We start from the raw sequence: 53,221 nt of genomic DNA on the forward strand, positions 1-53,221 counted from the left end.
CAGAGAGCGGTTCCTGGGCGAGATATTCGGGAGGAGGGACACCTACGACTGGCACGACTGGAACTTCTTCTTCAGGCTCTTTGACCTCGACCTCCAATACGAAGAGCTCCTGGAGAGATACCCTCACAAGCTCCACGTCTATCCGGATACGATCCCCGTGCTTGAGTGGCTGCGGGAGAGCGGTTATAAGCTTGGGGCCGTTACCAGCGGGCCCGAGTACCAGCGGCTCAAGCTGAGGCTCACCGGTCTGCTGGACTACTTCGACGCTGTCGTTACCCGGGAGGATGTCAGGGCAATAAAACCCGAGCCCAAAATATTCCTCTACGCCCTGGAGAAGCTGGGCGTCGAGCCCGGGGAGGCGGTCATGGTGGGTGATTCCCTGAGCCAGGACGTTTACGGGGCCAAGAACGTGGGTATGGTGGCGGTCTGGATAAACCGGGATGGCGACGAGGATTACAACATGGCGGACTACGAGATTAGAACGCTTCACGAGCTGAGAAAAGTGCTGGGGGGATTGGAATGAGGGAGGTATTCAACGCTGAGGGAGTTTTTGTCAGGTATCGGGAGAGCAGGGTGAAGCTGGAGAACGGCCACGAACTGACCCACAGGAGTGAGGAGCCGACGGAGCTCTGGTGGAGGCTTAAAGAGGCGGTAAAGGGCAGAAAGGTTAGGATAGTTGTCTACGAACTCGAGGAATGAGACATGATAGCACATCTGATAAACACTGACGTTGGGAACAGGGGGGTTCTGAGGGTATACCTCGACTACCGCCGGGAGAACCCCAATTTTTTACATAATTCTGCAAAACTGTTTTTGGATAATTATGAACGCGTTCTCATCGTCACGGGCTTTCCCATACCGCCGGAGATGCGGGCAGAAACCGACGGCCCGCCGGGAACACTGGCCCTGACGAAGGCAGTTGAGACCCTGGGAGGCACTGCAGAGGTGCTTACTTATCCGGAGGTAAAGACTGCCCTGGAACCCTTCGGCATCAGGTTCACAGACGAACCGGAGATAGGGGACTACTCCCTCGTGATAGCGGTTGAGACCCCAGGCAGGGCCGCAGATGGGAGGTACTACTCAATGAGCGCCATGGAGATCACGAGAGAAGCCTTTGATTGGGCGGTTCTTAGGGCGAAGGACATTGGAGTTCCGACGATTGGGATAGGCGACGGGGGCAACGAGGCGGGCATGGGGAACATACGGGACCTCGTCGTCCGATACGTGCCCCACGGGGAGAGGATAGCGAGCACCGTTGAGACCGATGAGCTGATACTCTCCGCCGTCTCAAACTGGGGGGCCTACGGGCTCGTGGCTCAGGCGTCAATAGAGTTCGGACGGGAGCTCCTCCCCGGATGGGATGAGAAGACGATAGTTAGAATAATCTCAAAGCTCGGCCTTATAGACGGGGTCTCCAAAACCCAGACACCGACGGTTGATGGGATAAGCCTCGACATCCACGATAGAATCGTTGAGCTTTTAAACGCCGTTGTAAACGAGGCCCTAAGGTGATGGGATGAGGCTCGAGGAGTTCATCGGTGATGGAAATTCAATCAGACTCATAGAACGGACCCGCGATTATGCCAGGCACTTCTTTGAACGGGAGGGAACCCACGGCTTCAGCCACGTGGAGCGGGTGCTCAATCTGTGCCTCCACATCGGGAGGGAGGAGGGGGCGGACCTGGAGACCCTGGCCCTCGCGGCCCTCCTCCACGACGTGGCAAGGCCACTTGAGAGCGCTGGAAGGGTTGAAGACCACGCCGCTGAAGGGGCCAGGATAGCGATGCACTACCTCAGAAGCCTCGGGTACCCCGAGGAGAAGGTTGAGGCGGTTGCCCACGCCATAGAGGCCCACCGCTTCTCCAGCGGCCCGGAGCCAAGAACCCTCGAGGCAAAGATACTCAGCGACGCCGACAAGCTCGATGCGATCGGTGCGATAGGGATAGCGAGGGTCTTCATGTACTCCGGCGAGCACGGAAGGAGCATCGAGGATTCCCTGGAGCACTTCGAGGAAAAGATACTGAAGCTGAAGGATTTGATGTACACCGAAACCGCGAGGAGGATGGCCGAGGAGAGGCATCGCTTCACCGAGGAATTCATCGAGCGCATAAGGCGCGAGATAGAGGGCGAAATCTGAACCTCCTTTCGGCTTTTTCTTCCATAATAAGGTTTTTAAAGGACTTCCAGAATTAAGGGTTAGCCCGTTTAAGGTCATTCTTAGGTGAGGAGGTGAGGATATGAAGGCGCCGATCTGTGAGGTGTGTTTGAAGACCGACGACATTCTGTGCCCGGCTGACGAGAAAAAGCTCCAGGACGGGGTTATTTCCGAGCTGGATGTTAAAGTTGCGAGACTCCTTTACAGGCTCATCGGAGACGCTGACATGGAGTTTAAGAAGGCCGTTGAAGCCGGTGACCTCATAGTCATCGTGGTTGGCGAGGGAGACGTCCCGATAACCATCGGCAAGGGCGGCAAGAACATCAAGGCCCTCATGAGGGAGCTTGGAAAGAGGATACGCGTCATTGAAGCCGTGGAGGTCACGGGGACCGACGATGTCAAGAAGCTTGCCACCGACCTCCTCTACCCTGCGGGCGTCTTCGGGGTCAACATCGTTTACAAGCCAGGAGGGGGAACCTACTACAAGGTCCTCGTCATGGGAAGGGACAGGAAGAAGCTCCCCGAAAAGGCCGACGTCCTGGAGAGCATACTCTCCCAGATAACCGGGGCCGAGGTAAAGATAAACTTTATTTGATGTTCTTTTCTGTTCCTCCGTTTGTTTCTCCTGGTATGTAGGGATTAGTGTGAATATTATACTTCCTATAATTTTCTACTTTTGTTTTCAACTTTGAGTTTACGAAATTCTTTTAAGTCTGGATTATTTGTCCATGATTGAAACCTTCCGGAGGTGGTAAGATTGAACCGCCGGATGGTTGGAGCTTTAATTCTCCTGCTCGTGTTGACACTGCCCGGAGCCGCGGCTCTCTCCCTGCCGTGGTCCGGGCTTCCTGTCTTTGGGACAAGTTCGGGAGCGTATCCAATCCACCTCAACGGCGTTGAGCAGAGCGGGAACATTGCGGTCGTTACCTGGAATGTTCCACCGAACTGTTTGACTGGCTACGGAACGGTCCTCATCAGCAAGGATGGGGAGAGAATCACCGAGCGTGTCAGCCTTGGCCGGCTGAAGCCCTGGGGCAAGAAGGTGGCGGTCTTCCTCAACGTCAGGGAGCCGGTTTACGTTAAACTGCGTATTTCCTCTGGAAACGGCATCTTCATGAGTTCATGGGTAAGGCTAACACCGGAATCCACGCCGAGATTCTTCCCAACCGGCTACACGGTAACCTATCCTGCGCAGAAAGGAGAGATAAGGCCTCAATTCTTTCAGGCTATAGGTGCGTTAATAGTCATCGGGCTAACGGTGTGGGATGCTTATGATACTTACAAGACGTGCAGGGATTACGGCACGGATTCAATGGAGTGTAAGGTTCAGGGAACACTCTTCATCGTTGGCGTTGCAGTCCCGGGTGATGAGGAATTAAAACTCGTCTCAAAGCTCGGCAAGAAGTTCGGAGTGACGGATGACATTTACAGGATTCTCAGGAAGGCCAAAATAATAAACCATGCCGACGAAGTGGTTGAAAGGTTCACCCACATCTTCGATGACATCGTCAAGCACGGCGATGATGCCGCGAAGGCCCTCGACGACCTCACCAGGGCTGGAGTTTCAACGGAGGCGGTTGAAGAGGCCGTTAAGCGCGGGGCAACGATAAAAGGAGTGAAGGAAGGAATTGAGAGGTTTGCAGAGAAGTCTTCATCCTTCATAGTCAAGAACAGCGGAAAGGAGTATACAGTCGTCCTTGAGAAGGGAACTGAACCCGAGAGAAGCGGACTGCTTCACGCCTTCCTGAGGCACGTGTGGGGATATGAGATGGACATAATTAAGAGCCGTGCAAAAACCAAGATTACAACCTTCTGGCCGTTGGGCCAGAAAATCGTTGATCCCAAAACTGGAAGGGTTGTCCAGCTTCCAAAAGTCTTCAGGGACGAGGAAGGGCTCAGAGAGTTCCTTGATGAAGTACTGGAGAGGGCACTCCAGAAGGAAGAGTACTACACAGAATTTAGGGGACAGAGCTTTGTGAAGCTAAGGGTTAACCTGAATGAACTCGGCATGCACATAGACGGAATAGATGTGGTAGAGTTCCAGTTCTCATACAACCAAGCTAAGGGTGCCTATCAACTTATTACAGCATATCCCTCAAAAGGCAAGAAGGTTTTAGGGTACGTGTGGGACAGAGAAAAACAATCTGGTAGATGGATACGCATGGGGTGACTTCAATGAGGTGTGGACTTCATGGAAGATTCATTGAGATTGAAATAGATATGGAATCCTTTGAGCCAGACCCATTTCCCGGCCGTTTTCCCATTCTTTTTTTGGTGGCTGGGCATGAAGTAGGGGGATACCACGATGAGGGATGGCTTGGCGACTTATATGCTCTCTTTCAGGATCTACTTCTATGTACAAGAGATCTCCTAAAATGCCCTAAAAGCTGTTTTAACAAAAGGAAAAACGCCGAGAATGACGGTTTTGATTTATTGCCTGGTAGTTATGTCTGCGGGCCAATACTTGACCTTGATTTTAACACGTATTATCTCGAAAGAAAAGGGGAATTGTTGCGTTTTCATTTCATAAATGAAGCTCCCAAGTATATTTCTTCGAAGAACCCCCTTCATGGCACCATTGAACTACCGTTTGAGACCTTTGTCGCCGATATTCTCAAAATAAGCGAGGAGTACCTTGAAAAATGCTTCCCAATAGAAATGGAGACTAAAGCCATGCAATATAACGGATTTACAGAGGAAATTTCTCGGCTTAGGCAATACTTAGAAAACCTCATACAGGAAATTAAAACAGAACTGGATTTTGAGCATTAATTGAAAAATTGAAAAACAACCTTCTGGCCCTTAGGGCAGAGGATTGTCGAGCCTAAAACCGGGAGGGTTGTCCAGCTTCCAAAAGTCTTCAGGGACGAGAAAGAGCTGAGGAAGTTCCTTGATGAGGTGGTGGAGAGGGCACTCCAGACCCCCAAATATGCGGGGAAGTTCAAGGAGGGCAGTGTCACTTTGACCTTTGACTGTAAAGAACTCCACAGAGAAGGTGGGGAAAGGTTAGTTGATGCTCCGAGCCAGTCTCTGGAGGGAGCGCCATGCCATGGTGGGTTGGAACTTTAAAGCCGATGAGTCTCATGGGGGGATACATAAAAATCATCGTAGACCCTAACGAAGATACGTGCTTTCCCTCGCCCTTCCCGACTCTGATGACCATTGGCGGAAGACTCATCATAGGAGGGGTCTGGAAGTCTTCGGGCTGCCTTCCGGCCATGGTGGCGACGAACCTTCACGGCACGTTTCAGGACCTCCTTGACCTCTGCGTTTCCCTCTTTGATCCCGAGTTCCAGGAGCGGGGGGAGATGGTGGACGTGCGCAGAGCCGCCCGGGAACTCGGCTTCGACGTCGGTGAGTACACAAAGCTCTACCAGACGGGACTCTTCGTTGACCAGGGCGTCACCTCGGTCTTTTTCGAGCTCATTGGAGAGACGCTGAGGGTCCACTACTTCAACGAGCTCCTCAAGTTCAGCGACTGCGATGAAGTGCCCAGGATGCATAAAGGGACGGTTGAGGTTCCCTTCAGGGAGTTCGCGGAGGATGTTCTCCTGCTCTCGGAGCGGTTTCTCAGGGAGGTTGCGCCGGTGCTCGAGGAAGTCTGCCCCGAGCCGTACGACCCGGGGTATCTGTGGGAGCTGTACCTCGACCTGAAGGCGAGGTTAAGGGGGTGGATGATTGAGTGGGTGAAGGTCTACTGGGGTGGCAGGGTGACGTCCCTCGCGGCCATGCCCGGGGGGAACATAGTGGCGGCGGGAGTCGCGGAAAAGGAGGCCCTCCTCCGAGATAAACACGGTCCGTACCGGGCGATCCTCGGCGGGGGTTTCGTGGCGAGGCTTGATCGGGGTGGGAATGTCAAATGGTTCTGGTTAATCCACACGGAAAGCAGGCTAGTGATAACGGACGTGAAGGTCTTTAGGGGCTGGGAGATACTTGCCTGCGGGTGGATGGAGGGGAGGGGCCTCACTGAGAGCAGTGGGGTTGTCCTAAAACTTGACGGGGACGGCAACTTTATCTGGGGCAGAAAATTCGATGGGGCCGTGATGGACACCTTTAACGCCCTTGCGGTGACAGAAGACGGTGGGGCGGTCGTTGTCGGCGAAACGAGGAGCTTCGGCGCGGGAGTCAGTGACGCCCTGGTTCTAAGGCTCGACAGGGATGGGAACTTCGTGTGGTGGGGAACTTACGGCGGCAGGCTCTGGGACGGGGCCGAATCCGCTGTAATTGATGGGAGTGGTCGAATTGTTGTGGCCGGTTATACGTACAGCTTTAGTGAAGGTGCCCCAAACGTGTGGTTGCTCTGGCTGGACGATGATGGTGACGTCCTTATGGAAAAAACCTACGGGACGGAAAGCTTGGAAAAGGCCGTTGGGATTGCAGTGATCCGCGGGGGTGACCCGGTAGTGGTCGGAAAAACCTACGACCCCGTGAAATCCCGCTACGATGCGTGGGCTCTCCGCCTGAACCGGGAGGGAGAACCGCGGTGGGGTCTCAGATTTCCTGGCAAAGAGGTTAAAGACATCTCGGTAAGCCCCGATGGTGATTTGGTTCTCGGCATGGGGGACTTTACGCTGGTCGGGCTTAGCCCCGGAGGAAAACCTCAGTGGGAGGGAAGGTTGCGACTGAAACGGTGGAGCGAGCTGGAGGCAGTTCTGGCCAATGGAAACGTGCTTGCGGGGGGCAAACTCTCATGGGAGAAGGTCCTCATCGCATCAATCAGTCCGGAAAGAAAGCCTCCCGGAGCCGTTGGCTGGGTTCCGGGGATGGGAGAAAGCCAATGCACGGTCTTCGGGGCCTACTCGAACGGCAGGGCCTGCTTTAAGGCAGTTCCCAACGGCAGACTCACGGAGATGAAACTAAAATCGTGGGAGTTCGAGCCCGATGTTTTCGGCAGCCTCAGGGAGCTCGTTAGGAGTCGTTCGGGGTGGTGTGTTGGGGATAGTTGTCGTTAAAATACTTCTGTTTCTCGTATCGCCTCCGGATCGAATACCTTTAAAAGCTCGCCCCTACTCCTTCTGGGGATGACCATGTACCGGACGCACTATTCGAGCCAGATTACGGAGGAACTCAACGGCCAGCGCATCAGGGTGGCCGGCTGGGTCTGGGAGGTCAAGGACCTCGGAGGCATAAAATTCCTCTGGATAAGGGACAGGGACGGTATAGTTCAGGTAACCGCCCCCAAGAAGAAGGTTGACCCGGAGCTGTTCAAGCTTATCCCGAAGCTCAACGCGGAGGACGTTGTTGCGGTTGAGGGAACGGTGAACTTCACGCCCAAGGCCAAGCTCGGCTTCGAAATCCTCCCGGAGAAACTTGAAATCCTCAGCAGGGCGGGGAGTCCGCTTCCGCTCGACCCGACCGGAAAGGTAAAGGCCGAGCTGGACACCAGGCTGGACAACCGCTTCATGGACCTCAGAAACCCTGAGGTAATGGCGATCTTCAAAATCAGGTCCAGCGTTTTCAAGGCCGTCAGGGACTTCTACCATGAGAACGGCTTCATCGAGGTTCACACCCCCAAGATTATCGCCACCGCCACGGAGGGCGGAACCGAGCTCTTCCCCATGAAGTACTTCGAGAAGGACGCATTCCTTGCCCAGAGTCCCCAGCTCTACAAGCAGATAATGATGGCGAGCGGCCTCGACAGGGTTTACGAAATCGCCCCAATATTCCGCGCGGAGGAACACAACACGACCCGGCACCTCAACGAGGCGTGGAGCATCGACAGTGAGATGGCCTTCATAGAGAACGAGGAGGAGGTAATGGGGCTCCTCGAGAGGCTCGTCGCCCACACGATCAACTACGTCCGCGAGCACAACGCGCGGGAGCTTGAGGTTCTCAACTTCGAGCTCGAGGAGCCAAAACTGCCGTTCCCGCGTGTTACCTATGACAAGGCCCTTGAGATACTCGCTGACCTCGGCAAAACTATAGAGTGGGGCGAGGACATAGACACCGAGGGCGAGAGACTCCTCGGAAGGTACATGATGGAGAACGAGAACGCCCCGCTCTACTTCATCTACCGCTACCCCAGCGAGGCGAAGCCCTTCTACATAATGAAGTACGACGATAAGCCGGAAGTCTGCAGGGCCTTCGACCTCGAGTACCGCGGTGTTGAGATAACCTCCGGCGGGCAGAGGGAGCACCGCTACGACGTCCTCGTCGAACAGATAAAGGAGAAAGGTCTCAACCCGGAGAGCTTTGAGTTCTACCTCAAGGCATTCCGCTACGGAATGCCACCCCACGGTGGGTTCGGGCTCGGGGCCGAGCGTCTGATAAAGCAGATGCTCGACCTCGGTAACATCCGCGAGGTTATACTGTTCCCCAGGGACAGAAGAAGGCTTATGCCGTAAGGTCTTTATACTTTCCATCCATTTTTTAGTTAGTCCAACAACAGGAGGCACGGAGATGAAAAGGATAGCGGCTTTAATCTTGGTAGGGTTGTTCCTCTTTGCGGGTCTGAATGTAACGTCTGCGGTTGCAGGGGATGTTCTGTATGCCAAAATCTCTTCCGTAGAACTTGGGCTGGGTGACAAAGCCGTTCTCGGACCGTATTCGTTCACGTTCACAGATGTCAGTCCTGACTTCACCACCGCTAGAATCTCGATTTCAGCGGGCAAAGGATCCTCTGATGTGTACATTGAAGAGGGTAAAACCGTGTACTATCCATCCGCTACAAACCCGGTGTTTGCGCTCAGTGTTGTCATCTGGAACATCAAAAACAAGCCCATCGTGTACCTCGACATAATGTCACCGCTCAAGGCAATCGATACCGTGGACCTGAAGGAAGGAGAATACTACAGACTGCCCTCGAACTTTCCGGGGATCAAGGTAAAGCTCATCAGTGCAACGAATGACTACGCCACGTTCAACGTGTACTTCCCTTATTCATCCAACCCGACAACCGTTAAGATATCCAAAGGAAGTGGTAAGGGCGTTGCATACAAACTCAACGACAAGTACAGATATCAGGACTACCTGTACATCAAGGTCACGGACTCCACCTCGGACAGTGCCACCTTCGAGGTTTACCTCCCCAAGGTTGCCGCGGTGGATTTCAATATCGTGAAGTCCGACGAGGGTGGAAGCGGAACGCCGTCCCAGAATGAAACCCTCCTCGTGTACAACGGCCTGATGTACACGGGGGAGAAGCTGCCCGTAAAAGTGGATGACACCAGCTACTACGTAAAGCTCATTTCAGTTGTCTCCACGAAGGCCAGCCTCGAGGTCTACAGGAAGTCAACGAAGATTGGTACCTACTTCATAAACATCGGAGAGGTGAAGGCAATACCCGACACCCCCCTGAAGCTCTCCATTCAGAAGACGGAGCCACAGTATAACCGCTCCACGGTACTTGTGTACGCGCCAGAGGGTGCACAGGTGACGCCGATACTCCGCGCCGCCAACATAGTGGCGGATATCGATGCTGTGCCGAAGGAGATAATGCTGAACAACAACCTAGTCGTCGTTATCTCCGTGGAGAACAGGGGAAAGGGCGACGCCTACGATGTTGCCATAGCCGCCCCACTACCCGACGATTTCGAACTCGTGAGCATGGCCAAGTCGTGGACTTTCAAGACATTCCCTGCCTTCACGAACATGCCCGCCCTCATCTACGTCCTCAAGCCCACGAAGGTCGGTGAGTTCGACATCGGAAAGGCGACCGTCACCTTCTACGACGACAAGAGCCTGGAAACGGGCAAGAAGAGGGTAATATACTCCGCGTCGCTCACCGGCATTAAGGTTTACAACGTCCCCTCCATAGACGTCAGCGCCCAGGCCTACAACGGCACCTGGGGTGACTACGTGACCGCCAAGGTTGGGGACAAGGTCAGCCTCAAGTTTACCCTCCACGCCTCCGACGGCAACCCCGACTACGAGTTCGTCAAGAACGCCACCCTGCTCCTCGACCTCCCATCGAGCGTTGACGGGCAGTCCCTGGTTGATATCGGCACTGTAAGGGCCGGCGAGACCAAGACCCTCCAGCTCGACCTCACGGTGCTCAAGGAGGACCTAACCAACATCAGGGCCACCCTTGTATACCTCGATCCGCTCGGTGGGGAGCACAGGCTTGCCCTCGGCAACCTCGTCACGATCAACAGCGTCCCCCCAAGGATAATAACGGAAGAGGTCAAAGTATGGCCGACCGCCGAGGAGCTTCCCTCCTACGTCAACCAGACCCTCGCCAAGATGGACGATCCCAAGCCGCTGGCGGAGGAGCTTGCGGACATCTCCGCCAAATACGTCCCGCCGGAGAGCAACCCGTGGAAGCCCGCGGCGATAGTGTTCATCCTGCTGACCGTCATACTCGCGGGGGTGGCCTACAGGTACTGGGGCGAGGCGGAGAAGCTCAAGGAGAAGCTTGAGCGGAAGAAACAGAGGCGCCCTGGAGGACTGCCGAAGAAGGAGGGCGAGGAAGAGGGAGAGGGCTCTGAGATAGCTGAGCTCTGAACTTCTTGCCTTTTCTCTCCTTAACTTTATAAATCGGTTCTCGCAGTTTCTTCGGGATGGGACATGTTCAGGTACAAGCAGGTCATAGTCTCCCGGAAGGATCTGAAGCTCAGCAAGGGTAAGTTCGCCGTCCAGGTTGCCCACGGTGCGGTTACCGCTGCGCTGAAGGCTCAGAAGGAGAAACCCGAATGGTTCAAAGCTTGGTTCCATGAGGGGCAGAAAAAGGTCGTCGTGAAGGCTGAAAACGAGAGGGAGCTCTTCGAACTGAAGGCTCATGCAGAGAAGCTGGGAATCCCAACGGCGCTCATCAGGGACGCCGGTCTGACGGAGATACCCCCAGGTACGATAACCGTCCTTGCGATCGGTCCGGCCCCGGAGGAGATTGTGGACAAGGTTACGGGGCATCTAAAGCTGGTGTGAGCGGAAGCCTTTTAATAATTTAACCGTTTTTAGGTTTTGGTGGGAGCGTGAGACTGAAAAAGCTCATTGTTAAGAACTTCAAGAGTCTGAGAGACTGCGAGATTGAACTGGATAAGTTCAACGTCCTTATTGGTGCCAACGCTTCTGGTAAGACCAACCTAGTGGAGGTATTCAAGCTCCTCCGGAAAATCTACGTTGAGAGAGACACCAACCCATTCCTTGACTGGTGGGGCTACAATAATGTCGTTTGGGCCGGAAAAGAGGAGTTACCAATAACCGTGGGGATGCTTTTTGACGTTGATGGCTATGATGTTTATTTTGAAACGACTTTCACAGGGACCGGGGGGAGCTTTAGGCTTATTCATGAAATCTTGGACATTAGCGAGTATGTAACTTTAGAAAAAGAAGGTTCACAATTCGTCATACGATATTCCAATAACTTCTACAGGGCTATCAAAGAAAGTCCCGGACTGTTGGCCGATATAAAACATGAACTTGTTGTAAATGCTCCCCCAAAAAAGTCCATTCTCACCTTACTATCTCCTGAAGAGCCAGCTAGGGCCTTTTTCTCTGAATTTCTTGGAAAATTATTTGGAGTAGTTCCATTGCTTGAAACTGAATCTGGGGACAAAAAAGACCTCTTTGTGGTTTTTCCGAGGATAGAAGAGGACCTTGTTGTCTTTGTGTTTATGCGTGAATTTTTCGAGATGTTTAATTCTCCTTATCTAAGACAGATAAACATTGAAGATGTTAAGACTCCCAAGTTCCCCAAAAAGGAGACAATCCTAAACGCGGACGCTTCAAACCTCATTCCGCTCCTTTATAACATCTGGCTCCGCGAAGGCAGATTGCCAGAGGGAATAGCTGGGCCTCTCTCCATAGCCTTCCCCAACACAAGGGTCTTCTTCCAGCTCACTGAGGATGGAAGGGTCATGATGAAAGTCTTTGAGAACGATCTTGAACTTGCTCCTCCAGGCATCTCTGACGGTTTCTATAAGGTTCTCGCAATACTTACTGCGGCCTATCTCAATCCTCCGCTCCTCATAATCGATGAGATAGAGAACTCTCTCCATCCAGAGACGCTTGAGCTGATAATAGACACGCTCAGGGAAAGCGAAAGTCAAGTCATTATTACAACGCACTCCCCGATCGTAGTTGATATTGTCGAGCCTTCTGACCTTGTGCTCGTTGATAAAGAGAACGGTGAGACGGTCTTCAGGAGAATAAAAGATCCGGAGCGAATAAAGAAGTTCCTCAACGAGAAGGGCCTCACATTGAGCGAGGGCTGGCTTTATGGTTCACTCTTTGAGAACAAAGAGCAGTGATGGGCATGGCAAAGGAGATAGTCATCATTACCGAGGATGCCTACGGGGGAGAGTTCTTCAAGCGTCTCTTGGGCAGATTGAAGCGGGGGGGACTTGCCAGCGTCAAACTCAAGAGGCTCTCTGGAAGGAAGAATCCGATCCATGCTCCCTACCTTTGCAATCATAAGTTAACCAAGATCATCAGGGCTGCTGAGATTGCTTTCCCTGACTTCATACTTATTGTTTACGATGGCGATGGTCCAGCAAATTATGGGTCACGCAAACGGGACATTGAGAAACACATACCTAAAAATATTGGGGTTCCTGTTAAGACTCTCCTCTTTGAGTACGAGATTGAGGAATGGGTATGCAAAAGCCTCGGCTACAGTTGGAGCACCAAACCTTCCGATGAACTGAAAAAGAGAGAGCGTTACACCAAATCCAAGCTTCCAAAGTATGCTGATAAGCTCGACTTTGAGAAGCTCAAACAGAACTGCAAGTCGTTTCGCGAATTTTTGAAGCTTCTGGGTGATTGAGATGGATCATCGCGAGTTTTTTTCCCAGTTCAGGTATCTGAGCAAAAAACCCGGCATTGGGGGCAGGATAAAGGTTCAACCGGAGGATTTCGTGGTCATCGAGGACCCCCTCCCGTCAATCTTTGAGGGGAGGAAGCATGCCATCTTTCTCCTCAGGAAGCACAACTGGGACACGATGAGCGCGGTGAAGGAGATAGCGAAGCGCGCCGGGATTAGCTACAGGGATGTGAGCTTTGCGGGAACGAAGGACAGGCACGCGGTGACGTATCAGTACATAAGCGTGCCGGCCGGAGAGAGGGAGGCCGTTGAGAACGTTCGGATACGGGACATAGAGCTCCGCTTCGTTTCCTACGGCAGGTTTATCAAACTTGGTCACCTCCTTGGGAACCGGTTCCGGATAATAGTTAGAGACGTCGATGAAAAGGCGTTTGAGCGGAGCCGGGAGATAATCCGCGAGCTCCGTGGTATGGGAGGTTTCCCGAACTACTTTGGCTACCAGCGCTTTGGTGAGAGGAGGGTTACCAACCATCTCGTGGGGGGGCTTCTCCTCCGTGGAGACTTCGCGGGTGCCGCGAGGCTTTTCCTGGGTGCCCACGGGGGAGGCATGGAGGGCGACGAAGCCAGGAGACATTTCTGGGAGACGGGCGACGTTGAGAGGGCCCTTGAAGAGTTTCCAAACTTCCTGAGGTACGAACGAACGCTTCTGTACCGCTACAAGGAAACGGGGAGCTGGAGAAGGGCTTTCCTCTCGCTGCCCCTTCCGATAATGCGCATCTTCATCCACGCCTATCAGAGTTACCTCTTCAACCTCTACATTTCCCGGAGGATCGAGAGGGGCATTCCTCTGAACGAGGCCCTCGTCGGCGATATCGTCGTTCAGGTTAAGGGCGGCATCCCCTACCGCGATAGAACGTATCGCGTCACCGAGACAAACCTCGATTTTGTGAACGAAAAGATACGGCGCGGCGAGGCCATGGTCTCCGGCCCGCTCTTCGGCTTTGCGATGAGGAGGGCCAGTGGGCTCCCAGGCAGGCTCGAGGAGGAGATTCTTGAGGACGAGGGCATAACGCTTGAGACCTTCAGAAGGCTCCCGAAGCCGATGGCCGAACCGGGCGGCAGGAGGGAGCTTCTGATACGGCCTCTGGGCCTCACCTACGGTCACATCCCCGGAACAGGCATGTGCTTCCGCTTCTTCCTGCCGAAGGGGGTTTACGCAACCAGCGTTCTCAGGGAGATAATGAAGGACCACTGATGTCCAGCAACCCTTTTATCGGGTTTTCTCAACTTCTTTCGGTGGTGTGAGTGAGGGTGAGGGCAATATCGCTTGACATAGACGGCACCATAACCTATCCCGACAGGCGGCTCAGTGAGAACGCTTTGAGGGCAATACGGCTCGCCGAGAGTCTGGGTGTCCCGGTCATGCTCGTCACCGGCAACTCGGTACCGTTCGCGGAGGCCATGGCCATAATGATAGGCACCAGCGGACCGGTTGTCGCGGAGGACGGGGGCGCGCTGTCCATAAAGGACGGACGGCTGAGGAAGAGAGTTTACCTGACGAAAATGGACGAGGAGTGGATTCTCTGGAGCGAGATAAAGAGGCGCTACCCTGAGGCCGTCATGAGCTTCTCGATGCCGGAGAGAAAGGCCGGGCTTGTGATTATGAGAACGATTCCAGTCGAGGCGGTCAGGGAGATTATAGGGGAGCTCGGGCTGAACCTCATCGCGGTGGATTCCGGCTTCGCGATACACGTTAAGAAGCCCTGGATCAACAAGGGTACGGGGATTGAAAAGGCCTGTGAGATACTCGGGATAAGTCCCAGGGAAGTTGCCCACGTCGGGGATGGAGAAAACGACCTGGACGCCTTCCGCGCCGTCGGCTACCGCGTTGCCGTCGGCCAGGCTCCAGAGAGCCTGAAAAAAGCTGCGGACTACGTGACGAAAAGGACCTACGGTGAGGGGGGTGCGGAGGGCATAGTTCACATCCTTAAAGAATTCGGCTACATGGGTGAGGGCGATGATGATCCGTTTGGCGACCCTTGACGACGTTGCCGGAATAGTGAAGCTCCATACCGCCGGAGAAGAACTGGCGGGCAATCTCTACCGGCGCTACTCTATGGGAGGGCCCTGGATGAGTGCCGAGACGCTCGCGATTCACATCAACAACCTCCTGCTGGACAACCAGCTGGTTGCCGTAGCGGAGTTGAACGGAGAAATCGTAGGCGAGATAGAGGTTCTCCTCTCTGAAGAGCCGATTAAAGGGAAGCTTATGCCAATCGCCCACATTGACGTCATCGAGGTTCATCCGGGTTACAGGGGCAGGGGTATTGGAAGGGCGCTCATCGAGTTCGTCGAGGAGATTGCCGGGGAAAGAGGGGCCCGGCTTCTCACAGTTCAGCCGGATGACGCTGCCAGGGGCTTCTACGGGGGGCTCGGCTTCAGCGTTGCGCTGTTCTCAGGAACGATCGTGCGGGTCCCCACGGGAGGGGCCGGGAGAACGGAAATCACGGAATTCGGTTGGGAAGACGTTAAAAACCTCGAACTGGTTGCAGGTCGCTTTCAGAGCTCGTACAGCATGTTCTTTTCAGCGTTCAAAGACAATATCGCCGGAATTCACCACACGGTCGAGAGCGGACGGAGCGGGGCCTCGTACTACGCTCTCCGAAACCTCCCGGGCAGAGGCGGCCTGGCACTGCTCCTGTGGGGTAGACTTGAGGATGTGAAGCCTGTCCTGGAGAGGGCCAAGGTTCTTGGCTGCGAGAGGGTTTTAACGGTTCTTCCCAACGGGGTCGAGAGCTTTGGGGTCCAAAAAGTTAGGGAGGTAGAGATAATCGGAAAATCCCTCACCTGAGAAACTCTCGCACCAGTGCGACCTCCATCGCCGTTCCGAGGTGGAGCACGTCCTCGTCAACGTCGAACCTCGGGTGGTGGTGTGGATAGATTATCCCCTTTTCCTCATTGTAGATTCCAAGCGTCAGGAATGTTCCAGGGACTTTCTGGAGGTAGAAGGCGAAGTCCTCGGCACCCATGGTTGGCTCGACGTCTCCGTGCTTCAGGCCGTACTTTTCGGCCACCTTCCTGGCGAATTCTGTCATGCTCCCATCGTTAACCGTCGGTGGAACGAGCTCCTCGATTGACAGCTCATAGGAAGCCCCGTGTGCCTTTGTGACGCCTTCGAGTATCTCCCCCATGCGTCTCTGAATAAGCTCGCCTATCTCGTGCTTGAAGAACCTTATCGTACCCTTCATCTCGACCTCCTCTGGAATCACGTTGAAGGCCGTTCCCCCCTGTACGGCAGTGACACTTACAACTCCAGTCTCAATCGGGGAGATGTTTCTGCTGGCTATGGTCTGGAGTGCGAGTATTGCCTCCGCCGCTATCGGGATGGGGTCAACGGTCTGGTGCGGCGATGCCCCGTGGCCGCCCTTCCCGATTATCCGTGCCTTGAATATGCCCGCACCGGCCATGAACGGACCTTCCTTTATGCCGATGACCCCACTGGGGAGGTCGTGCCAGACGTGGAGGCCGAACACAGCATCCACGCCATCCAGGGCTCCACCTTCGATCATCTTCACCGCTCCGTTGCCGCCCTCCTCTGCCGGCTGGAATATCAGCCTCACCCTGCCGTTGAACTCATCGATGTGCTTCGGGATTATCTTTGCAGTTCCGAGGAGCATGGCAGTGTGTGCGTCGTGTCCGCAGGCGTGCATTTTTCCGGGAACGCGGGACTTGTAGGGGACATCGTTCTCCTCCTCAACGGGCAGGGCGTCCATGTCCGCTCTGAGGGCTATCGTCTTCTCCCCCTCTCCGATGTCTGCTATTATCCCGGTTCCGACGCGCTTTATTCTGTACCCCCATTCGCGGAGGTGCTCCTCCACAATCCTTGAAGTTCTCTCCTCCTCGTACTTAAGCTCTGGGTGCATGTGGAAGTCCCTTCTCCAGGCTATTATCTCTTTCTCAATCCTCTTTGCCTCTGAAACCGGGTCGAAGCCCATAGTCCTCACCGTGGAACATTCTGTGGAGGAGGATATTAGCTTTTCGATGCCCATCTGAAAGAGGACACCGACCGTAAAATTTATAAACCCACCCAGATAGGTGATTACGGCGTCGATGGAAGTGGGCCGGTAGCTCAGCCTGGTATGAGCGCCGCCTTGGCAAGGCGGAGGCCCCGGGTTCAAATCCCGGCCGGTCCACCATTCCTTGGGTTGGGCCCGTGGTCTAGACTGGTTATGACGTCACCCTGACACGGTGAAGGTCCGGGGTTCGAATCCCCGCGGGCCCACCATAAGAAACTTCTGCCAAGCAAAAGTTTCATCAAAGTTCGTAGCTCCTTCTTGAAGTGCAAGTTCTTGGGAGGTTTTCTACTTAAAATCAAGTGTTTTGAGTGAGAGCTCCTTTAGGAACTCATTGTAAAGGGGTTTAACCCTAAAAAGACGCCCAAAGGGCGTCAGAGGAAAAGTAAACCCCTTTGATAAGCTTGGCATTTTGTTCATTGTTCTCTATTAAAAACAGATTCTCAAGAGAAAGAAAACCGAAACTTTTCCAAACGCGACAATGCAAAGAGCTACAAACTTTTGGTCAAGCTTTTTCCAAACGCTTGTTTGCCTGCACGACGTCGGGCTTTGCTCGGGTGTAGACTGAGACGATAAGGTTTATAAGACAACGCCCCAACCAACCGTGAGGCGAGACCGGTGGGGCGGGAGATAACCGAGGAAAAGCTCCAGAAGTACTTTAGAATCACCGAAGAGGCTTTAAAGACCCTTGAAATAGCCGTCCACGAGAAGAGCCTTCTTAGGGGCGTTGCGGAGGATTTTCTGACGATGGCGAGGAGCTATTTCAACGACGCCAGGTACTACTACGAGAGGGGCGACTACGTGACGGCTTTCGCGGCACTCAACTACGCGCATGGTTTTATCGACGCCGGCGTGAGGCTTGGCGTTTTCAGGGGAGAGGATGACAGACTTTTTGCCTTCGGCTGAGGTGAGAGCCATGGGAGACTACGTCGTCGTTTTGGAGGCACCCATAATCGTGAGGGACGTCGAGACCAGTGAGGACGCGATAAACGTTGCGGTTTCCAAGGTCGCCAAGGCGCTCAACAAGGAGAAGCTCGATTTTGTGAGGGTTGAAATAGGCTACTCCCAGTGCCCCGTCTGCGGGGCCCACTTTGAGAGCGCCTTCGTCATTGGCTCGGTTGGTCTCGTGGGGATGTACCTCACGATTAAGGTGTACAACGCCCAGACCATCGAGCACGCCGAGAGGATAGCCAAGGCCGTCATCGGCAAGGCCCTCAAGAAGGTTCCCCTCAAGGTCTATGAGATACGGGAGCTGACCGAGGAGGATGAGGGGGACGGCGTGGAGCTTGGGGAGTGATCAAGTTTCCCCCTCAATTTCCTCTTCTGAAGCCGTCTCCGCGTACACCCACAGTGCGCCCAGGCTGTTTATCACGTACCGCACCGCTCCGAGGGAGAGCAGGATGAGCAGCCGAGCGCGAAGGGAATGGCGTAGGTTACGAGCAGGGTCGCGATGAGCAGACCCACGAACTTCTTACTTCTGAGCGTCTTATCGAATTCTATGCTGGGAGTCTCCATGTTACATCAACGAGTGGTGTGTAGGTGAATCTATTTAAGCCTTTTCCCTCCCGCCTCGACAAAGCTTTTAAGCACTCACCAATCAACCAACGACATAACCCCTGGAGGTTTTGCCATGGCAAAGTTCATATTCGTCACGGGTGGTGTTGTTAGCGGTCTTGGGAAGGGTATAACCAGCGCCTCACTGGGAATGCTGATGAAGGCCAGGGGCCTCAGGACGACGAACATCAAAATCGACCCCTACCTCAACTACGACGCGGGAACGATGAATCCCTACCAGCACGGTGAGGTTTTCGTCCTCGACGACGGCGGCGAGGTTGACCTCGACCTCGGCAACTACGAGCGCTTCCTCGACACGAGCCTCAGCTTTGACCACAACATAACCACAGGCAAGGTTTACTCCGCCGTCATTGAGAAGGAGCGGAAAGGAGAATACCTCGGTGCGACGGTTCAGGTCATACCCCATATCACCAACGAGATAAAGGGCCGCATCAGGCGGCTCGCCAGGGACTACGACGTTGTCGTGGTGGAGATAGGTGGGACCGTCGGCGACATCGAGAGCATGCCCTTCCTCGAGGCGGCGAGGCAGATGCAGATCGAGGAGGGCAGGGAGAACGTTGCCTTCGTCCACGTCACCTACGTGCCGAAGCTCCGCGTTGTCGGCGAGCAGAAGACGAAGCCGACCCAGCACAGCGTCAAGGAGCTTAGGAGCCTCGGAATCCAGCCCGATGCGATAGTGGCCCGCTCGGAGGACCCGCTCGAAGAAAGCGCGAGAATGAAGATAAGCCTCTTCACCAACGTCCCCGACGAGGCTGTGATCAGCGCCTACGATGTTGAGGACACCTACGAGGTACCGCTGATGCTCGAAAAGGAGGGGCTGGCCAGGTACATCACCAAGCGGCTCGGTCTGCCCGAGAGGGAGCCAGACCTCGATGCCTGGAGGGCTATGGTTGAGACATACAAGTCCCTTACCGACACGGTTGAGATAGCCGTCGTCGGCAAGTACGTCAAGCTCTCGGACTCCTACCTGAGCATCAAGGAGGCCCTGAAGCACTCCAGCGTTGCCAACGGCGTCAAGGTCAGGATACGCTGGATAGAAGCCGAGGAGCTTGAAAAGCACGGAGTCAAGCTTCTGGATGGGGTCGATGGGATAATCGTCCCGGGCGGCTTCGGTGCCCGTGGAACCGAGGGCAAAATGATGGCGGCGCGCTACGCGAGGGAGAACGACATTCCGTTCCTCGGGATTTGCTTTGGCTTCCAGCTCACCGTCGTTGAGTTCGCCAGGAACGTCCTCGGCCTGAAAGGCGCCCACTCAACCGAGATAGACCCGCAGACACCTCATCCCGTTGTTGACCTCATGCCGGAGCAGAGGGACCTCGACAGGCTCGGAGGTACGATGAGGCTCGGAGCTTACCCCGTCCACATAAAACCCAACACCATGGCCAGGGCCCTTTACGGGAAGGAGATAGTTTACGAGCGCCACAGGCACCGCTGGGAGGTCAATCCGGAATACATAGATGAGTTTGAGAAGGCGGGAATGGTATTCAGCGGAGTGGCAGGGGACGACGGCAGGAGGATGGAGATACTCGAGCTCCCGGACAGAAGGTACTTCATAGCCACACAGTTCCACCCCGAGTTCAAGTCACGGCCGATGAACCCTGCACCCGTGTTCCGCGGGCTCGTTAAGGCCGCAAAAGAGAGGAAATACGGGGGTTAGATCTCAATTCCAAGCTCCATGAGCTCTTCGTCAACTTTTTTCAGTTCTTCCATCTTCTGGATTTCCCTGTAAAACGCGACGCCTCCAACGTACAGGAACTCCATGAGGAGGGCGTTGAAGGGAGCCTGGAGGAACTGGGATGCGTAGCTGGCAATCCCCGCCGGGAGGATCACCTCCACGACGAAGCCCAGTGATCCCGCGATCATTGTCATCGCTATCACGCCCACCCAGAGGAGCACGCCGAACGCGAGGCTGGAGGGGGCGTTTCCGAAGATCATTCCAAATGCCTCAAAGGCCGCGCTTATCCTTCCCTTATCCGCGTAGAGGGGTATTGCTATGGCCGTAAGGCTGGTTGTGATGGCCAGAATCGCCAGGAGGAGCAGAATCCCTATCAGTACCAGCACTGCACCCCACGGGAGGAAAAGCGTCCCCAGAGCCGCGGGTATCAGTGCGACCGCGGCGAGTGCGATGGCCACCACGGTGAATATGAGCTCTATGATAACGACGCCAGGCAGGTGCTTGAGGCCGTCGATTAGGAGTTCGCCCAGGGAATAATCCTTCCCGGTCTCGTGGAGGAGAACCCCCTTTGTGATCGCGTACTGCACTACCGAGCCGAGGATAATGCTGACCGCGGTGAGTGCCGCCAGGGCTTTGCCTAGCTGGGTGAGGTAGTCCAGGAACTCTTCCTCCACGTCCCCACCGTACTGCTCTATCATCACATCCCCGCTGGTGGTCTGGTTCGGTGTTATCTCAAAGGACGGTTCACTGGGGAGCAGGTAAGCCGCTACAGGTGCGAGAAGGAGTGCGAAGATCAACGCAGGGATGTAGAGCCTCTTAGCTTCCATCATGAGCGAGAAGGTTCTTACAAATGCATCTATCGCGCCCATTCCACCACCCGCTGGAGTAATGGGGGAGGGGCCTTTTAAATTTTTTGAGCCCCGAGCCAGAAAAGCTTATAAACGAACCTCCGAAAGTGGCGATAGGTTGTAAACGGGAATATCAATCTCATGAGGTGAGAAGAATGGCTATCTGGCAGGGAAGATCACTCAAGAAGCCCTCGGGCGGAAGGATTGTCCTCGCTAGGAAGAAGAGAAAGAGGGAGCTCGGAAGGGAGCCCGCTTTCACCAAGGTCGGCGAGGACAGGGAAAAGAAGAAGATAATCAGGACCTACGGCGGAAACAGGAAGGTCAGGCTCATCGAGGCCCTCTACGCCAACGTCTTCGACGGCGGAAAGGGCAAGAAGGTCAAGATCCTCAACGTCGTCGAGAACCCGGCCAACAGGCAGTACGTCAGGAGGAACATAATCACCAGGGGCGCCATCGTCGAGACCGAGGCCGGCAGGGCCATAGTTACCAGCAGGCCCGGCCAGGACGGCGTCGTCAACGCCGTTCTCATCAAGGGAGAGAGCGCCTGAATTCTTTTCTCCTTTTAAGTGCTGTCGTTAAGTACCGTTAACCCTGAAAACTTTACGCTACCGTTAACTTTTCTGGATTTACAGTTGTTAACGATATAAAAGAAGCGCGGGTCAGAGCTCCAGCTCTTCCCTGTACTTCCTCAGCTCCTTTTCCATTATCCTCCTCGCCTGCTCCTCGACCATCGGCTTGACGAGCTCTATGACGCGCTTTTTGAGTTCTTCCAGGCCTTCACCGTTGAGCGCCGAGATTCTGAGGGGTTCGAGGCCCTTGGCCCTGACGAACTCCTCTACCTTCCTTATCTTCTCCTCGTTCGCTATGTCCACCTTGTTGAGGACGACGATGAAGGGGAACTCACCGAACTCGCTGTAAATCTCCTCGAACAGGTGGGTCTGCTCTTCAATAGGATAACCGCAGTACTCGCTGGGGTCGAAGATGTAGACGATGGCCTTTCCGAGGTGTTTGAGTGCCAGGATGGCCTGCCTCTCCACCTCGTTTCTCTCGCTCAGAGGCCTGTCGAGCAGCCCGGGCGTGTCTATGACCTGGTATTTAAGGTAGTGCTCCTCGAACTGACCGACGTTTATGCCCCTCGTCGTGAATGGGTAGCTGGCCACCTCCGGTCTGGCGTTCGTCAGCACCCTGAGGAGCGTGCTCTTGCCGACGTTGGGATGACCTGCTATCACGACCGTCGGAAGGTTGAGATCAACGACCGGGAGGTCTTTGAGGACGTTTCTGGCCTGGTTGAGGTACTCAAGGTCGTCGGCGATGTCCCTGATGACGTCGGCGACGCGGCCGTAGAACTGCCTGCGGAGCCTTGACATCTCATCCGGGTCGCGCGAGTATCGTATCTTCTCGGCGTAGCGCTGCTCAAGGTTCCGTATCGTCTTTATTGCCCAGTTGACGTGGGCCAGGGAGCGGTGGAACTGGTCGCGGTCAACGAGCGTATCAACCAGCTCCCGGTAGAACGGAGGAAGTTCCGAGACTCCAGGCGTCCTGTCCAGCAGTTTCTTCAGGTTGTCGCGGATGACGTTGGAGATCGTCCTGATTCTCAGCTCTTCTCTCTGCCTGGCCTTGGCCCTGGGGCCGCCCTTGGGAGTGAGGGCCGAGGCCGCCTTCTCCGCTCTCCTGAAGGCCTTATCGATAATCTCGTCAGCGGTAAGCACCGTCGGCATCTTTTCAAAGGGGTTCTTCATCTCTCTCACCTCTCATTTTCTCTTTTCTCTCGCGGTGCTTAGCTTTTCGGCCGGGTATTTAAAGGTTCGCTAAAGCTCGATGACCCTGCCGACGTGGAGGGGTTCAATCCTCCCGCCCAGCCCCGCCTTCAGGAACGCGTACTCGTCCAGCCCCGTGCAGTGGCCGGCGTAGAGCCTTTCGGCGTCGATTCTCTCAACGACTTCATTGAGAAGCTCTTTTTTGGCGTCCCTCAGGTGAAGTCCCCCTATCAACGCCCTGACCGGCTTTCCAAGAACGTCCTCCGCGTGCCACGCTATGTTCAGAACTCCAGAGTGGCCGCAACCGGTGACGACGGCGACCCCGTCTTCCAGGTCAATGATCAGGGCGATATCGTCGGGGATCGGGTCTCTGATGAGGCGGCCGTTCTCCTCAACGTATCCAACGGCCCTGTCCCATGTGCGCCGCGGTATTTCCCCGGAACTCCAGAGTCCCGGCGCAAACTCGAAGGGCTCTTCTTTCAGGATGAACCCGGCCCCGAGCCCCTCAAGCTCCCCCCTGTCAAAGGGGATTCCTATATCCCTCCTGCGGGGTTTAAGTGCCACCCTGCGCCGGAAGATTCCTGGGTGGGCGATGACCGGCACTGGCTCCTCCCGCGCATTTAAAAACGCCTTCAGGCCGCCCGTGTGGTCGTAGTGCCCGTGGGTTATAAAGACGAAGTCTATTTCCCCCGGATCAATTTCAAGTTCTCTCATGTTGCTGAGAAGCACCTCCCCGTCGGTTCCTGTGTCGATGAGCACCCTTCTGCCCCTGTGCTCCACAAGGGCGGAGAATCCGTGCCCGCCCAGGAGGCCCTTTACGAACCCCGCATGGTTCTCGTAGATCACGGTCAGCCTCATCCGAATCCCTCGAAAAGTTTATGTTTTGGGCCGTTTAAATTCTTCTGTGGTTGCCATGATATCGCCTGTGGACTACGTTGCACCGCTGATTTCAGGAATTATAATCGCACTTGGCTCCTGGCTCCCGGTCGGTCCGGAGGGCCACTCCCTCACTACTATTCTGGAGGCTGTTGCACCCTCGTACGGTGATTACCTTGTCCCTGCATATCTGGGCGTGACCTTTGCCATCCTCTTCTATTTCAGGGAGCTGATAGCGCTCGGCTCCCACAATGCGATTAAAAGGCGTCTTGATCCGGACATGATGTACTTCATCTACGCCTCCGTGTTCACCCTGCTGGTGGGGTACCCCGTCCTGAAGACGGTTTCCGACGCAGTGGATCCCGGTACCTCCGACCTGATAAACGCGATCGCAGGTCTGGGCATGATTTTGATTGGCCTGCTGGCCGGTACGCGCGGTCGGGCACCCCTTGAGGGGATCGAAAGCAGCATCCGGGAGAAAAAGGACGAGGCCACCCTGGTGGATGCGGTGATCTCCGGGCTGGCCCAGGGCATCGCCCTAATCGGAGGACTCTCAAGGAGTGGCTTCGTTCTCCTCGGCCTTGTGAGCACCGGTATGGACGTAAAGCGGGCCCTTGAGCTGAGCTTCCTTGTGGCACCCGTGTACCTAGTCCTGAAGCTCGCCTTCATGGGGGGGTGGGACCCCGAGCTTCCAGTCGCGCTGCTCTTCACCGCGTTCCTGTCTGCTTTCGTGGTGAGCTTTGTGACGATGAAGCTCCTCCTCAGACTTGCCGGCGCGGTGGGCAGGCGGGCGTTCCTCGTGTCCTTCGGTTTAATCGCAATCGCGGTTTACCTGATGGGGGTGGTCATGTGAAGGCGGTTGTTCTTGCCGCGGGAAAGGGTGAAAGGCTCCGGCCGCTGACGGATGATAGGCCGAAGGTCATACTCAAGGTGGCCAACAGACCTATAATTGGGTACGTTCTTGAGAACCTCGACCCTTTCGTGGATGAGTTCATCATTGTTGTTCGCTACGAGAAGGAGAAGCTGATTAAGGCCCTGGGCGATGAGTTCAACGGCAAACCGATAACCTACGTTGAGCAGCTGCCCGGTGAGGGGACTGCCAGGGCAATAGAGTCCGCCAGAAAGCACATCGGGGAAGAGGAGTTCATAGCGGTCAACGGCGACATTTATTTTGAAATCGAGGGTGTAAAGGACCTGATAGCTGCATTCAGAAGGGAAAAGGCCGACGCGGCCCTTCTGGTCAAGGAATTCGACGACCTCAGCCACTTTGGCAAGATCGAGGTTGAGGGGAGCCTCGTTTCCGGGGTGAAGGAGAAACCCGGGAAGGTTTCAGGCTACGCCAACCTCGGCGTTTACATATTCAAGCCCGAGGTCTTTGAGTTCATCGGGAAGACCCCCGTGAGCAAGCGCGGCGAGTACGAGATAACGGACACCCTCAACCTCATGATAGGGGCGGGCAGAAGGGTGGCATACGCGGTTTACTCCGGCTACTGGAACGACATAGGCAGGCCCTGGAACCTCCTTGAGCTCAACGAATACCTCCTGAAGAACAGGCTGAGGCACGAAATACGGGGTATAGTCGAGGCGGGGGCCACTATAGTGCCCCCCGTTGAGATTGGCGAGGGCACCGTCGTTCGGAGCGGGGCGTACATCGTGGGCCCGGTTAAGATAGGAAGGAACTCCAGAATTGGCCCCAACTGCTTTATACGCCCCGCTACCAGCATAGGGGACGGCTGCCACGTGGGCAACGCGGTGGAGGTCAAGAACTCCATAATAATGGACGGTAGCAATGCACCCCACCTCAACTACGTCGGCGACTCAATAATCGGGGAGAACACCAACCTGGGCGCGGGGACGATAACGGCGAACCTCAGACACGACAGGGGCAACGTGAGGGTTGAGGTTAAGGGCAAGCTCGAGGACAGCGGCAGGCACAAACTCGGTGCGATAATCGGTCACAACGTCAAGGTGGGCATAAACGTCAGCATCTACCCCGGCAGAAAGATAGGGAGTAACTCTTTTATCGGGCCGGGGGTTATAGTTGATAGAAATGTGCCACAGGGGCACATTGTCACCGTGAAGCAGGAGAAAACGGTGATGACGAGATGAACGGTGAGTCTTTCGTTCCCTACCTCAACTTTATTTCGAGGTGGGTTCTTTTCGTGGCCGTTTTTTATAAGGCATACAGGACCCGGGAAAAAGGATGGGCCCTCTTAACGACAGCGTTTTTCATAGATGCCCTCGACGTTGAGAGTTACATCCTCGAGCCTTTGGGGATTATACTGCACCCGGATGCCTACGCAATCGCCTCCAAGATTCCGAACTTTCTTATTGCGTTCCTGTTGATGTGGGGAGCGGTTCATTTGAAATACGGGGAAAGCCGGCTTAAGCACGTGGTTTACATCTCCCTGTTCTCGGTGATCTCCTACATATGGCTCCTCCTGCTGGCCACGGATGTTCTCAACAATCCAACAACGCGGGCCATCCTACCGTCGCTTGCCTTCGGTGGGGGGCTTATCTACGTTGGCAACGTCCTGAGAAAATACGTTGTATCCCACCACTGGGTCGAGATGATGTTTCCGTGGGGATTGATACTTCTCGGGGCACTCAACTTGACCTACCCTGTGACCAGGTTCATCGAGTGGTTCGCACCGATTGGCTTTTTTATGGGGGCGGTGTTCAGATTAATGGCCGCTACCGGCGCAACGAAATTTGTGTTCTACCCACTGACTCCAGTGACGCCCCCCGCCGACGTGAAAATACCCCCCGGGGCGTACCTGTTCCCGACACGGGAGGAAGTGGTTCACAGGTTTGGAAACGTGTGGGATAAACCGGGCGTCATACTCATAACCCGCGAGGACGTGGGGATGCTGAAAGAGAGCATCCACCCCAACTCGCTGGTGTTCTGGATAACCCGCGCGAAGGAGGGCAAGCTGGAGGAATCACCTACAATCTATGCCATGGGTCCGACGAAGATAGATATCCTGACCGATCTTATAACCCGTGCCATTGGCCAGGGGTACGGTTTGATCTATATCGATGCCCTTGAGTACCTGATGCTCGAGAACGGATTCGAGAACGCCGTTAAATTTCTGCTCAACGTCAAGGATCGGGTAGCCAGCGCTGGGGGCACAATCATACTGGTGGCCAACCTCAGGACCCTGGAGCCGCGCCAGAGAAGGATACTGGAGAGGGAATTCAGCCACTGACCTTCCCCTGTCGTGGGGGGAGGGGTTCCAACTTTTTGCTCCAATGTAACTCCAGTTAACGGCTTCCAAAAAGACAAATGAAAAACCGGAGTGAAATCACCCCAGCCCGAGTTTTTCTATAAACCTCTTGTAGTAGCGGGTATCGTGCTCCAGCTCGGCTTTCTGGAGCAGCTGTCTTTCGATGGCCCTCAGGGCATCGTGAACCGCCTGTATCGCACCCCAGGTTTCCCCGGTGGCTATGAACACTCCCCTGTCGGTAACAACGCGCATCCGCGCCTGATACAGGTGCACACCGCGGAACTTCTCGTTGAAGCGTCTTATGTACAGGTATATTATGCCCTCCTGGCCGAGGAGATCCTCGTAACCGTCGACGAAGCGCCGGACGTCCTCTATGATGCGCTCCCTCGTGAAGTCACTGAGTATCTCCGCGTCGCCTCCCAGCTGTAGGTAGAAGCGGGCCTCTTTCTCAACCATCCTCGATATGGGCAGAAGCAGGTCCTTTACGGTCAGGACACCCGCGACCCTGTTGCTGTCATCAACGATGACGAGGCCATCGATGTTGTTCTCCATCATCGTTGCCACGGCCTCCCTGACGCTGGCCTCCGGTTTGGCGGTTATGACGCCCCTTATCATGACGTCGCGAAGCTGCATGCTGAACGGGGGAATCTTCTCGCCGGCCACCTCACCGTACTGGGATCTGAAGCGGGGTTTGATGAACCTTATTATGAGATCGTGGAGGGTTACGAGTCCCTCGAGCTTTCCGGTCTCGTTTACTATTGGAATCCTCGATATTGCGTGGTCGCGCATCGTTGCCAGCGCCTTGGCGACGGTATCGTCCGGTTTTAGGGTTATAACGTCCTTGGTCATAAAGTCCTCGGTCTTCTTCTTTCCGAACTCTCCCTCTGCGACCCTTTTGAGAAGCTCCATGTCACTTATAACTCCGATGATTTCAGCCTTGCTCTCCCCGACGGGAAGGGAGCGGAGATCAACCTCCATCATGAGCTTGGCGGCCTTGCTAAGGTCTTCATCCGGCTTGATAACGGGGGCGGTTTTGTACACGTCCCTAACCTTGGCCTTGGTTGGATCCCACTTGAGGTGGGAGCGTATAATAAGGTCCTGCGTCAGGACCCCCTTGTACAGGTTTCCATCGAAGACCAGAATGAGGTCGGGGTCTTCCTTCTCAAAAATTCCGATCGCCTCAGAAAGCGGGGCGGCGATGTCGATTTTCTGGAACCTGTCGGTCATAACTTCCTGCACAAGAATACCGACCATGCTGTCACCTCCTTCATATTATACTAGGGCGGCGCTCAATTTAAACCTTTTCAACGAGATTTTAATAACCTTTGATTAATAAATTTTTCGCGGAAAGATTTATAAAACTTCACCATGAACTCTCAACCGCGCCGGGGTAGCCTAGCCTGGGAAGGCGCTGGACTCGAGATGCGTACTTTTGAGGAAAGAAGGCCGCACATTGACGCAATGACGAAAAGCGAGCCAGAGACCCAAGACGTTTTTACAGGAAAGGCTTTGATTGATTCCACAGCCAAGATCCATTATGGTCGTGACCGTGAAGAATACGCCAAGTGGATACAGCGGGAGTCTCCGTCTTCGGCCAGGATATACATTAGCAAACTCAACAGGTACCTCTGGGGGAAGAAGGCAAACACTCCTGAGGAGCTTCGCAGAATCGTTGAATCAATTTCTCCCACTAAAAACGGCTTTCCTGATCGTCATGCCTACCTTGCCATTAGGAGCTACATCAACTTCCTCGTGGCCACGGGGAGAATACGGAAGAGTGAGGCAATAGACTTCAAGGCAGTCATTCCAAACATCAAGACTAAGGCCAGGCCTGAGTCGGCCAAGGTCATCAGCGCCGAGGACATCAGGGAGATCCTCAAGGATGTGAAGGCTTCAAAGCCTGAAGTTGTCCACGCGCGCAAGCTTTACCTCAAGCTTCTGGCCTTCACAGGCCTTCGTGCTGACGAGGTCCGCGAGCTGATGAACCAGTTCGACCTGAGGGTTATCGATGACACCTTCAAGGCCTTCGGCATTCCCGAGGAGTGGAAGGAGAAGATTGCAGTTTATGACATGGAAAGGGTAAAACTGCCTCATAGGAAGCATCAGACCAAGAGGGGTTACATTGCCGTCTTTCCGGTTGAGCTGGTTGAGGACCTCAAGAGGTTCAAGGCCTCAGGCTACAGGATGAGGAAGGACAACACTTACAAGAGGACAATGCTGGAGCACCCTGAGCAGCATAAGGACCTCGCGCTTTTCAGGAAGTTCTTCCAGAATTTCATGAACGACAATGTGATGAGCACGGTTCCGAATCCGCCGGCTGATGCCATGCATCTCATTGAGTTCCTCCAGGGAAGAGCGCCGAAGAACGTCGGCGGGAGGAACTATCGTTGGAACGTGCAGAATGCTGCGAGGATCTATTATTACATGGTGGACAAATTGGAAAAAGAGCTTGGGATTCTGGAGCTTTAGCCTTTCTTTCTTCTTTTCCTTGGTGGAGTTGGTGTCCACTGGAAAAAAGAAAGTCACGGGAGAGGATTAAAGACTATTAATCCATCCAGTTGTGCTATAACTTTAACCGTTTCACACCAGCTGTAGTCTGTCTTTGTATAGCCGTACATGTAAATTTCCCCATTAAAAGGTGCTGGGAAGAAAACGAACTTCTTTAATTTGCCCGTAGAGCTCAACGTGGCTAGGGTGGTTCCATCTGAATATCTTATCTCTAGATACTTTGTATCTCCTGCAAGAGAGATGACTTTCACGACACCCGCCACAAACTTGTCTTTTATTGTTCCCCCTGTCGTATAGTATGGGATGATTCTCACTGTGAAAGATGTCGAGTTGTACCCACAAGCCTTTGCTGACTGACCTAACTTTACCGCAATGTCTTCGATGATTCCTGTGGTAGTGCCATAATTTTTACCGCCTGATGCTACTATCCTTACGTTGTTTTTTAACCCTGTTGCAGAGGTCGTACCACCCCATTGTGTGGCTGGTATCACGTCAAAGACCACTGCGTCTTCATTGGGGTACTGTGAACTTGTCCAACTCAGGTCTTGGTTTTGAATGTAATAATTTAACTGGTAGTTTATTGTGTCCTCACCAAGTTTCCCAGTATAGTCTGAATTCTTGAAGTATTCAACTCTCAGTGCTATGTCGTCCCGCATGGTCTCAGTAACTGCGTTGTTGGGTGTTACTGTACTTGAGAATGTGTTATTAGTACTCGAACCTACTGCAAATGTCTTTTCTGTCGTACTGTCACTGAAAGTGAATCCCGAATTTCCAGGATTTATTATCGATACTTTAACGTAGAGCACGTAGGGTTTAAAGTTCACAACACTAAACTTTATTGGTATGCTGTAGTCATCGGTGGACTCTTTATAATATTTCACAAAAGCGGATTGCATATTATATGTGGCCATTTTATTTCACCTCTAGCCAATAGTGACGTCTGTGGTGATCCCCATCAAGATCTTTGTCTGTCCAACTCCGCCTAGGATATTGCCAGATTGTGTTGTTGTCTGTCCAACTCCGCCACCAAGCGAGTAGGACACCTCGGGAGATACTAACCTTTCCAATCCAGGCGTAGAACCCCCAATCCCCTTGATTAACAGCATGCTCTCACCCCTGAATGTAGCTTATATTAACGAGGACGCTGTCGTTGATTGCGGTGAGGCTCCCGCCAGGCTCGACCTCGACGATAACTTTTCTCACCGGATCCCTTGGAATCGGCTGGATGAACACCTGGCCGTTCAGTCCCTTGTAGAACTTCGCGCTCCAGAACGGCTTTGTATCCTCGACCTTCCTCAGCCTGATTATGACGTAATCATCGTTCCCGTGGCTGACGCTGATGGCCGTGATGTGGCTCAGCGTTCCAAAATCCACTTCCTGACTCCTCTCGCTGTCGGTCAGCTCAACCACAACGTTGTCCGCCGGCTCGAAGTATGCGTTCACCTTCATCTCGCTCATGCTCTCACCTCTTCCTCCTCACCAGCCAGGTCGCGAGTTTAATCACGATGATGATGCCAAGGAGTGGTAGGAGTGCCTTCCACCATTCCACCTTTCTGGCATTCTCATCTCCTGCCTTCTTCTCCACTTCTTCTCTGGCCGGTTTCTCCCTCCTCGAGAGGACGAGTTTCATCCCTCCCACGTCTCTGGCCTTGGCCTTCCCACCGGCTGGAGCCGGAACCGGGGAAGGCATAGTGAAGTCGATGAGGTTCACACCGGTCATTTTTTCAACCTCCTCAGCTTTTCCTCGTACTTACTCACGATAGCGTAGGCCTTCGGCTTCTTCCCAACCAGCTTCTCACTCCGCTTGATGACGGTCGTGCGGAGGAAAACCAGGCGTCTCATGGCCTTGGCGTAGGAGATTTTTCCCCGCTGGTAATCGCTCAGGATTGCCTTGCAGATGTCTTCAACTTCCCTGAGGTTGTCGAGGCCTTTCCTCCCGGTGTCCTTCACGCGCTTGCCGAGGTAGATGTTCCTGTTCTTCCTGCTCATGCTCCCGCCTCCTTTGCCACCTTCCCTTCGAGGCGGCTGAGGCGCTGCTCGTGGTTGAAGATCCTGTCCTCAAGCTCGTCCACGCGGTCCATGATGGTCTTGAGGATCCGTTCGTTCGCCTTGGAGGTTGCGTAGGCTGTCAGGAGTGCGGTGCCAATGATCGTTATTGCAGAGCTCCAGATCTCAATGCTGGTGGTCATGTTCTCACCCTCTCAAGGAACTTCTTGAACTCGATCTGGAAGGCCATCCACAAAATGAAAAGGACGAGGCCGTGAAAGAGGGTCTCGCGGTCGAGTTTCATGCTCTCACCTCATGTGAACAGGTATTCTCACGGGAAGAACGCGTTTTGGTTGATCGAGTATTGGTTTTGGGTGCGGTGCAGGGAGGATTTCACGTGATTTGGGAAAGTTACGAACAGGTAATTTTGGACATGGCACTCGTTTGCCAGTTCTTACGTCCAAGCACTTTCCGTCCCCAATTGGTATGAGTCCCCTCGCAGGGAGAGAACCCCCGATTGGGGTACGTGGGTGCAGCTTATTGAGAAGCTCGTCCTGTTTTTCAAGTGGAAGCGGTTTGAGCCAGGGACGCTTTACATCTTTGTGGGGTTCCAGCCTCGCCGTCGCTTTGTGGGTTTTCTTCCACTCCTCTTTCTTCCTCTCAAGCTCCCGGCCGTACTTCACAATCTGGTCAAGGCTCATCTGGCTCGGGTCTTTCCCCGCTGCCTTGAGTGCTGCCTTGACTCCAGAAAGCCATGCGTTGAACTGCGCGTAAGTGCTGAATCCGTACTTCCTCGCGAGCGCGTCCTCCCTGGAGACATACTCATTGCTGTCCGGGGACTTCACCAGGTTGTTTACAAAGCGGTTGGCGTACCACTCACCGTCAAAGAGGACCTCTTGTCCAGGTCTCACGGGAGTCCCATACTTTCTGATGGTTCCAGTTTTTCTGTTTATCTTGCCACCTCCGCCAGGCTTCCACTCCGATCCTCCATAGTGCAGGCGGGTCATGGCTTCGTTGTACTCTCCAGTGTTCTGCTTGCCGGTCAGGGTCCCCTTTACTATGGTCGCGAGGTCTTTTCCGGTCTGGGTGAACTTCTCAGGCGCCTGCTCAAGGTCGTTTTTGAGGTTGTTCATGAAATTCTCCACCTTCTCCCCGACTTCCTTGAACACGCCGAAGAGTTTGTAAAGCGTGTAAAGAACTGCAATTGCTAAGAAAGCGTACATCGCCAGCTGTATGATGTTGTCCCTCTCCTTGAACGCGATGACTGCTGGAACTGCCATACTCACCACCCCAGAACCTTTTTGAGAACCAGGAAGGCAATCACTGCGCCGATGAGGAGGCCGATGTTTCTATGACCTGACTCTTCCCTCTTCGCCTGGGAAACGTGCACGGTAGCCGGTTGAGGCTTTGGAGTAGCTGAGGTTACGCTCACCTTCCTGGCCACAACGCTCGGCTTTGGCTGCGGCTTTGGAACGGTCTTTATTCCGGTGTTCTGCTCCACCTCTACTTTAGCAGGGACTAGACTGCGGAGTGCCTTCTCGGTCTTCACCTTCACGCTAGGAATGTATGCATGCTCCTTAGCATCGTAAAGCTGGTTGAGGAGTCTCTCTACCTCAAAAAATCTTGGGTCATACTTCGTAGAACCGTGAAGACGCTTCCTCAGCTTTGCGATGGCTTCAGGCTGACTTTTCGAAGTCTCGACAATCCTTCTTAACTCTGCCATGGAGATGCCGTACTTGGACTTCAGAACATCGTTGGCCTTCTTTTCCAGTGGAACCGGAACGACCTTCCCAGTCCGGGTGTCCACCAGCTCCTCATGCACCCTACCGTACCTGTCAGTATACACCCTCCTAATGTACCGCTTACCCATTTTAACTCACCTCGAAAACCGATTTTAGCCGCTGATTTCAGCCGGCTGATTCAATGAAAGGAAAAGAGGTCAGAGCCTGATGGCCTGCGGGACGATCTCGTGGCTTATGTAGCGAACCTTTCCGCTCGCGGTGGTCTTAAGCGCAATCTTGAAGGTTCCCGAAGCCTCCTCGCGGAGGTCGAAACCTCCAATCACGACCTCCCGGTCGTAGTCGAACATTGTCATGCCGGTCGGAACGCTCGGAAGCTTGTACTGGACCTTGTCCAGCTCCCTGCTGGTCGGGTAGTCAATCTTGAAAAGCTGTATCCTCGCCGGCCTGGTCCTGACGAGTGCGTACTTATCCACAATGTCAGCACGTGCTCCAGTGTCATCGTAGAAGACGAGGAGTGCACGCTTGAGGACCGAGCCGACCGGAAGCTCGAAGACCTCAGTTAGCTCTCCAAGCGCGTTAAAGGCCTTCTCGATTGCATAAACCTTCGGCTCCTCGATGAAGACTTCGCCATATTCGCCGGCCGAATAGGCCATGACGTACTCTTCAGCGCTCTCATAAACCTCCTTATCAAGAGTAACCTTGATTGAAGCGTCGCTGACGCTGACGTCAGTCGTTATGCTGGTGTTCCAGTCAACCTTGATCTGAAGCTGGTCCTTCAGGAGTGCATGAATCTGGCCAGCATCAAGCATGATGAGGAAGCTGACGTCCTTTGTCCCGCCAGCCGGGACGGTAACCGTGTCTGTAAGACTAAGCGCCTTCCCGTGAGTGTCATAAACGTTCAGGTAAGCGATGTCGGTTCCCCTAAGCGCGTAATGGACGACGTTACCGTTGCTGACGACGCGGATCTCATTTATCGCCTTGAGAACGTCCTCCATGCTGACGTTGGCATCGGCCGCTCCCCCGTTGGAGAGGGTGATTTTAGCAAGAAGTGCAATGCTGTCAATGACGCCGTTGCGAGGAACGTCAATGCTTTTCACTTGAAGGGTCAAAACATCATCAAGGGTCTCCTTCACCTTATACACCGGTCTCACCTCCTGATTTTACTGCCTCGCCTTCAGACCCTCTTGGCCAGGAACTTGTGCCAGATGTACAGCGCGGCCAGAACGCTCAGCATGTTCACGAGGAAGTCTCCCGTAAAGATCTCCTTCCAGTCCATCTCCCTCACCTCTCACCTTTGTCTCGCTTTTGAGGCCGTGAGGCCTCGTAGAGAATAGAGCACCCTGAATATTTAAGCACTGAACCAGAAAAGTGGAGAGAACGGTAGAAATCTGAAGAAAAAGGCCTAACTCGTGTTTTTCGGATATGCCTGAGAGTAGAGGTACTTAACTACCATGCTCGGCGAGATGTGCTTCTCGCTAACTCCCAACTGCCTCGCCAGCTTCTCACGAACGGTTTGAATAATCTCCATCGCCTCGCGGTCGAGGTAAACACCCACACCCATCACCTCGTCAGAATCACATCTACCCCAAGGTTTCTAAACTTTTTGAAACCATTATCCGCCGTCAAAACAGTTAGATTCCTCTTGAGAGCCGTTGCCGCAACCAACAAATCACCGTCATCATCGTGAGGAGTCCCCCTCCTCTGAAGCTCGACGTACATCTCCGAAGCCAGGACTGCGGTTGTAGTATCCACGTGAATTACCTTGTACAGCCTCTTAAAATCCCTCAGTGCTCTCTTGCGTTTTTTGTCATCGCGAATACCCCGGAGGAACTCAAAAAGCGTGATTGCCGAGATGTACGACCCCTTGTATTTTGAGAGTAAATCCTTCCTGCCTCTGTTCACCCAGTTGGCCAGCACACTCGTGTCAATAATTAATCCTGTACTTCTTGAAGCGCGTCGGCTTCTTGATTTCATCGAAATCAATCCCCCCCTCTCTCGCAAGCTCGACCAGGTCTCGCGCGGCAGGGTCAATCTCAACACGCTTCGCTCCCTTCTCAGCCTTACGCTTCGTCATAAATATCCCTCGCTTTTTGTTCTCGCCTAAGTATAAAACCCTAACGCCAGCCAGGCCACGGCGGCCAAGCCGTAAACGTAGCCGACCAGGAACTCCACCACACCCCCCACCGTCGCCACAGGGTACTCCTTCTCCCTCACTTGATAGACCAAATAAAGGATTAGGACCACCAGGCCATAAACGAGGAGGAAGGCCGAGGCAAAGCCAAGGACCGTGTGGAACACCGACCGCTTATCATCGTAGAGGTACAGCCTCGCCAAGGCCATCACCCGAAGTGTCTCGTCCTCCTCACCACCAGCTCACGCTTGATAATCCTCGTTTTTGAAGGCGGGATGAACTCGATGAGGTCATGCTCCCTCAGCTGGTCGTTCAGCTCCGAGAAGCCGGGAACCATGCGGTTGAGGTAAATGACATCATTCGGCACGTAATGCTGAAAGATGAAGTGTCTCTGCGCCTGGCGGAAGAGAAGCTTCGGGAAGTCCGCGATGGACTGAGTTATGGCAACCGTGTAGAGCTTCCCATCTCTCCCCTCCCTGAACAGTTGCTCCAGCTCCTTCCCCGGCCTCCTCGATGACGGGTTGAACCTGTGCGCCTCCTCCACCACGATAATCCGGTCCCGGTCCCGCCTGAAAATCTCATCAAGGAGAGGCTTGTAGTACTGCTCCACCAGGCCTTCCACTCCAATCCTGTTGATGGTCCCCCGCGTCGGGACCACCAGCACCTGGTCGAAGTCCAGGAGCCTCCTCCAGTTGTACCGCGTCCCCACCTTAATCTTGAGGAGCCTGACTCCCTTGAGCTGGACCAGGCCGAGATGGTTCTTCACCTTGGTATCGAGAACAATGAACCGCCTCTCCCTCTCCCACGCCTGCTCGATCAGCCAGCCGGCAAAGTAGCTCTTCCCCGAACCAGTGTTCCCGTAAATAAGGTCAATACTCCAGGCCGGGATGTCAATGTCCAGGATCCCCATAAGCCTCACCTCCAAAAAGAAAAGTCAAGAGCCGAGGTTCTTCGCAATCTTAGCCAGCATCTCGCTCTTCGGCGGCTCAGGCTCCTTCGGCTTCGCCTTCTCGCGAAGCTTCTCGGCCTCGGTCTTAACCGGCTTATCCTCAACCTTGGCCTCGGACCCAGAGGTCCTTTCCCCGGCCTCCGGCCGGACCTTACCACCCCTAACCTTCGCCTCCTTCGCCGCCTTCCGGTACATCCACGTCAGCATCAGCAGGGACCCCGCTCCAATGAGAAGGCCGAACTTCCCGCTCACCTGCAGGCTCTGACCTTCCACCTTCTCCATGTACCAGAGGCCAGCGTTGAAGCTCGGCCTTCCAACGTCCCACCATATCGAGAAGTCAATGTCCGCACCGATTTCCTTCGCCTTCTTCTCCAGCATCTTCACGTAGTAGTTCGCGAAGATGGTCAGGCTATGGTCCCGCTCCTGGAACTCGTCAAGCCTCGCGTTGAACTCCTCCTCGCTCATCAGGCCTCCAGTCTCGCCAACCTCCTCCAGTTCCTCCTCCTCGACCAGCTCATCAATCTCCTCAAGGTCCCTCTCCACGTCCTCGACCAGGCTCGTGATGTCCTTCTCGTCCAGCTCGACTTCGACGGCCTTGACCTCCTCGCTCATCATTCAACCTCCTTGAAGCTCAAAGTCAGCCTCAGCCTCTTCTCCTTCCCCAGCTCCAGAACCAGCGCGTTCTTCTCCCTCACATGCCGGACCTTCGCCTTACCGATGAGCTTCAGCAGGACCTCCTGAAGGTCCTCCTCACCGTTCACCTCGCCGACCTCGAGACCAGTCCTGCGGATAGCCTCTACCAGGTCATCAACCCAGCCGAAAATCCTCCCCATCTTCACCTGAGTGGCCGGGTTCATCATCGCCAAAGCAGCCTTAACCTTCCCCACACTCTCACCCCCTTAGGTTGCTCTCAATCTTCCCGAGAATCGGGGAACGCTTCTCCCCGTAAGCCTTAACCGGCTCCTTGTCCTTTCCAGCCAGGCGCTTCAACTGCCTGAACATCTCATCGAACCAGCCGACCTTATAGAGGTAGTACAGGAACGCCAGCGCAAAGATAACGCTCCACGCCTTCCAGCTCAACCTCGGCCTTGGAACGCGGAACCCCTTCTTCACCCTTTCACCCTTCACCTTCTCACCCGGCTTTTCACCCTTCTTCACCCCGGTGATTTTGGGTGAATCCCCCGATTTCACCTTTTCACCCTGGGGGATTTTCGGGGATTCCTCGCTCTTCCCCGAGTTTCCCCTATTTTCACCGGGTGAATCCTCGCTTTTCACCCTCTCACCCTCGGGGAATTCCTCGATTTTCACAGGGTTCCCCCTGTCTTCACCCTCCTTCACCCCAGCAGCCTCAACATTCTCGGCCTTCTTCGCCTCCCTCTTCCCAAGAATCCGTTCCTGTTCCTCCTGTGGGAGCTGTAAAAACTCCTCGTACGGTATCACACGCTTAGAACGACAGACAGAACACTGCGGCCTTTTCGCACGGCTCCAGAACTTGTTTCCACAGCGAAGACACACGTAAAGCTTTCTCCCACTCGCATCCTCCACCAGTCTCACCACCTTTCCCCTGATTTCACCGGGGGATTTTTGGTGAACCCCCCAATTTCACCCTATTTCACTAGGGGGATTTAAGCACTGAACCAGAAAAATGAAGAAAACGGAAGAATTCTCCCGATCAGAGAATCAAAGCACGAATACGGTGGCCAAGCTTCTTCCACCACGGCTTCCTGGGATAATAGACCTCCATGCCATTCACCTGCTCGAGAACCTCCGCTTCATCCAGTTCATTTTCCAAGGCTTGGCGCACTACATCACTCACGGTTACGCCACGTCCCTCAGCCAAGGCCTGAACCTTCTCATAGAACTCCATCTCCACTCTCGCCGAGACGGTTTTGGTTCTCACCATCTCACCTCACTCTCCTCGGTGTATTCCACGACTCTCATACCCATCGCGGAAAAAAGAAACACCAACGAGGCCGCCAGCGCGTCATGGTTGCCAGCACCAAGGATCCCAAGCACTGCTAAAGTTATCGACCCCACTGCCAGGACCCCCGAAAGAGGAAACCTCATCACAACTCACCTCACGTCCACCTCACGAACTCTCCCTCTATCTGAAGATAGTTCAGCCTCTCTCCCTTGTCCAAGAACTTCCTAACCTCATCCTCCTGGAGGCCTTTCTTCTCCAAGGTCCTGAAAACAACCTCGAGCGGAATGACCTCATACTTCCTCGCCAGCTTCTCCATCACTCTCACAAACAGCTCGAACCTCTCGCGCTCCCTCGACGGAACACCAACCTCAAGAATACTCGCGTCAATCTCGCCGGTTTCCGGGTCATAGGCGACGTATTCAAGGCTCTCCCAAATCAACCTCACAGCCTCCTCAACGTCAATCTTCTCGACCTTCTCCGCCAGGCGAAGCTTCGCATGCGCATAAGCCAGCCTTACAATGGCGTCCATCACACGCCTGCTCACAGGCGCTCCGCTCTGCTTCGTCTTCCGCCTTATCTTCTGGAACTCTGCAACCATCAGTCGGCCGACTTCATCGTCAATCTCAGGGAACACGTTGAACCTCGCGTAGGCGAACAGCTTCTTCAACAGATCGTCCTCGATGAGCCTCTCAGGAGGCTTCCGATTCTTCCGTCTCTTAACCTCACTCAGAATGCTCCACCCAATCTCCTCGTCCTTCTCCTTCTCAGGCTCGTCAAAGAACGCAAAGATAAGGTCAAACCTCGTCAGGACCGGGAACGGAACGTCTAGCTGATCAATCAATAACTGGGTCCTGTCAATCCTCCCAGCCTTTGGATTGGCTGTGCCGATGATTGTGGCAGTGGCTCTTAGCTTCATGTTCGAAATTCCCGCCTTGGCCGGCGCGACAAACCCATGCTCCATACACGTCTTCAGCGCGTTAATATCCTCCCGCTTCAAACTGCTGAACTCATCGACCAGGACGATTCCATCACTGCCGAGGACCAGCAGGCCACCCTTGACCGTGAACTTCCCCGTCAGCTCGTCCTTTTCAAAACTCGCCGTGAGACCAGCACGAGAGGACCCACCACCCTCAGCCGTCAGGACCTTCGGTGCGACCTTCTCCAAATCCAAGGCCAGCCTCGACTTACCAACTCCGGGATCTCCCGCAAGGAGAACATGAATGGTGGTCCTCTTGTCCCACAGACCCTCAGCTGAAACCACCGCCAGAGCTGAGGCCTTCTTAACTGACTCGTACCCCTTAATCCAGGGAGCAACAGACCTCGCGACGGCATCGGGTAAGTCATCACCGTAGAGGTCCTTCAGCTGGAGGACCTTCTTTACGTCCTTCTTACTCAGCTCCACTTGGAAGCCTCGGTTCAACTGCTCTACATGAATCACCTCAAGCACATAATCAGACTCGGCCACGCTCTTCCTCAGCGTTTCTCTCACCCTTAGAATGCCGTAGAGAACCACCTTATCCCCAACGTCCACGGCGCCGGCACCAGAGCCGAGGATGTACGCGCTCAGCTCCTTCGGGTTCTCGCCAACGTGAAGGCTCTCTGGAGCATCCCTCACCACGAAATGCTGAATCTCCACCTTCCTCGACTTCTTCACGTCAAAATCCCACGCGTTCCTGGCACCGCAGGCAGGACACTTTGACTGCGGTTTAGCAGGTTCCCTAGTCGGCCTGTTGAACAGACCAAGCTCATGACCGCACTTAGTGCAGACGTACGTGGCCACCTCAAAGAACGGGACCACCTTCGATGCCGAGGTAACGTAACCCTCAACAGCCACGAACTTACCCACCAAGTCAGGTCTCATATCCCTCGGCCTGAACACCCGCGGAAAGTTCCCGACCTTGACCCTGGCCTCTACAGGCTCGAACTCATCATCGAACAACTCAGGCTCGAGTCGGGCAATCTCCTCGTAAACCTCCCCCTGGAGTTCCCTCACCGCGTTCTCGAAAGCACCGAGCACAAACTCAGGCTCATCGAAGAGAGCCTTCGCCAGCCTTGGGTCGTACCTGACCAGGTCAAGGTAGTCCACGTAAAAGTCCTTCCCACCTTCTCTCACCAGGTCCCTGACCCTGTCAAGGTAAACCTCCTCCCCGTCCCTCTTGAAGTTCCTGAGGAAATCCTTGGCGCTGTTGGTGTAGTCCAGTAAATCCTCGGCCTCCTGGTCATAGCCGAGAAGCTCAAGAACCTTGGCCTTGACGAACTTCACCACCGAATCCTTCAGCCTGAAAGCAGGCTCACCGTTCACCTCACCAGTGGCGTCGAAAAGGACGGCCTGAAGGCTCTTGGCCGTGTTCCCGTTGCCGAAGAAATCAGACTTGACCCTGTAAACCATGTTCTTGGTAAAACCCACCTCATCCCTGAGCTTCTGCAATATGATGCTTAGAGGAGTCAGCTCATGGCCTTCATCCCTTGCTTCCATGACGATGAGAACCACGTTAGAGTGAACGGGTCTTGGTAAGCCGTAGGTCTCCTTGATGACATTTAGTAGTCTCTCAAATTTCTCGTTACCAAGCTCTTTTTTGGCTGAACGGTATTTGAACGGTTTGAACAAGCTTTGTTCAAACTGCTCCTCTTCAGATTCTCCAAGAACGCTCGTGTTCAAACCGTTCAAATCACTTTGAACAGCTCTATAATTTTCGAGAACTACTTTGTAAGCATTGAGCAGGTCCTTCGTGATTGAGGTTGGCAGGAAGCCATACTGTCCCCGTATCCATATCCTCAGCATGGGACTCAGCACGCTGGGGTCGAGGTGTTCAAGGCCTTCCTCGTCCATCTGCTTGAGGAGGTCCTCTATCTCCTCAATGAGCTTGTCCTTGAGCCTGTCGCTGGCCTGCCTGACCTTCTCTGCCTCGCTCATGTCCTCACCCCCGTGAGCCAGTAGGCTATCGTGGTCGGGTCGGGTTCGACTGGTTTGACCTCCTTTGGCTTGGCGGGTTCTATCAGCTGGTTTTTAGAAGAACGGTAGCGGAACGTTGGGAACATTGAATGTTCCCGATTCTCCTCACTCTGATTGTCAGGAACACCATGTTCCTCGATGTTCCCACTACCGGGAACAGCTCTTAACTTGTCGAAGACTTCTATCCCTGTGGTGCTGATGTGGTAGCCTGGCACGTATTTGGCCTTGTCAAAGAGGTTGTCGAAGTGTTTGGCGCGTATGACTGCGAGAATTCCCAGGGCCACGTGGTGGGGGTATCTCGTGCTCAGGTAGTTGTAGAGTTCCCGGGTGATTTCGGCTTTGTCTTTTATTCCGAGGGTTATGAGGACGGCGTAGAGTTCTTCCCAGTCCCTTTCTTTGAGGCCGTATTTTTCGAGGAGGCTTATTATCTGCTCCACGTGGGTCTCACTCATTCTCTCTCACCTCTCGCGAAAAGTGTAAAATTTTTGCAAAGAAAAGAAAAGGTCATGGGGACCTCCTTTCTTCTCTGAGCAGTATCCCTATTGGCAGGCCGAGAACTGCTCCAAACAGGAAGCCGAGGAGCAAGGCAACAATTGGGTCCATCTTCTCTCACCTCCGAAATGGTTAAGTTGGCAAAAACCGGAACTCTCATAGGTGGTGTGATGGCCAACGCAGAGGAGGAAATCAAAAAGGATCTTGAGAAAATCGATAAACTTGCCGACGGGGGAACTGAAGGTTTGGAGAACAGGAATGGCTCGCTGGATCCTGAGTTAATACGGTTGATTGAACGAGGAGTGAATGCTATTGAAACGTTGGGAGACCGGTATATTGCATACAAAGAGAAATCTGACGAGTATGCCAAGGAGGTCGAGTTAAGGAAGTACAAGTACTGGACAATTGCAGTCGTATTGGTTACGGCTCTTGCTGTGGTTTTGCTCGGAGGGGTTCTGTACCTCGCAAATGTGAAAGTCCTCAGCAGTGAGGGTGTCTCCTTCCTCCTTGGAACCATAGCCGGATACCTATTCAGCGTCTTTGGTGGGTTAATCAGCAGTGCATTGAAATCGAAGGAGTCAGAGGCTTGATTTTTCATTCTCTCACCTTCTCCCCAGCAGCTCCTTCTTGATGAACTTGTGGACCATTCCCCCGGAGTTGAAGCGCCTGGCTTTTTCCAGTGGAAGGAGGACCACTTTCCGGCCGTCGGTGAGCTCCCGCCTCACGGCCAGGCCTCTCTCGACCTTCCAGACGAGCCACTTCACCTTGGTTTTCACGATGTAGTAGGCCGGCACGCCGAGGTAGTTGCTGAGGTCCTCGAGGAATGTGTACTGAGGCTCGTCGAAGACTGCATAACCGTCGCTCTCGCTGAGCTGATAGCGGCTCTTGACTTCGAGGAGCGCCAGGGGAAGGCCGTTCTTGAAGTCCCAGAGAATCAAATCAATGTCAAAGAGGCCGATTCTTGTCACCCCGTATTTCTTCCGGACCACCTCGAGGAGGTCGGAGAATTCCTCGTGAGCGTCGAAGCCGTGGAGCTGGTTGATGATGGCCGAGACTGTCCTGCGTCTTATGCGTTTGACCTCGTGGTGGGTGGTGATGAGGTTCCTCCGGTCTCCTTCATTGCTCATGCTACCACCACCGCCTGGGGGAAGCTCTCCCTTGTAAGCCTGAGCGCGTCGGCGGGCACGTGGAGGACGAGTTTGATCTTCTCCTCCTCGAGCTCGATGTTCGCGACCTGGACCGGCACAAGGGTCCTGAGTTCATCGACTTTCTCAAGCGCCTGGCTGAACTCCTTGAGCCTCTCCAGTTCAAAATATGTGATTAGAAGCGGCATTGCGGCTCACCCCATCATGCCGGTGTAATCAATCCCAGAAACCTGGAACTCAAGCTCAGGGTAGGCCTCGTAAAACTCTCTTTCCTCCTTCGCTTTTCCCATTGCAGCTTTGATCTGCTCTGGTGGATTGCTCTTGATGAAGAGCTCGATGTGGTTCTCGCTCCAGTCCCTGAGCCTCCTTGCGATTTCAGCTGGATAACCCATCTTCCTGAGCCGCTGGTAAATCTCCCTGCGCTCCTCCTTCGTGCGCTGCTCCTTGTACCAAATTGAAGCCATCAGACCACCTCCTTCTCGACGAGCTTCTTGAGGTATTCAATCTCGGCCTTCCAGAACTCGCGCTTTTCTTCGTCGGACTGCTCCAATGCTTCAAGGATTTCATGAGGTGTGACTTTAAAGCCGTAGTTTGTCCTGGTCGGGTGCTTGCCGTCGAGGAACTGGACGAGTTCTTCAAAATTCTCGAACTTCTCGGTTTCTCCAGAGCGCGTGTAACCCGAGAAGAACCTGTCCACCGGCCTAACAGAGTAACCTTTCCTGCGCTTGTACTTCCTTATCACCTGATATGAGTTTGCAGAGTGGCGGAACGCTCCGAGCCGGGTCGCGAGAACCCACACAACGTTTATCTCAGTCATACTCTCACCCTCCTGTAAAACCTGCGGACTGAGAAGTTCGAAAAAGGAAAGCTCTGCTTCACCATGAAGCGCGCCATTTCCTCGGCCTTCTCCCGCGTCCTGGCGAAAATGGTAAATTCGAGAGGCTCTTCGCCTGGCGGTGTTATCCTCACGCGCCAGGCCTTCATGACCGGCGGCCTTCCGCGTTTCCTCATGGTTCATCACCAGTCGCCGTCGCGGTGCTTGATGTCGTAGAATTCAATGCAGAATGTGTATCCGTGCTGGTAGATGTGGACTTTGAGGTTGTGCTTCTTTGCGAAGTTCAGAATCCGCTCCAGGTGCTCAAGGTACAGGTTCGTTGCGAAAACTTGCAAAGTATAGCTGTCGTCAGCCGGCCAGTAGTTGTTGCCGATCTTCGGCGTGAGGCCGAGATCGCCGAGTTCCTCGTGGAGGTCCTTCATCAGCTCGAGAACTTCCTCACGCTTCATGCTCCCACCACCTCGTGTTCGCGCTCCTGGTTCTTATTGACTGAACCAGAATTCTGGAGAATTCTCCAGAATTCTTCAGACGGTATGAAGGTCCCATTCTGGTCCATCACCCACTCGTGCTCCTGAAGCTTCTGCCGCGCCGCCTCTGGATTTTGCTTAAACAACTCCCGAATCTCCGACTCCAACACCACACGCATGGCCTGACACCTCTGCCAAATTTGTCAAATTTGACATTAATGTCATTGTAAATAAGCCTTGTGGCAAAAATGTCGCCAATGTCTCTGAAGACATAATGACATAATTGTCATTTATACCAAATAGGTAAATATTTAAGAAAAAATGACAATGTGGCATTGGTGGTGTTAGTGGCAAAGGTGGACGATGTAGAAATCGTGGGAAGGGTTAGTGCAAATGGGAGAATCGTTATCCCGAAGGATATACGGGACCTGTTGAATATCGAGGACGGGGACTTTGTTAGAATCACGATAAAAGAGGTCATCAAGGTTCCTAAGTCAGCTAAGACCAGTTCAAAACGAAAAAAGAAAAAGTGAACTCATCTTGTTTCCTCTACTTTCACTTTCAGATGGATTCTTGCCGGATAAACTATGTCTCCCATAACTGTGTAATCTACTGTCTTGTCAGTGAACAATGAATAACTGTTATCTAGAATAAGGTAATAGATATCTGGGTCTATCCAGTCCAGGTAGCTTGGTGGGCCGTTTGTAATGTCATAGGTTCCACTTTCGGCCTTTTCATATGAGGCCACGACTCTTGGTGTTCCACCCTCTTGGTATATTTGGAACTCCGAGGCTCTCATAAAGTCCAGATTTATATCCAAGTTCTCTCTAATGTCTATCGTAGCTTTGACGTTTTCAGCATACAGTATGTTTGAGAGGCTGATAGGTATTCCAATGTATTTTCCAGCATCAATAACCTCTGTACCTTCTGCGAGCGTCATGTAGATTGGATCGGCAATACCAACGAGGACATAATAGGTTCCAGGAGAAAGAGTAGCAGTATAAGTTCCACTCTTTACATGGTGACTTATGAACTCATAAGTGAGACTGGTTGAATCTTCTTTCCATTTTTCTAACTCTGAGGCGGGGATTATTGCGAGGTAGGAGATACTTTCTGCTCCTGAGATAATGTCAAGCTGCATAGTAACTTTTGATGTGTGAGTTATCTCGATGTCTCCAATATAGTACTGGCTATCCAGAGTTATGTCGTTGTCGTAAGCTACCCATGAGGAGGGGGTCCACTGCTGGCTGGTCTCTGTGGAACTTAAGGTTGTTGAAGACGGGGAGGATGGTTGGTTGGAATTCGTGGATGTCCCAATACATCCTGTAGCAAAAACAACCAAAAGTAGGATAGCTCCGGCATAGAGTTTCTTTAGGGCAACCATTGGAAGTCACCGTAGTTAGTATAAAATCAGAGTATATAAATCTCACTAAACAGAGTCAATTCCAAAGCTTTTAGTTCGTCATCTGTCGTGCGATCGCAAAGGGACCAGGACAAGATCTGCTGCAGCTCGGGGTGTGAAAAAGGCATGAGAAGGCTTTTTCGGAGTACAGAAAAGAGCATCTCGGCAGGCGTCGAGTTAAAGCTGTTCAATGGAAAAGGCTTTTAGGCCAAAAATTTATAAAGTCTGTTGGGTGTTTTCGTCATGGTAAAATCGAGTGGTGTGTCCGGACACTCCCAAGCGATGGGGGAGGAGCAGGCCGGAGCGCGGAAGCGGAGGAAGCCGAGGCGCCTTTCACCGCGTCTGCACATTACGCTACCTCCAGAGATCTACAGGAAGGCCAAGGAGTGCTGGGATAACGTGAGCCAAATCGTGGCGAAGCTCCTTGAGGTGGCTTTGTCCGAGGATTTGACGGTTGAGGAGGTCGTGACGGCCGTTACGCTCCTTCGCAGGGGAGTGTTCGTCGCTGGGGAACGCCGGGGTAGCCTAGCCTGGGAAGGCGCTGGACTCGAGATCCAGTGGGCTCTGCCCACCAGGGTTCAAATCCCTGCCCCGGCGCCAACAAACTGCCGGGCCCGCAAGGGTTCCTTAATCCCCTTCTTAAACTTCACTTCCCAAAACCAACCTGTTCGGGGCGCAGAACTCGGATACCGAGTCCGATTTCCAGCGAACCGGCAAGAAGGGAAGAAGAGAGTTCAGGTCGTGATGTACGCCCCGTCCTTCTCCACGATAACCGTGTGCTCGAACTGTGCGACCGTGCCGCCCCTGACCTCGCGCAGTATGGGGTAGCTGTAAATTGCCCCAACCCTGTCGAGCTGGGCGAGGGCAAGCTTGAGCTGTCCCTCCTGCATGAAGTCCTGCAGCCAGCGGTAGGCGAAGGGCAGGGTGCTGTACTCCCTCTTGATGTGCATGAGGAGCCTCCTTGCCTGGGCCATTCTGACGGGTCTATCGCGGACGTACATGAATATGAGTGCCGGCGGCACCTCTATGACCTGGCCGGCGCCGGTGGTTGCGAAGGGCTCTATCGCTATGACGTCCCCCTCCTTGAGCTCGTAGCTATCGGCCGGCCGGTATATGTTGGGTATGCTGATGCCGGCGTGGAGTTTGTAGCGCTGTATCTTGTGGCCGCTTAGATTGACTATCGGGTTGAATCCTTTCCCGCGTATGGTGTCCTCTATGGCCTTCCCCAGCTCGTTTATCTTGGTACCTGCCCTGATCGTGGAGATGGCGTTCTCGAGGGCCTCCCTGGCGGCCGCCATCAGCTCGTCCTCTTCCATCCCGACGCGGTAGGTCACGGCGGTGTCGGCTATGTATCCATCGACGTGGACCCCGAGGTCGAGCTTGAGGTAGTCACCCTCCCTGAGGACGGTTTCGTCGCCCTTGTATGGTGTGTAGTGGGCCGCAATCTCGTTTATTGAAAGGTTGCACGGGAACGCCGGTTTTCCTCCGAGCTCGACTATACGCCTTTCAACGAACTCTGCAATGTCGTAGAGCTTTGCCCCGGGCTTGATGAGTCCGGCAACTTCCTTCTTGACCTGTCTGGCTATCTCACCGGCCTTTATCAGCGCCTCCCTTTCTTCCACTTTTTATCACCATAACTGGGGGAGCACCGTGCCCCTTAAACCTTTCCACGGGAAAACCTTTTATTTGGTGTGAACCCTAAACCTACGGTGGGCCTATGCTGGAACTCGGCAAGCACATCAACATCTCGGACGATCTGTTCGTGGTGAAGAACCTCATCGGTTCAATCCTTCAGGGTGTTGGCATCGCCTACCTCATCCCTGTGCTGCTGGCCTGGTTCTACCCGGAGGAGATTAAATACGTTATCTACTTTGCCCTGCCGGGTACGTTCTCCGTGCTCTTCGGTGCCTGGCTGGCGAGGCACATGGGCAAAATTGAGGACGTCAACCTCCGGCAGGCAATGGTTTCGGCCGCGTTCACCTGGCTTTTTGCCTCCGCCATAAGCGTCGTACCCTTCATGGCCATAGCCAAGATGTCGTTCATCGACTCCTACTTCGAAAGCATGAGCGCGTGGACAGGTACGGGTCTCACCATGATGACCAACCTGGAGAGCTATCCCCATATCCTCCTCTTCTGGCGTGCCTGGATGCAGTGGCTCGGTGGAATCGGTATAGTCCTCGTTGCCCTTACCGTCCTCATACGTCCGGGGGTGGCTGCCGCGAGGCTTTACCGGGCCGAAGCCAGGAGCGAGAGAATCCTTCCCAACCTGGTCAACACATCCAAGGTCATCTTCCAGATATATTCCGTTCTGACGATTGTGGGCGTTTACCTGTACTACATCAACGGCATGCCCCTCTTCGATGCGGTTACCCACTCCATGACCGGCCTGGGGACGGGTGGTATGAGCACCCACGACCTCAGCATCGGCTACTTCAACAGCACGTCCATCGAGGCGGTCACGATATTCCTGATGATAATGGGTGCCGTTAATTTCACTGTCCATTATAAGATGTTCGTCAGCAAGCACCTGAAGCCCTTCTTTGAGGACATCCAGGTCAGGTACATGTTCATTTTCCTCATCCCTGCGGTGGCTATAACTGCCTACAGCCTCATCCAGGTGGGCGATAACGTGGGCGATTCCCTCCGCCAGGCGGTTTTTCACTCCGTCTCTGCAATAACATGCACAGGCTTTGGCATAGCGGATCTCAGCAGGTACCCCGAACTCGGCAAGTTCATAATCGGAATCCTCATGGTCATAGGCGGTGGCGCCGGAAGCACCGCTGGTGGTATAAAGCTCATTCGCGTCACGCTGATGTACGAGAGTCTCAAATGGACGATTCAACAGGCCATACTCCCCAGGGGAGCCATTATAAAGCGCAAGGTCGGCAGCTATCTGTTCACCGAGGAGGATATTCAGGAGGTCATGAGCTTCACGATAACCTACATCGCCCTGCTCCTCTTTGGGACTGTTTACACGATGCTTCGCATGGGGACCAGCCTCGTGGATTCCTTCTTCGAGGTGGCCTCCGCACAGGGCAACGTTGGGCTGAGCGTGGGGATAACCTCAACCTACATGCCAGTCGATATGAAGGTGCTCCTCATCCTCCACATGTGGATAGGGAGGCTCGAGATATTCTCCACCCTGGTCTTCATTATAAGTACGTTCTTCCTCGTTCCGAGGGTGGTGAGGGGCAGATGAACGTGATCAGCGTGGAGGACCTTCGCTTCAGGTACCGTCGGGCGGAGAGGTATTCCCTGAAGGACGTCAGCTTCACGGTAAAGCGGGGGGAGCTCCTCGGGATAATCGGCCCGAGCGGGAGCGGAAAGTCCACCCTCTGCCTCACCCTCAACGGAATAATCCCAAACTCGATAAAGGGGGAGTTCGGGGGCGATGTGGTTATTACCGACCCAAGGACGGGGGAGGAGTACAACACGAAGGAAACTCCCGTCCCAACGCTTTCCGCGGTCGTCGGTCTCGTCCTCCAGAACCCCGAGAGCCAGCTCTTCAACATGACCGTGGAGGAGGAGATAGCCTTCGGTCTGGAAAACCTGGGGCTTGAGCGGAATGAGATACTCAGAAGGCTGCGGTGGGCTCTCGAGGTCACCGGCCTGAGGGGTCTTGAGGGGGAGTTCCCGCCCAATCTCAGCGGCGGTCAGCAGCAGAGGCTCGCTATAGCGGCGGTTCTTGCGATGGATCCGTCAATAATAGTCCTCGACGAGCCGACGAGCCAGCTTGACCCCGTGGGAAGGAGGGAGGTTCTGGGCCTTGTGTCGCTTCTCAACAGGGAGCACGGTATAACCGTCGTCCTCGTGGAGCATCATACTGACTACATTCTCCGCTACGCCGACAGGGTCATAGTCATGGATCGTGGTGAGATAGTCCTTCAGGGGACCCCCGAGGAGGTCGCGGAGGAGGCAGATACCCTCAGAAAGCTCGGGGTGAAGCTTCCGCCGGCCCTTGAGGTTTCCCACGAGCTGAAGAAAAGGGGCGTGCTGGGTGAGACGGTTCTCACTCCTGAGGCTTTCCTTCGCCTGATAGGACGCTCATCAGATTGACGGAGGTGCCTTCGAGCGTGTGCTTTAAGTCGTAGAGCTTCATGTTCACTTCAAACCTCGCGTGGGGGTCGTTTATCTTCTCCGCCACCTTAAACGCTACCTCCAGTATCTTCTTGGCGTCTTCCCTGTTTCTATCTGCCTCTATCAGGGCTATGGAGTAAAGCGCCATGGCTTTGTGGAATGGGTGTGTTATGTGCTTCAGAACCCGCGTTGCCTTTTCCAGGTCCCCTTCCCGGTACAGCTTTTCTGCCAGCTGGGCCAGAACAACGTCGAGTTTTTCTGGGTCCTTGACGAGGTTCATCGCGTAGCCCGCTTTGTCAAGGAGGCCATGATTCACGAGCCCGAGTATTATTTCCTTTAGTATGTTCGTGCTGTTTATTGCGAGGTCTATGGCAGCTTTGAGTGTCATGTCCCCGCTGAAATCATCGTTGATTTTGTAAAACGCGATGGCAATGTCCGCCATTAAAACCGCACGGTGCAGGGGGTTAAGTATAGTGTTCACCAGGATGGTCAGCTCCTTAATCCTGGATCTGACCTCGGCCTCGTTTGGGGGGATGGCTCCTGACTTATTTCCAGTGAGATTGCCCGTTGAGAGGATTTCTCTGAGCACCATTCTCAGGGCCAGGAAAAGATTGTGCTCCTTGCTTATATCACGGAGAAGGAGTATGGCGTGGTCTATATTGCCCTCCTTTAAAGAATCCTCGATTTCATCAAGTATCTCCAGGTCTGATTTTTTATTCTCCCTACCCCCAAGGGACTTGAAGAACTCGTCGAGTTTGCTTCTACTCATCCTTTCCCCCCGAGCAACAATTCCAGGTAGGATCTTCTCTCGAGTTTGGTTACCCCTATCGAATTGAGTATACCCCGAAGTCTCTTTACGGCGGGCTCTATCTCCTCCTCGCTCTCCACAAGGGTCTCCACTTCCACGAACTTGCCGAGTCCTTCCACATTGTCCAGGGTGATTACTATCCCCTTGTCGTAGTAGTACTTCTCCCGCACTTTTACAACGGTCATGACCTCGTGGAAACCCAGGGAGTTCAGTATCTGTTCATGCTCGTCGGGGTCGGTTATTGGCACCTCTATCTCCCGGCGCGTTTTTGATTCCTGGTCAAGTTTGGGTCCTTTGTACGTCAAGAACGCCTCAAAATGTCCATTAAATTTTTTCACCCGTATCCTCAGTGCCTCATCCGTTTCGCTGAAGTCCCGGCAGGGGTGCGAGAAATACGTGTCCTCCTGATACTCCCGCCTCATGAGCTTGAACTTCTCCCGGACATGGTCGAAAATGTCATCGTTGGCGTACCCCTTCAGCTCAACTTCTATCATCGCGGTGCCTCCGTTGCCGGACGTTTCTGAATCGTTGTTGCATTATCAATATCAAAGTTAACCCCGGACAAAATAAACTTTTTCCTTGGAACGCTTTGGGGACATTGTATAAATTCCAAAGAGTTAGAAGTACCGGAAAAATTAGAAAAGGCCCCTGATCACGCGGGAAGCGGTTATCATGCCCTCAGCGTTTGTTTTGGTGCGTGTTGAGTGGATCGCCGTTGAGTAGTACCTCACGGAATGAGGTCCATCTCGCGAAGCTCCTCGAGGAAGCGCCTGGCAAACTCGATGGTCCTGTCTATGTCCCTCAGATCGGCGGTCTCGACCTGGCTGTGCATGTAGCGTATCGGTATGCTGAGGACTGCCGTTGCAACGCCCTCGCGGTTGATCTGCATTATGTTGGCGTCGGTTCCGGTAGGCCTCGGGCTGGCCTCGACCTGGAGCTCTATTCCGTACTTCTTGGCAACCTCGTCGGCGAAGGCGCGAACCTTGGGGTTGATGTTCGGCCCGACGTCCATGACCGGGCCGCCGCCGAGCTTGGGCACAATTTTGCCCTTGTCGCCGACCTGCTTGGCGAAGGTGACGTCCATGGCTATGCCTATCTCGGGGTCTATGGCGTAGCTCGCGACCCTGGCACCGCGGAGGCCGACCTCCTCCTGCACGGAGGCGACGAAGTAGATGTCCGCCTCGTGGCTCTCAACCCTCCTGGCGGCCTCTATCATGGCATAGAGGCAAACCCTGTCGTCGAGGTAGGGCGTCGCAATCCTGTTCTCGTTGAGCTGAACGAAGGCGGGGGCGAACTCACCGACGGTTCCAACGCGGAAGCCCATCTCTTCGGCTTCCTCCTTACTGTCCGCGCCGACGTCAACGACTATGGTATCCCAGTCGGCGGCCTTCTTCCTGTCCTCCGGCTTCTGGAGGTGGGGCGGTATGTGGCCGACGACTCCAAAGCGCTCGCCCTTCTCGGTGAAGAACCTTATCCTCTGGGCGACGAGGGTTCTGGGGTCAACGCCTCCAACGGGAACGACGTGGAGGTAGCCCTCCTTGTCTATGTGGTTGACCATGACGCCTATCTTGTCCATGTGGGCCGCGATCATTATCCTCGGCCCGTTACCCTTCTTGTGGGCGATAACGTTGCCGAGCTTGTCAACGTATATCTCGTCCACGTGGTCCTTCAGGGCCTCGAAAACGACGTCCCTTATTCCAAGAAACTCGTGGCCGGAAACGCCTGGCGCCTCTACAACTTTCCTGAGCAGTTCAATGTCCACCATGGCTTTCGCCTCCTTTAGATTTCCATCTGAATGTGTTTAGTCAGCTTAATAAGGTTTACGAAAGAAAAGGGATTCAGCCGAGGATGACCTGCAGGTAGGCCTCCTCCTCCGGCTCCAGATGCTCTATCTCCCACACAACCTTTCCGTCGCCTATTTCGGCCCTGCCCTTCGTCGCCCTGACCTCTATCGCGTTGACCCCCTTCTCGAACCTGAAGTTATCGACGCCCTTCAGCCGGGGCGCCTTTACCTTGACGAAGTAGTATCTGTCGAGGGTTTCCTCCAGAATCGTTGGCCTGAAGAATGCCATGTACGAACTTCCGGCCAGAACCACGCCCGCAATCAGAAGTATTGCCGCCAGCGGGCCGTAATTCTTCGTGGGCTTTGAGGGAATGGTGGTTGTGGGTGGTTGGGGTGTGGTGGTCGTTGGGCTCGGGCTGGACGTTGTGGTCGGCGCGGAAGGCTTTTCCGGTTCGGCAACTTTGAGATTGGCGGACGTGCCCAGATACCTACTGCTCGTGGCCCGAATCATGACCGTTCCATACCCGGTGATTTCAAGGTTAACTACCGCGGTCCCGGATGTGTCGGTTATCCTGTAATCCGTCCCCTTCGGCCCAACGGCCACAACGGTTACATTGGCCAGGGGGTCGCCTTTTGTGTTGGTGACTGTGACAACAATTCTGGTTTTATTCTGGAAGAGTGTCATCTGTAGGGAGTCCACATTGACAGTAGTGTGGGCTATTCTTCCGTCCAGATTCAGGGTTATCCGGTAAGTTCCGGGGGTGGATACTGCGTAAATCACCCTGCCGCTTTCATCGGTCGTGAGCACCGTACCGTTGATGCTGACGGGGATTCCCTCTACACCCCTTCCATCCTCCCCATAAACCTCTACGTTTATTGAACCGTCCCTGTAAAACGCCCGGTAGGTGAGGTTCCTCTGGTATACAATGAACGTCTTGGAAACCTCTTTGAAAACTCCGCTAAAGTTTGCCCACAGAGTCAGGGTGTATTCCCCGATTTCAGGCTTCTGGAGGAACACATCCTGTTCCCACGAGTCTCCGGGTTTAATGTATGTCACCAGGCTGACGTTCTTAACGATGTGTCCGTTGTGGTTCATATAATATCCGATCCTTCCGGTCAGCACGCCGTTCGCCC

General features: G+C 54.0%; 68 protein-coding genes and 3 tRNA genes (2 of these 71 cut by a window edge). 31 read left to right on the plus strand and 40 right to left on the minus strand.

The window, feature by feature from the left end; all coding sequences use genetic code 11:
* The 16 genes from E3E42_RS07910 to E3E42_RS07990 all read left to right on the plus strand — a co-directional run.
* Nucleotides 1-523 carry the 3' portion of a TIGR02253 family HAD-type hydrolase gene (locus tag E3E42_RS07910; protein WP_167903863.1) on the plus strand. Its footprint begins 122 nt before the window's first position, so only the last 523 of its 645 coding nucleotides appear in the window; its start codon lies beyond the left edge, outside the window; its stop codon occupies nucleotides 521-523.
* The gene (locus E3E42_RS07915) at nucleotides 520-699 is read left to right on the plus strand and encodes a hypothetical protein (RefSeq protein ID WP_167903864.1); all 180 of its coding nucleotides are present in this window, start codon (nucleotides 520-522) and stop codon (nucleotides 697-699) included. Before E3E42_RS07910 ends, E3E42_RS07915 begins: the two co-directional genes overlap by 4 nt.
* A 3-nt stretch (nucleotides 700-702) precedes the next feature.
* Nucleotides 703-1,512: a glutamate cyclase domain-containing protein gene (locus E3E42_RS07920; RefSeq protein WP_167903865.1), complete on the plus strand. Its 810-nt coding sequence runs from the start codon at nucleotides 703-705 to the stop codon at nucleotides 1,510-1,512.
* A gap of 4 nt (nucleotides 1,513-1,516) precedes the next feature.
* Entirely contained in the window at nucleotides 1,517-2,137 is a 621-nt protein-coding gene (locus E3E42_RS07925; protein ID WP_167903866.1) for an HD domain-containing protein, read from the plus strand.
* 100 nt (nucleotides 2,138-2,237) lie between these two features.
* A complete protein-coding gene (locus E3E42_RS07930; RefSeq protein WP_139680362.1) occupies nucleotides 2,238-2,750 on the plus strand; it encodes a KH domain-containing protein in 513 nt (170 codons plus the stop codon).
* Nucleotides 2,751-2,912: 162 nt separating this feature from the next.
* On the plus strand, nucleotides 2,913-4,325 hold the full coding sequence (locus E3E42_RS12025) for a hypothetical protein (RefSeq protein WP_240913669.1): 1,413 nt from the start codon (nucleotides 2,913-2,915) through the stop codon (nucleotides 4,323-4,325).
* A 5-nt stretch (nucleotides 4,326-4,330) separates the two neighbouring features.
* Complete coding sequence (locus E3E42_RS07945) at nucleotides 4,331-4,927, plus strand: hypothetical protein (protein ID WP_240913670.1); 597 nt, start codon at nucleotides 4,331-4,333, stop codon at nucleotides 4,925-4,927.
* A gap of 272 nt (nucleotides 4,928-5,199) precedes the next feature.
* Nucleotides 5,200-7,107 (plus strand): hypothetical protein, encoded by a 1,908-nt coding sequence (locus tag E3E42_RS07950; protein ID WP_167903868.1) that lies wholly within the window; start codon nucleotides 5,200-5,202, stop codon nucleotides 7,105-7,107.
* A 75-nt stretch (nucleotides 7,108-7,182) separates the two neighbouring features.
* Nucleotides 7,183-8,499: an aspartate--tRNA(Asn) ligase gene (gene aspS, locus E3E42_RS07955; protein ID WP_167904046.1), complete on the plus strand. Its 1,317-nt coding sequence runs from the start codon at nucleotides 7,183-7,185 to the stop codon at nucleotides 8,497-8,499.
* Between the two features lie 55 nt (nucleotides 8,500-8,554).
* On the plus strand, nucleotides 8,555-10,597 hold the full coding sequence (locus E3E42_RS07960; RefSeq protein WP_167903869.1) for a protein BatD: 2,043 nt from the start codon (nucleotides 8,555-8,557) through the stop codon (nucleotides 10,595-10,597).
* A 63-nt stretch (nucleotides 10,598-10,660) separates the two neighbouring features.
* The gene (gene pth2 / locus E3E42_RS07965; RefSeq protein WP_058939228.1) at nucleotides 10,661-11,017 is read left to right on the plus strand and encodes a peptidyl-tRNA hydrolase Pth2; all 357 of its coding nucleotides are present in this window, start codon (nucleotides 10,661-10,663) and stop codon (nucleotides 11,015-11,017) included.
* Nucleotides 11,018-11,064: 47 nt separating this feature from the next.
* A complete protein-coding gene (locus E3E42_RS07970) occupies nucleotides 11,065-12,342 on the plus strand; it encodes an AAA family ATPase (RefSeq protein ID WP_167903870.1) in 1,278 nt (425 codons plus the stop codon).
* 5 nt (nucleotides 12,343-12,347) lie between these two features.
* A complete protein-coding gene (locus E3E42_RS07975; protein WP_167903871.1) occupies nucleotides 12,348-12,857 on the plus strand; it encodes a hypothetical protein in 510 nt (169 codons plus the stop codon).
* A 1-nt stretch (nucleotide 12,858) separates the two neighbouring features.
* Nucleotides 12,859-14,109 carry a tRNA pseudouridine(13) synthase TruD gene (gene truD, locus E3E42_RS07980; protein ID WP_167903872.1) on the plus strand — a complete coding sequence of 417 codons (1,251 nt, stop codon included), beginning with the start codon at nucleotides 12,859-12,861 and terminating at the stop codon, nucleotides 14,107-14,109.
* Between the two features lie 50 nt (nucleotides 14,110-14,159).
* Nucleotides 14,160-14,897, plus strand: coding sequence for a phosphoglycolate phosphatase (locus tag E3E42_RS07985; protein ID WP_167903873.1), 738 nt, complete (start codon nucleotides 14,160-14,162; stop codon nucleotides 14,895-14,897).
* Complete coding sequence (locus tag E3E42_RS07990) at nucleotides 14,872-15,705, plus strand: GNAT family N-acetyltransferase (RefSeq protein WP_167903874.1); 834 nt, start codon at nucleotides 14,872-14,874, stop codon at nucleotides 15,703-15,705. Before E3E42_RS07985 ends, E3E42_RS07990 begins: the two co-directional genes overlap by 26 nt.
* Here E3E42_RS07990 and E3E42_RS07995 read toward each other — a convergent pair.
* Complete coding sequence (locus E3E42_RS07995) at nucleotides 15,698-16,849, minus strand: M20 family metallopeptidase (RefSeq protein WP_167904047.1); 1,152 nt, start codon at nucleotides 16,847-16,849, stop codon at nucleotides 15,698-15,700. The genes E3E42_RS07990 and E3E42_RS07995 overlap by 8 nt on opposite strands.
* Nucleotides 16,850-16,972: 123 nt before the next feature.
* On the opposite strand from E3E42_RS07995, the gene E3E42_RS08000 reads away from it, so the two are divergent.
* The 4 genes from E3E42_RS08000 (at nucleotide 16,973) to E3E42_RS08015 (ending at nucleotide 18,224) form a co-directional block, all read left to right on the plus strand.
* A tRNA-Ala gene (locus E3E42_RS08000) sits at nucleotides 16,973-17,050 on the plus strand.
* 11 nt (nucleotides 17,051-17,061) lie between these two features.
* Nucleotides 17,062-17,139: transfer RNA gene (locus E3E42_RS08005), tRNA-Val, on the plus strand.
* A gap of 406 nt (nucleotides 17,140-17,545) precedes the next feature.
* Complete coding sequence (locus E3E42_RS08010) at nucleotides 17,546-17,833, plus strand: DUF357 domain-containing protein (RefSeq protein ID WP_058939223.1); 288 nt, start codon at nucleotides 17,546-17,548, stop codon at nucleotides 17,831-17,833.
* Nucleotides 17,834-17,843: 10 nt separating this feature from the next.
* On the plus strand, nucleotides 17,844-18,224 hold the full coding sequence (locus E3E42_RS08015) for a DUF555 domain-containing protein (RefSeq protein WP_014012281.1): 381 nt from the start codon (nucleotides 17,844-17,846) through the stop codon (nucleotides 18,222-18,224).
* A gap of 71 nt (nucleotides 18,225-18,295) precedes the next feature.
* Here the strand turns inward: E3E42_RS08015 and E3E42_RS08020 are convergent, their stop codons facing one another.
* On the minus strand, nucleotides 18,296-18,442 hold the full coding sequence (locus tag E3E42_RS08020) for a hypothetical protein (RefSeq protein WP_167903875.1): 147 nt from the start codon (nucleotides 18,440-18,442) through the stop codon (nucleotides 18,296-18,298).
* A 115-nt stretch (nucleotides 18,443-18,557) separates the two neighbouring features.
* On the opposite strand from E3E42_RS08020, the gene pyrG reads away from it, so the two are divergent.
* Complete coding sequence (gene pyrG / locus E3E42_RS08025; protein ID WP_167903876.1) at nucleotides 18,558-20,159, plus strand: glutamine hydrolyzing CTP synthase; 1,602 nt, start codon at nucleotides 18,558-18,560, stop codon at nucleotides 20,157-20,159.
* Here the strand turns inward: pyrG and E3E42_RS08030 are convergent.
* Nucleotides 20,156-21,046: a DUF4013 domain-containing protein gene (locus tag E3E42_RS08030; protein ID WP_167903877.1), complete on the minus strand. Its 891-nt coding sequence runs from the start codon at nucleotides 21,044-21,046 to the stop codon at nucleotides 20,156-20,158. The genes pyrG and E3E42_RS08030 overlap by 4 nt on opposite strands.
* A 134-nt stretch (nucleotides 21,047-21,180) precedes the next feature.
* Here E3E42_RS08030 and E3E42_RS08035 point away from each other — a divergent pair, with 134 nt between their 5' ends.
* On the plus strand, nucleotides 21,181-21,573 hold the full coding sequence (locus E3E42_RS08035) for a 30S ribosomal protein S8e (protein ID WP_167903878.1): 393 nt from the start codon (nucleotides 21,181-21,183) through the stop codon (nucleotides 21,571-21,573).
* Between the two features lie 111 nt (nucleotides 21,574-21,684).
* On the opposite strand, the gene E3E42_RS08040 is transcribed toward E3E42_RS08035, so the two are convergent.
* Both E3E42_RS08040 and E3E42_RS08045 read right to left on the minus strand, forming a co-directional pair.
* Nucleotides 21,685-22,764 carry an NOG1 family protein gene (locus E3E42_RS08040; protein WP_167903879.1) on the minus strand — a complete coding sequence of 360 codons (1,080 nt, stop codon included), beginning with the start codon at nucleotides 22,762-22,764 and terminating at the stop codon, nucleotides 21,685-21,687.
* Nucleotides 22,765-22,833: 69 nt separating this feature from the next.
* Entirely contained in the window at nucleotides 22,834-23,640 is an 807-nt protein-coding gene (locus tag E3E42_RS08045; protein WP_167903880.1) for an MBL fold metallo-hydrolase, read from the minus strand.
* Nucleotides 23,641-23,695: 55 nt separating this feature from the next.
* On the opposite strand from E3E42_RS08045, the gene E3E42_RS08050 reads away from it, so the two are divergent.
* The 3 genes from E3E42_RS08050 to E3E42_RS08060 are packed head-to-tail and all read left to right on the plus strand — an operon-like array spanning nucleotide 23,696 to nucleotide 26,867.
* Nucleotides 23,696-24,511: an undecaprenyl-diphosphate phosphatase gene (locus E3E42_RS08050; protein ID WP_167904048.1), complete on the plus strand. Its 816-nt coding sequence runs from the start codon at nucleotides 23,696-23,698 to the stop codon at nucleotides 24,509-24,511.
* Complete coding sequence (gene glmU, locus E3E42_RS08055) at nucleotides 24,508-25,767, plus strand: bifunctional sugar-1-phosphate nucleotidylyltransferase/acetyltransferase (protein WP_167903881.1); 1,260 nt, start codon at nucleotides 24,508-24,510, stop codon at nucleotides 25,765-25,767. The genes E3E42_RS08050 and glmU overlap by 4 nt, the downstream gene beginning before the upstream one ends.
* Entirely contained in the window at nucleotides 25,764-26,867 is a 1,104-nt protein-coding gene (locus tag E3E42_RS08060; RefSeq protein ID WP_167903882.1) for a DUF835 domain-containing protein, read from the plus strand. The genes glmU and E3E42_RS08060 overlap by 4 nt, the downstream gene beginning before the upstream one ends.
* Nucleotides 26,868-26,963: 96 nt before the next feature.
* On the opposite strand, the gene E3E42_RS08065 is transcribed toward E3E42_RS08060, so the two are convergent.
* Nucleotides 26,964-28,139, minus strand: a complete 1,176-nt coding sequence (locus E3E42_RS08065) for a CBS domain-containing protein (protein WP_167903883.1) — start codon at nucleotides 28,137-28,139, stop codon at nucleotides 26,964-26,966.
* Nucleotides 28,140-28,307: 168 nt separating this feature from the next.
* Between E3E42_RS08065 and E3E42_RS08070 the strand changes: the two genes are divergently transcribed.
* Nucleotides 28,308-29,354, plus strand: coding sequence for an integrase (locus E3E42_RS08070; protein ID WP_167903884.1), 1,047 nt, complete (start codon nucleotides 28,308-28,310; stop codon nucleotides 29,352-29,354).
* A 53-nt stretch (nucleotides 29,355-29,407) separates the two neighbouring features.
* Here E3E42_RS08070 and E3E42_RS08075 read toward each other — a convergent pair whose 3' ends face one another.
* The 21 genes from E3E42_RS08075 to E3E42_RS08175 form a co-directional block, all read right to left on the minus strand.
* Nucleotides 29,408-30,304, minus strand: coding sequence for a hypothetical protein (locus E3E42_RS08075; RefSeq protein WP_167903885.1), 897 nt, complete (start codon nucleotides 30,302-30,304; stop codon nucleotides 29,408-29,410).
* A gap of 12 nt (nucleotides 30,305-30,316) precedes the next feature.
* Complete coding sequence (locus tag E3E42_RS08080) at nucleotides 30,317-30,499, minus strand: hypothetical protein (RefSeq protein ID WP_167903886.1); 183 nt, start codon at nucleotides 30,497-30,499, stop codon at nucleotides 30,317-30,319.
* 4 nt (nucleotides 30,500-30,503) lie between these two features.
* On the minus strand, nucleotides 30,504-30,851 hold the full coding sequence (locus tag E3E42_RS08085) for a hypothetical protein (RefSeq protein ID WP_167903887.1): 348 nt from the start codon (nucleotides 30,849-30,851) through the stop codon (nucleotides 30,504-30,506).
* A gap of 4 nt (nucleotides 30,852-30,855) precedes the next feature.
* Nucleotides 30,856-31,113, minus strand: coding sequence for a hypothetical protein (locus tag E3E42_RS08090; RefSeq protein WP_167903888.1), 258 nt, complete (start codon nucleotides 31,111-31,113; stop codon nucleotides 30,856-30,858).
* On the minus strand, nucleotides 31,110-31,382 hold the full coding sequence (locus E3E42_RS08095) for a hypothetical protein (protein WP_167903889.1): 273 nt from the start codon (nucleotides 31,380-31,382) through the stop codon (nucleotides 31,110-31,112). The genes E3E42_RS08090 and E3E42_RS08095 overlap by 4 nt, the downstream gene beginning before the upstream one ends.
* Entirely contained in the window at nucleotides 31,379-31,582 is a 204-nt protein-coding gene (locus E3E42_RS08100) for a hypothetical protein (RefSeq protein WP_167903890.1), read from the minus strand. The genes E3E42_RS08095 and E3E42_RS08100 overlap by 4 nt, the downstream gene beginning before the upstream one ends.
* Before the next feature lie 105 nt (nucleotides 31,583-31,687).
* The gene (locus E3E42_RS08105) at nucleotides 31,688-32,659 is read right to left on the minus strand and encodes a hypothetical protein (protein ID WP_167903911.1); all 972 of its coding nucleotides are present in this window, start codon (nucleotides 32,657-32,659) and stop codon (nucleotides 31,688-31,690) included.
* A 2-nt stretch (nucleotides 32,660-32,661) separates the two neighbouring features.
* Entirely contained in the window at nucleotides 32,662-33,249 is a 588-nt protein-coding gene (locus E3E42_RS08110) for a hypothetical protein (protein WP_167903913.1), read from the minus strand.
* A 69-nt stretch (nucleotides 33,250-33,318) separates the two neighbouring features.
* A complete protein-coding gene (locus tag E3E42_RS08115) occupies nucleotides 33,319-34,263 on the minus strand; it encodes a hypothetical protein (RefSeq protein WP_167903915.1) in 945 nt (314 codons plus the stop codon).
* Nucleotides 34,264-34,523: 260 nt separating this feature from the next.
* Nucleotides 34,524-34,682 (minus strand): hypothetical protein, encoded by a 159-nt coding sequence (locus tag E3E42_RS08120; protein ID WP_167903686.1) that lies wholly within the window; start codon nucleotides 34,680-34,682, stop codon nucleotides 34,524-34,526.
* Entirely contained in the window at nucleotides 34,682-35,038 is a 357-nt protein-coding gene (locus E3E42_RS08125) for a type II toxin-antitoxin system VapC family toxin (RefSeq protein WP_370519635.1), read from the minus strand. The genes E3E42_RS08120 and E3E42_RS08125 overlap by 1 nt, the downstream gene beginning before the upstream one ends.
* 7 nt (nucleotides 35,039-35,045) lie before the next feature.
* Nucleotides 35,046-35,195: a hypothetical protein gene (locus E3E42_RS08130; RefSeq protein WP_167903919.1), complete on the minus strand. Its 150-nt coding sequence runs from the start codon at nucleotides 35,193-35,195 to the stop codon at nucleotides 35,046-35,048.
* Nucleotides 35,196-35,221: 26 nt separating this feature from the next.
* Entirely contained in the window at nucleotides 35,222-35,461 is a 240-nt protein-coding gene (locus tag E3E42_RS08135) for a hypothetical protein (RefSeq protein WP_167904050.1), read from the minus strand.
* Nucleotides 35,461-36,162 (minus strand): ATP-binding protein, encoded by a 702-nt coding sequence (locus E3E42_RS08140; RefSeq protein ID WP_167903921.1) that lies wholly within the window; start codon nucleotides 36,160-36,162, stop codon nucleotides 35,461-35,463. The genes E3E42_RS08135 and E3E42_RS08140 overlap by 1 nt, the downstream gene beginning before the upstream one ends.
* A gap of 24 nt (nucleotides 36,163-36,186) precedes the next feature.
* On the minus strand, nucleotides 36,187-36,813 hold the full coding sequence (locus E3E42_RS08145) for a hypothetical protein (protein ID WP_167903923.1): 627 nt from the start codon (nucleotides 36,811-36,813) through the stop codon (nucleotides 36,187-36,189).
* Entirely contained in the window at nucleotides 36,813-37,088 is a 276-nt protein-coding gene (locus E3E42_RS08150; RefSeq protein ID WP_370519636.1) for a hypothetical protein, read from the minus strand. Before E3E42_RS08150 ends, E3E42_RS08145 begins: the two co-directional genes overlap by 1 nt.
* 4 nt (nucleotides 37,089-37,092) lie before the next feature.
* Nucleotides 37,093-37,755 (minus strand): hypothetical protein, encoded by a 663-nt coding sequence (locus E3E42_RS08155; protein WP_167903925.1) that lies wholly within the window; start codon nucleotides 37,753-37,755, stop codon nucleotides 37,093-37,095.
* Nucleotides 37,756-37,873: 118 nt separating this feature from the next.
* Complete coding sequence (locus tag E3E42_RS08160; protein WP_167903927.1) at nucleotides 37,874-38,101, minus strand: ribbon-helix-helix protein, CopG family; 228 nt, start codon at nucleotides 38,099-38,101, stop codon at nucleotides 37,874-37,876.
* Nucleotides 38,098-38,268, minus strand: a complete 171-nt coding sequence (locus tag E3E42_RS08165) for a hypothetical protein (protein ID WP_167903929.1) — start codon at nucleotides 38,266-38,268, stop codon at nucleotides 38,098-38,100. Before E3E42_RS08165 ends, E3E42_RS08160 begins: the two co-directional genes overlap by 4 nt.
* 11 nt (nucleotides 38,269-38,279) lie before the next feature.
* Nucleotides 38,280-41,039, minus strand: a complete 2,760-nt coding sequence (locus E3E42_RS08170) for a minichromosome maintenance protein MCM (protein ID WP_167903931.1) — start codon at nucleotides 41,037-41,039, stop codon at nucleotides 38,280-38,282.
* The gene (locus tag E3E42_RS08175) at nucleotides 41,036-41,530 is read right to left on the minus strand and encodes a hypothetical protein (RefSeq protein ID WP_167903933.1); all 495 of its coding nucleotides are present in this window, start codon (nucleotides 41,528-41,530) and stop codon (nucleotides 41,036-41,038) included. The genes E3E42_RS08170 and E3E42_RS08175 overlap by 4 nt, the downstream gene beginning before the upstream one ends.
* A 210-nt stretch (nucleotides 41,531-41,740) precedes the next feature.
* On the opposite strand from E3E42_RS08175, the gene E3E42_RS08180 reads away from it, so the two are divergent.
* Entirely contained in the window at nucleotides 41,741-42,160 is a 420-nt protein-coding gene (locus E3E42_RS08180) for a hypothetical protein (RefSeq protein WP_167903935.1), read from the plus strand.
* 12 nt (nucleotides 42,161-42,172) lie between these two features.
* On the opposite strand, the gene E3E42_RS08185 is transcribed toward E3E42_RS08180, so the two are convergent.
* From E3E42_RS08185 to E3E42_RS08215, 7 genes are read right to left on the minus strand one after another with little or no spacing between them, the layout of a single operon-like run.
* Nucleotides 42,173-42,697, minus strand: a complete 525-nt coding sequence (locus tag E3E42_RS08185; protein WP_167903936.1) for a hypothetical protein — start codon at nucleotides 42,695-42,697, stop codon at nucleotides 42,173-42,175.
* Nucleotides 42,694-42,903, minus strand: a complete 210-nt coding sequence (locus E3E42_RS08190; RefSeq protein ID WP_167903937.1) for a hypothetical protein — start codon at nucleotides 42,901-42,903, stop codon at nucleotides 42,694-42,696. The genes E3E42_RS08185 and E3E42_RS08190 overlap by 4 nt, the downstream gene beginning before the upstream one ends.
* Nucleotides 42,904-42,909: 6 nt before the next feature.
* Nucleotides 42,910-43,179, minus strand: coding sequence for a hypothetical protein (locus E3E42_RS08195; RefSeq protein WP_167903938.1), 270 nt, complete (start codon nucleotides 43,177-43,179; stop codon nucleotides 42,910-42,912).
* Nucleotides 43,179-43,532 carry a hypothetical protein gene (locus tag E3E42_RS08200; RefSeq protein WP_167903939.1) on the minus strand — a complete coding sequence of 118 codons (354 nt, stop codon included), beginning with the start codon at nucleotides 43,530-43,532 and terminating at the stop codon, nucleotides 43,179-43,181. Before E3E42_RS08200 ends, E3E42_RS08195 begins: the two co-directional genes overlap by 1 nt.
* The gene (locus E3E42_RS08205; protein WP_167903940.1) at nucleotides 43,529-43,726 is read right to left on the minus strand and encodes a hypothetical protein; all 198 of its coding nucleotides are present in this window, start codon (nucleotides 43,724-43,726) and stop codon (nucleotides 43,529-43,531) included. Before E3E42_RS08205 ends, E3E42_RS08200 begins: the two co-directional genes overlap by 4 nt.
* Before the next feature lie 6 nt (nucleotides 43,727-43,732).
* A complete protein-coding gene (locus E3E42_RS08210) occupies nucleotides 43,733-43,999 on the minus strand; it encodes a hypothetical protein (protein WP_167903941.1) in 267 nt (88 codons plus the stop codon).
* The gene (locus tag E3E42_RS08215; protein WP_167903942.1) at nucleotides 43,996-44,196 is read right to left on the minus strand and encodes a hypothetical protein; all 201 of its coding nucleotides are present in this window, start codon (nucleotides 44,194-44,196) and stop codon (nucleotides 43,996-43,998) included. The genes E3E42_RS08210 and E3E42_RS08215 overlap by 4 nt, the downstream gene beginning before the upstream one ends.
* Before the next feature lie 159 nt (nucleotides 44,197-44,355).
* Here E3E42_RS08215 and E3E42_RS08220 point away from each other — a divergent pair, with 159 nt between their 5' ends.
* Nucleotides 44,356-44,550: an AbrB/MazE/SpoVT family DNA-binding domain-containing protein gene (locus E3E42_RS08220; protein ID WP_206206068.1), complete on the plus strand. Its 195-nt coding sequence runs from the start codon at nucleotides 44,356-44,358 to the stop codon at nucleotides 44,548-44,550.
* Nucleotides 44,551-44,552: 2 nt separating this feature from the next.
* On the opposite strand, the gene E3E42_RS08225 is transcribed toward E3E42_RS08220, so the two are convergent.
* Nucleotides 44,553-45,401 (minus strand): hypothetical protein, encoded by an 849-nt coding sequence (locus tag E3E42_RS08225; RefSeq protein WP_167903943.1) that lies wholly within the window; start codon nucleotides 45,399-45,401, stop codon nucleotides 44,553-44,555.
* 532 nt (nucleotides 45,402-45,933) lie between these two features.
* Between E3E42_RS08225 and E3E42_RS08230 the strand changes: the two genes are divergently transcribed.
* Nucleotides 45,934-46,019: transfer RNA gene (locus E3E42_RS08230), tRNA-Ser, on the plus strand.
* A gap of 134 nt (nucleotides 46,020-46,153) precedes the next feature.
* Here the strand turns inward: E3E42_RS08230 and map are convergent.
* Entirely contained in the window at nucleotides 46,154-47,041 is an 888-nt protein-coding gene (gene map / locus E3E42_RS08235; RefSeq protein ID WP_167903944.1) for a type II methionyl aminopeptidase, read from the minus strand.
* A gap of 95 nt (nucleotides 47,042-47,136) precedes the next feature.
* On the opposite strand from map, the gene E3E42_RS08240 reads away from it, so the two are divergent.
* On the plus strand, nucleotides 47,137-48,618 hold the full coding sequence (locus tag E3E42_RS08240) for a TrkH family potassium uptake protein (RefSeq protein ID WP_167903946.1): 1,482 nt from the start codon (nucleotides 47,137-47,139) through the stop codon (nucleotides 48,616-48,618).
* On the plus strand, nucleotides 48,615-49,475 hold the full coding sequence (locus tag E3E42_RS08245) for an energy-coupling factor ABC transporter ATP-binding protein (protein WP_167903948.1): 861 nt from the start codon (nucleotides 48,615-48,617) through the stop codon (nucleotides 49,473-49,475). The genes E3E42_RS08240 and E3E42_RS08245 overlap by 4 nt, the downstream gene beginning before the upstream one ends.
* On the opposite strand, the gene E3E42_RS08250 is transcribed toward E3E42_RS08245, so the two are convergent.
* From E3E42_RS08250 to E3E42_RS08265, 4 genes are all read right to left on the minus strand, one after another.
* On the minus strand, nucleotides 49,429-50,265 hold the full coding sequence (locus tag E3E42_RS08250) for a hypothetical protein (protein ID WP_167903950.1): 837 nt from the start codon (nucleotides 50,263-50,265) through the stop codon (nucleotides 49,429-49,431). The two genes, E3E42_RS08245 and E3E42_RS08250, sit on opposite strands and share 47 nt — an antisense overlap.
* The gene (gene cyaB / locus E3E42_RS08255) at nucleotides 50,262-50,798 is read right to left on the minus strand and encodes a class IV adenylate cyclase (protein WP_058939206.1); all 537 of its coding nucleotides are present in this window, start codon (nucleotides 50,796-50,798) and stop codon (nucleotides 50,262-50,264) included. The genes E3E42_RS08250 and cyaB overlap by 4 nt, the downstream gene beginning before the upstream one ends.
* Nucleotides 50,799-51,031: 233 nt before the next feature.
* Nucleotides 51,032-52,069 (minus strand): lysyl aminopeptidase, encoded by a 1,038-nt coding sequence (locus E3E42_RS08260; protein WP_167903952.1) that lies wholly within the window; start codon nucleotides 52,067-52,069, stop codon nucleotides 51,032-51,034.
* Nucleotides 52,070-52,142: 73 nt separating this feature from the next.
* A protein-coding gene (locus tag E3E42_RS08265) for a hypothetical protein (protein ID WP_167903954.1) crosses the window boundary here: on the minus strand, nucleotides 52,143-53,221 show its 3' portion. Its footprint extends 472 nt past the window's final position; 1,079 of the gene's 1,551 nt are visible here — the last part of the coding sequence; the start codon falls outside the window, past its right edge; the stop codon is at nucleotides 52,143-52,145.

Source organism: Thermococcus sp. JdF3 (assembly GCF_012027495.1).
In the GTDB taxonomy this organism is placed as follows: domain Archaea; phylum Methanobacteriota_B; class Thermococci; order Thermococcales; family Thermococcaceae; genus Thermococcus.

Coding starts and splice junctions, on each gene's coding strand:
- E3E42_RS07990 (WP_167903874.1), top strand. CDS start 14,872: ATGATGATCCGTTTGGCGACCCTTGACGACGTTGCCGGAATAGTGAAG.
- E3E42_RS07975 (WP_167903871.1), top strand. CDS start 12,348: ATGGCAAAGGAGATAGTCATCATTACCGAGGATGCCTACGGGGGAGAG.
- E3E42_RS08260 (WP_167903952.1), bottom strand. CDS start 52,069: ATGGTGGACATTGAACTGCTCAGGAAAGTTGTAGAGGCGCCAGGCGTT.
- E3E42_RS08240 (WP_167903946.1), top strand. CDS start 47,137: ATGCTGGAACTCGGCAAGCACATCAACATCTCGGACGATCTGTTCGTG.
- E3E42_RS08015 (WP_014012281.1), top strand. CDS start 17,844: ATGGGAGACTACGTCGTCGTTTTGGAGGCACCCATAATCGTGAGGGAC.
- cyaB (WP_058939206.1), bottom strand. CDS start 50,798: ATGATAGAAGTTGAGCTGAAGGGGTACGCCAACGATGACATTTTCGAC.
- E3E42_RS08145 (WP_167903923.1), bottom strand. CDS start 36,813: ATGAGCGAGGAGGTCAAGGCCGTCGAAGTCGAGCTGGACGAGAAGGAC.
- E3E42_RS08120 (WP_167903686.1), bottom strand. CDS start 34,682: ATGGGTGTGGGTGTTTACCTCGACCGCGAGGCGATGGAGATTATTCAA.
- E3E42_RS08085 (WP_167903887.1), bottom strand. CDS start 30,851: ATGAGCGAGATGAAGGTGAACGCATACTTCGAGCCGGCGGACAACGTT.
- E3E42_RS08110 (WP_167903913.1), bottom strand. CDS start 33,249: ATGGGTAAGCGGTACATTAGGAGGGTGTATACTGACAGGTACGGTAGG.
- E3E42_RS08080 (WP_167903886.1), bottom strand. CDS start 30,499: ATGCTGTTAATCAAGGGGATTGGGGGTTCTACGCCTGGATTGGAAAGG.
- E3E42_RS08190 (WP_167903937.1), bottom strand. CDS start 42,903: ATGCCGCTTCTAATCACATATTTTGAACTGGAGAGGCTCAAGGAGTTC.
- E3E42_RS07945 (WP_240913670.1), top strand. CDS start 4,331: ATGAGGTGTGGACTTCATGGAAGATTCATTGAGATTGAAATAGATATG.
- E3E42_RS08035 (WP_167903878.1), top strand. CDS start 21,181: ATGGCTATCTGGCAGGGAAGATCACTCAAGAAGCCCTCGGGCGGAAGG.
- aspS (WP_167904046.1), top strand. CDS start 7,183: ATGTACCGGACGCACTATTCGAGCCAGATTACGGAGGAACTCAACGGC.
- E3E42_RS07960 (WP_167903869.1), top strand. CDS start 8,555: ATGAAAAGGATAGCGGCTTTAATCTTGGTAGGGTTGTTCCTCTTTGCG.
- E3E42_RS08045 (WP_167903880.1), bottom strand. CDS start 23,640: ATGAGGCTGACCGTGATCTACGAGAACCATGCGGGGTTCGTAAAGGGC.
- E3E42_RS08170 (WP_167903931.1), bottom strand. CDS start 41,039: ATGAGCGAGGCAGAGAAGGTCAGGCAGGCCAGCGACAGGCTCAAGGAC.
- E3E42_RS08095 (WP_167903889.1), bottom strand. CDS start 31,382: ATGAGCAGGAAGAACAGGAACATCTACCTCGGCAAGCGCGTGAAGGAC.
- E3E42_RS08070 (WP_167903884.1), top strand. CDS start 28,308: ATGCGTACTTTTGAGGAAAGAAGGCCGCACATTGACGCAATGACGAAA.
- E3E42_RS08030 (WP_167903877.1), bottom strand. CDS start 21,046: ATGGGCGCGATAGATGCATTTGTAAGAACCTTCTCGCTCATGATGGAA.
- E3E42_RS08200 (WP_167903939.1), bottom strand. CDS start 43,532: ATGACTGAGATAAACGTTGTGTGGGTTCTCGCGACCCGGCTCGGAGCG.
- E3E42_RS08180 (WP_167903935.1), top strand. CDS start 41,741: ATGGCCAACGCAGAGGAGGAAATCAAAAAGGATCTTGAGAAAATCGAT.
- E3E42_RS08105 (WP_167903911.1), bottom strand. CDS start 32,659: ATGGCAGTTCCAGCAGTCATCGCGTTCAAGGAGAGGGACAACATCATA.
- E3E42_RS08250 (WP_167903950.1), bottom strand. CDS start 50,265: ATGAGTAGAAGCAAACTCGACGAGTTCTTCAAGTCCCTTGGGGGTAGG.
- E3E42_RS07950 (WP_167903868.1), top strand. CDS start 5,200: ATGCCATGGTGGGTTGGAACTTTAAAGCCGATGAGTCTCATGGGGGGA.
- E3E42_RS08065 (WP_167903883.1), bottom strand. CDS start 28,139: ATGGTCGGTATTCTTGTGCAGGAAGTTATGACCGACAGGTTCCAGAAA.
- E3E42_RS08225 (WP_167903943.1), bottom strand. CDS start 45,401: ATGGTTGCCCTAAAGAAACTCTATGCCGGAGCTATCCTACTTTTGGTT.
- E3E42_RS08185 (WP_167903936.1), bottom strand. CDS start 42,697: ATGAGCAATGAAGGAGACCGGAGGAACCTCATCACCACCCACCACGAG.
- E3E42_RS08140 (WP_167903921.1), bottom strand. CDS start 36,162: ATGGGGATCCTGGACATTGACATCCCGGCCTGGAGTATTGACCTTATT.
- truD (WP_167903872.1), top strand. CDS start 12,859: ATGGATCATCGCGAGTTTTTTTCCCAGTTCAGGTATCTGAGCAAAAAA.
- E3E42_RS08205 (WP_167903940.1), bottom strand. CDS start 43,726: ATGAGGAAACGCGGAAGGCCGCCGGTCATGAAGGCCTGGCGCGTGAGG.
- E3E42_RS07925 (WP_167903866.1), top strand. CDS start 1,517: ATGAGGCTCGAGGAGTTCATCGGTGATGGAAATTCAATCAGACTCATA.
- E3E42_RS08195 (WP_167903938.1), bottom strand. CDS start 43,179: ATGGCTTCAATTTGGTACAAGGAGCAGCGCACGAAGGAGGAGCGCAGG.
- E3E42_RS08100 (WP_167903890.1), bottom strand. CDS start 31,582: ATGACCACCAGCATTGAGATCTGGAGCTCTGCAATAACGATCATTGGC.
- E3E42_RS08135 (WP_167904050.1), bottom strand. CDS start 35,461: ATGGCCTTGGCGAGGCTGTACCTCTACGATGATAAGCGGTCGGTGTTC.
- E3E42_RS08130 (WP_167903919.1), bottom strand. CDS start 35,195: ATGACGAAGCGTAAGGCTGAGAAGGGAGCGAAGCGTGTTGAGATTGAC.
- E3E42_RS08210 (WP_167903941.1), bottom strand. CDS start 43,999: ATGAAGCGTGAGGAAGTTCTCGAGCTGATGAAGGACCTCCACGAGGAA.
- E3E42_RS08165 (WP_167903929.1), bottom strand. CDS start 38,268: ATGAGGTTTCCTCTTTCGGGGGTCCTGGCAGTGGGGTCGATAACTTTA.
- E3E42_RS07915 (WP_167903864.1), top strand. CDS start 520: ATGAGGGAGGTATTCAACGCTGAGGGAGTTTTTGTCAGGTATCGGGAG.
- E3E42_RS08020 (WP_167903875.1), bottom strand. CDS start 18,442: ATGGAGACTCCCAGCATAGAATTCGATAAGACGCTCAGAAGTAAGAAG.
- E3E42_RS08050 (WP_167904048.1), top strand. CDS start 23,696: ATGATATCGCCTGTGGACTACGTTGCACCGCTGATTTCAGGAATTATA.
- E3E42_RS08060 (WP_167903882.1), top strand. CDS start 25,764: ATGAACGGTGAGTCTTTCGTTCCCTACCTCAACTTTATTTCGAGGTGG.
- E3E42_RS08245 (WP_167903948.1), top strand. CDS start 48,615: ATGAACGTGATCAGCGTGGAGGACCTTCGCTTCAGGTACCGTCGGGCG.
- E3E42_RS07930 (WP_139680362.1), top strand. CDS start 2,238: ATGAAGGCGCCGATCTGTGAGGTGTGTTTGAAGACCGACGACATTCTG.
- E3E42_RS07920 (WP_167903865.1), top strand. CDS start 703: ATGATAGCACATCTGATAAACACTGACGTTGGGAACAGGGGGGTTCTG.
- pth2 (WP_058939228.1), top strand. CDS start 10,661: ATGTTCAGGTACAAGCAGGTCATAGTCTCCCGGAAGGATCTGAAGCTC.
- E3E42_RS08090 (WP_167903888.1), bottom strand. CDS start 31,113: ATGACCGGTGTGAACCTCATCGACTTCACTATGCCTTCCCCGGTTCCG.
- E3E42_RS08075 (WP_167903885.1), bottom strand. CDS start 30,304: ATGGCCACATATAATATGCAATCCGCTTTTGTGAAATATTATAAAGAG.
- E3E42_RS07995 (WP_167904047.1), bottom strand. CDS start 16,849: ATGGGCTTCGACCCGGTTTCAGAGGCAAAGAGGATTGAGAAAGAGATA.
- E3E42_RS08040 (WP_167903879.1), bottom strand. CDS start 22,764: ATGAAGAACCCCTTTGAAAAGATGCCGACGGTGCTTACCGCTGACGAG.
- E3E42_RS08175 (WP_167903933.1), bottom strand. CDS start 41,530: ATGAGTGAGACCCACGTGGAGCAGATAATAAGCCTCCTCGAAAAATAC.
- E3E42_RS08215 (WP_167903942.1), bottom strand. CDS start 44,196: ATGCGTGTGGTGTTGGAGTCGGAGATTCGGGAGTTGTTTAAGCAAAAT.
- pyrG (WP_167903876.1), top strand. CDS start 18,558: ATGGCAAAGTTCATATTCGTCACGGGTGGTGTTGTTAGCGGTCTTGGG.